The 43517-nt window shown below is 54.2% G+C and carries 42 protein-coding genes, 1 tRNA gene and 1 other annotated feature; of the genes, 9 read left to right on the top strand and 34 right to left on the bottom strand.

The genetic code is table 11. The annotated features are described in order from the left end of the window. Positions 1–109: 109 nt before the first annotated feature. The 3 genes from EKN00_RS07440 to EKN00_RS07450 all read right to left on the bottom strand — a co-directional run bounded on the left by EKN00_RS07440 (position 110) and on the right by EKN00_RS07450 (position 1982). A complete protein-coding gene (locus EKN00_RS07440) occupies positions 110–769 on the bottom strand; it encodes an HAD-IA family hydrolase (RefSeq protein WP_127849506.1) in 660 nt (219 codons plus the stop codon). Positions 770–999: 230 nt separating this feature from the next. Beyond that, entirely contained in the window at positions 1000–1515 is a 516-nt protein-coding gene (locus tag EKN00_RS07445; protein ID WP_127849507.1) for a YtxH domain-containing protein, read from the bottom strand. A 41-nt stretch (positions 1516–1556) separates the two neighbouring features. Continuing rightward, entirely contained in the window at positions 1557–1982 is a 426-nt protein-coding gene (locus tag EKN00_RS07450) for a DUF948 domain-containing protein (RefSeq protein ID WP_127849508.1), read from the bottom strand. Positions 1983–2274: 292 nt separating this feature from the next. Here EKN00_RS07450 and EKN00_RS07455 point away from each other — a divergent pair, with 292 nt between their 5' ends. Beyond that, positions 2275–3153: a mechanosensitive ion channel family protein gene (locus EKN00_RS07455; protein WP_127849509.1), complete on the top strand. Its 879-nt coding sequence runs from the start codon at positions 2275–2277 to the stop codon at positions 3151–3153. Between the two features lie 319 nt (positions 3154–3472). Here the strand turns inward: EKN00_RS07455 and cbpB are convergent, their stop codons facing one another. After that, positions 3473–3916 carry a cyclic-di-AMP-binding protein CbpB gene (gene cbpB / locus EKN00_RS07460; RefSeq protein WP_127849510.1) on the bottom strand — a complete coding sequence of 148 codons (444 nt, stop codon included), beginning with the start codon at positions 3914–3916 and terminating at the stop codon, positions 3473–3475. Positions 3917–4244: 328 nt separating this feature from the next. On the opposite strand from cbpB, the gene EKN00_RS07465 reads away from it, so the two are divergent. Continuing rightward, a complete protein-coding gene (locus EKN00_RS07465; protein ID WP_127849511.1) occupies positions 4245–4976 on the top strand; it encodes an MIP/aquaporin family protein in 732 nt (243 codons plus the stop codon). A gap of 353 nt (positions 4977–5329) precedes the next feature. Continuing rightward, entirely contained in the window at positions 5330–6277 is a 948-nt protein-coding gene (locus tag EKN00_RS07470; RefSeq protein ID WP_127849512.1) for a helix-turn-helix domain-containing protein, read from the top strand. Positions 6278–6444: 167 nt separating this feature from the next. On the opposite strand, the gene EKN00_RS07475 is transcribed toward EKN00_RS07470, so the two are convergent. Continuing rightward, positions 6445–8388 (bottom strand): hypothetical protein, encoded by a 1944-nt coding sequence (locus EKN00_RS07475; protein ID WP_127849513.1) that lies wholly within the window; start codon positions 8386–8388, stop codon positions 6445–6447. Between the two features lie 173 nt (positions 8389–8561). Between EKN00_RS07475 and EKN00_RS07480 the strand changes: the two genes are divergently transcribed. Further along, positions 8562–9176, top strand: coding sequence for a hypothetical protein (locus EKN00_RS07480; protein WP_127849514.1), 615 nt, complete (start codon positions 8562–8564; stop codon positions 9174–9176). A gap of 301 nt (positions 9177–9477) precedes the next feature. Here EKN00_RS07480 and EKN00_RS07485 read toward each other — a convergent pair whose 3' ends face one another. Next, positions 9478–9987 (bottom strand): YfcE family phosphodiesterase, encoded by a 510-nt coding sequence (locus tag EKN00_RS07485; protein WP_127849515.1) that lies wholly within the window; start codon positions 9985–9987, stop codon positions 9478–9480. 28 nt (positions 9988–10015) lie between these two features. Then, the gene (gene racE / locus EKN00_RS07490; protein ID WP_127849516.1) at positions 10016–11452 is read right to left on the bottom strand and encodes a glutamate racemase; all 1437 of its coding nucleotides are present in this window, start codon (positions 11450–11452) and stop codon (positions 10016–10018) included. Positions 11453–11722: 270 nt separating this feature from the next. Between racE and EKN00_RS07495 the strand changes: the two genes are divergently transcribed. Beyond that, positions 11723–12166: a DUF2507 domain-containing protein gene (locus tag EKN00_RS07495; RefSeq protein WP_164848070.1), complete on the top strand. Its 444-nt coding sequence runs from the start codon at positions 11723–11725 to the stop codon at positions 12164–12166. A gap of 110 nt (positions 12167–12276) precedes the next feature. Here the strand turns inward: EKN00_RS07495 and trxA are convergent, their stop codons facing one another. The 16 genes from trxA to EKN00_RS07575 form a co-directional block, all read right to left on the bottom strand. Beyond that, entirely contained in the window at positions 12277–12588 is a 312-nt protein-coding gene (gene trxA / locus EKN00_RS07500) for a thioredoxin (RefSeq protein ID WP_127849518.1), read from the bottom strand. A gap of 198 nt (positions 12589–12786) precedes the next feature. Next, positions 12787–15144 carry an endonuclease MutS2 gene (locus tag EKN00_RS07505; protein ID WP_127849519.1) on the bottom strand — a complete coding sequence of 786 codons (2358 nt, stop codon included), beginning with the start codon at positions 15142–15144 and terminating at the stop codon, positions 12787–12789. Positions 15145–15232: 88 nt separating this feature from the next. Further along, positions 15233–15778 carry a CvpA family protein gene (locus tag EKN00_RS07510; protein ID WP_127849520.1) on the bottom strand — a complete coding sequence of 182 codons (546 nt, stop codon included), beginning with the start codon at positions 15776–15778 and terminating at the stop codon, positions 15233–15235. Between the two features lie 17 nt (positions 15779–15795). Further along, on the bottom strand, positions 15796–16032 hold the full coding sequence (locus tag EKN00_RS07515) for a cell division protein ZapA (protein WP_127849521.1): 237 nt from the start codon (positions 16030–16032) through the stop codon (positions 15796–15798). Positions 16033–16360: 328 nt separating this feature from the next. Next, entirely contained in the window at positions 16361–16858 is a 498-nt protein-coding gene (gene tpx, locus EKN00_RS07520) for a thiol peroxidase (RefSeq protein ID WP_127849522.1), read from the bottom strand. A 95-nt stretch (positions 16859–16953) separates the two neighbouring features. Continuing rightward, positions 16954–18399, bottom strand: a complete 1446-nt coding sequence (locus EKN00_RS07525; RefSeq protein ID WP_127849523.1) for an APC family permease — start codon at positions 18397–18399, stop codon at positions 16954–16956. A gap of 266 nt (positions 18400–18665) precedes the next feature. Beyond that, positions 18666–18866, bottom strand: coding sequence for a cold-shock protein (locus tag EKN00_RS07530; protein WP_054675713.1), 201 nt, complete (start codon positions 18864–18866; stop codon positions 18666–18668). A gap of 231 nt (positions 18867–19097) precedes the next feature. Beyond that, positions 19098–19703 carry an ECF transporter S component gene (locus EKN00_RS07535; RefSeq protein WP_127849524.1) on the bottom strand — a complete coding sequence of 202 codons (606 nt, stop codon included), beginning with the start codon at positions 19701–19703 and terminating at the stop codon, positions 19098–19100. Positions 19704–20035: 332 nt separating this feature from the next. Then, positions 20036–20121: transfer RNA gene (locus EKN00_RS07540), tRNA-Leu, on the bottom strand. Between the two features lie 77 nt (positions 20122–20198). Beyond that, the gene (locus EKN00_RS07545; RefSeq protein ID WP_127849525.1) at positions 20199–20696 is read right to left on the bottom strand and encodes a SprT family protein; all 498 of its coding nucleotides are present in this window, start codon (positions 20694–20696) and stop codon (positions 20199–20201) included. A gap of 231 nt (positions 20697–20927) precedes the next feature. Continuing rightward, entirely contained in the window at positions 20928–21686 is a 759-nt protein-coding gene (locus EKN00_RS07550; RefSeq protein WP_127849526.1) for an ABC transporter ATP-binding protein, read from the bottom strand. Then, positions 21679–22578 (bottom strand): ABC transporter permease, encoded by a 900-nt coding sequence (locus EKN00_RS07555; RefSeq protein ID WP_127849527.1) that lies wholly within the window; start codon positions 22576–22578, stop codon positions 21679–21681. Before EKN00_RS07555 ends, EKN00_RS07550 begins: the two co-directional genes overlap by 8 nt. Beyond that, positions 22578–23588: a tryptophan ABC transporter substrate-binding protein gene (gene trpX / locus EKN00_RS07560; RefSeq protein WP_127849528.1), complete on the bottom strand. Its 1011-nt coding sequence runs from the start codon at positions 23586–23588 to the stop codon at positions 22578–22580. Before trpX ends, EKN00_RS07555 begins: the two co-directional genes overlap by 1 nt. 364 nt (positions 23589–23952) lie before the next feature. After that, complete coding sequence (locus tag EKN00_RS07565) at positions 23953–24507, bottom strand: TIGR01440 family protein (protein ID WP_127849546.1); 555 nt, start codon at positions 24505–24507, stop codon at positions 23953–23955. Positions 24508–24578: 71 nt separating this feature from the next. Further along, positions 24579–25346: a hypothetical protein gene (locus tag EKN00_RS07570; protein ID WP_127849529.1), complete on the bottom strand. Its 768-nt coding sequence runs from the start codon at positions 25344–25346 to the stop codon at positions 24579–24581. A 72-nt stretch (positions 25347–25418) separates the two neighbouring features. Continuing rightward, positions 25419–25979 carry a hypothetical protein gene (locus EKN00_RS07575; protein WP_127849530.1) on the bottom strand — a complete coding sequence of 187 codons (561 nt, stop codon included), beginning with the start codon at positions 25977–25979 and terminating at the stop codon, positions 25419–25421. Positions 25980–26150: 171 nt separating this feature from the next. Here EKN00_RS07575 and EKN00_RS07580 point away from each other — a divergent pair, with 171 nt between their 5' ends. Further along, entirely contained in the window at positions 26151–27137 is a 987-nt protein-coding gene (locus EKN00_RS07580) for an IS30 family transposase (protein WP_127849531.1), read from the top strand. A 63-nt stretch (positions 27138–27200) separates the two neighbouring features. Here EKN00_RS07580 and EKN00_RS07585 read toward each other — a convergent pair whose 3' ends face one another. The 6 genes from EKN00_RS07585 to EKN00_RS07610 form a co-directional block, all read right to left on the bottom strand. Continuing rightward, complete coding sequence (locus tag EKN00_RS07585) at positions 27201–28070, bottom strand: ATP-binding cassette domain-containing protein (RefSeq protein WP_127849532.1); 870 nt, start codon at positions 28068–28070, stop codon at positions 27201–27203. A gap of 30 nt (positions 28071–28100) precedes the next feature. After that, entirely contained in the window at positions 28101–28781 is a 681-nt protein-coding gene (locus EKN00_RS07590; protein ID WP_127849533.1) for a hypothetical protein, read from the bottom strand. Between the two features lie 25 nt (positions 28782–28806). Next, positions 28807–29175, bottom strand: coding sequence for a GntR family transcriptional regulator (locus tag EKN00_RS07595; protein ID WP_421825625.1), 369 nt, complete (start codon positions 29173–29175; stop codon positions 28807–28809). 230 nt (positions 29176–29405) lie between these two features. Next, a complete protein-coding gene (gene pepT / locus EKN00_RS07600) occupies positions 29406–30644 on the bottom strand; it encodes a peptidase T (protein WP_127849535.1) in 1239 nt (412 codons plus the stop codon). A gap of 121 nt (positions 30645–30765) precedes the next feature. Beyond that, positions 30766–32232, bottom strand: coding sequence for a glucose-6-phosphate dehydrogenase (gene zwf / locus EKN00_RS07605; RefSeq protein WP_127849536.1), 1467 nt, complete (start codon positions 32230–32232; stop codon positions 30766–30768). A gap of 83 nt (positions 32233–32315) precedes the next feature. Beyond that, complete coding sequence (locus EKN00_RS07610) at positions 32316–32981, bottom strand: metal-dependent transcriptional regulator (RefSeq protein WP_127849537.1); 666 nt, start codon at positions 32979–32981, stop codon at positions 32316–32318. Positions 32982–33239: 258 nt separating this feature from the next. Beyond that, positions 33240–33489: a binding site (T-box leader), on the top strand. A gap of 85 nt (positions 33490–33574) precedes the next feature. On the opposite strand from EKN00_RS07610, the gene EKN00_RS07615 reads away from it, so the two are divergent. Together EKN00_RS07615 and EKN00_RS07620 are read left to right on the top strand one after the other, a co-directional pair. After that, positions 33575–34690, top strand: coding sequence for a vitamin B12 independent methionine synthase (locus EKN00_RS07615; RefSeq protein ID WP_127849538.1), 1116 nt, complete (start codon positions 33575–33577; stop codon positions 34688–34690). Positions 34691–34948: 258 nt separating this feature from the next. Further along, the gene (locus EKN00_RS07620; RefSeq protein ID WP_127849539.1) at positions 34949–36232 is read left to right on the top strand and encodes an O-acetylhomoserine aminocarboxypropyltransferase/cysteine synthase family protein; all 1284 of its coding nucleotides are present in this window, start codon (positions 34949–34951) and stop codon (positions 36230–36232) included. A gap of 185 nt (positions 36233–36417) precedes the next feature. On the opposite strand, the gene EKN00_RS07625 is transcribed toward EKN00_RS07620, so the two are convergent. After that, complete coding sequence (locus tag EKN00_RS07625) at positions 36418–38139, bottom strand: hypothetical protein (RefSeq protein ID WP_127849540.1); 1722 nt, start codon at positions 38137–38139, stop codon at positions 36418–36420. Then, entirely contained in the window at positions 38102–38923 is an 822-nt protein-coding gene (locus EKN00_RS07630; RefSeq protein WP_127849541.1) for an ABC transporter ATP-binding protein, read from the bottom strand. Before EKN00_RS07630 ends, EKN00_RS07625 begins: the two co-directional genes overlap by 38 nt. A 284-nt stretch (positions 38924–39207) precedes the next feature. Here EKN00_RS07630 and folD point away from each other — a divergent pair, with 284 nt between their 5' ends. Next, positions 39208–40083, top strand: coding sequence for a bifunctional methylenetetrahydrofolate dehydrogenase/methenyltetrahydrofolate cyclohydrolase FolD (gene folD, locus EKN00_RS07635; protein WP_127849542.1), 876 nt, complete (start codon positions 39208–39210; stop codon positions 40081–40083). A 76-nt stretch (positions 40084–40159) separates the two neighbouring features. On the opposite strand, the gene EKN00_RS07640 is transcribed toward folD, so the two are convergent. The 3 genes from EKN00_RS07640 to yajC form a co-directional block, all read right to left on the bottom strand. Beyond that, positions 40160–41023: a polysaccharide deacetylase family protein gene (locus EKN00_RS07640; RefSeq protein ID WP_241559472.1), complete on the bottom strand. Its 864-nt coding sequence runs from the start codon at positions 41021–41023 to the stop codon at positions 40160–40162. A gap of 275 nt (positions 41024–41298) precedes the next feature. After that, the gene (gene glyA / locus EKN00_RS07645; RefSeq protein WP_127849544.1) at positions 41299–42546 is read right to left on the bottom strand and encodes a serine hydroxymethyltransferase; all 1248 of its coding nucleotides are present in this window, start codon (positions 42544–42546) and stop codon (positions 41299–41301) included. A gap of 298 nt (positions 42547–42844) precedes the next feature. Then, on the bottom strand, positions 42845–43276 hold the full coding sequence (yajC, locus tag EKN00_RS07650) for a preprotein translocase subunit YajC (RefSeq protein ID WP_127849545.1): 432 nt from the start codon (positions 43274–43276) through the stop codon (positions 42845–42847). Positions 43277–43517: the final 241 nt, after the last annotated feature.

Below are 43517 nucleotides of genomic sequence, written 5' to 3' on the forward strand. Positions count from 1 at the left end.
ACCGGCCGCACGGAAAATCCCAGCCGCACGGAACGCGCACCGGCCCCGCCCAGGCGCGGCCCCTATACCACTCAGTACCTACTACCACTAAAACAACTGTCGCTGGAAATTATGCCAGAATCTCCTGGGCGGCGGAGTCCAGTTCGGTGGGCTTGTTGATGATGCGGGCGGCACCGGCCTTGCGCAGTTCTGCCAAATCGCCGAACCCGTATGTGACACCGAGCGTTGCCACTTTGTTATTGCGCCCGCCTTCGATATCGGTGAACCGGTCGCCAATCATGAGGCTCTGGTTCTTGTCGGCATGCGTCTGCTTGATTGCATAGGCCAGAACGTCCGTCTTGGACACGCGCGTCTTCTCGTCTTCGGATGCGCCGTAAAGCCCTGTGAACAAATCATTCATGCCGAAATGCTCGACAATCCGCTTGATCATGTGCTCCGGCTTGGAGGACGCTACTGCCATCTGGTAACCCTCGTCTTGCAGCTTAGCCAAGGTTTCGGGAACATCCTTGTACAGTTGCAACTCGAAGATTCCCTGCGCGTTGTAGTAATCCTGGTACAGGTGAATCGCGTGCCGCACACCCTTTTCATCGAACTGAGGAAAGTATTTGTTGATGCTGTAGGCAAGACTTGGGCCAATCCAGTCACGGTATTCAGCCGCAGTTAGTTCCTTGACCCCAAGATTGTTGATCATGTACTTAATGCCGTTCACAATGCCCTGTTCTGAGTCAGCGATTGTGCCGTCGAAATCGAAAAAAAGCGTCTTGCTCATGTTATGCCATCCTCCATCAAAATAAGTGTCGCAACAGCCTTCATTATCCCCGAAACGCCGCAAGTTTTCCAGTCTCTTATTTTCAACAAAGTGGCGCGTCCAGCTAACGGTCATAGCCTGGCTGAATTCGCCCTCAATATGTCAAATAACGGATTGCAACTCACAAATACCTGCTTTGGGCACAAAAAAACAAGGTAAGCCGCTCGGGCTCACCTTGTTTTGTGAATTAATTAAGCTTCTGGCTTGTCGTCGTCAGCTGGTGCGGCTGGCTGGTCAGCGGCTGGTTCTGCTGGTTCGTCTGCTGCTGGTTCTTCGGCAGCAGCTGCGGCATCGGCTTCTTCGGCAACTGCTTCAGCTTCGCCAGCGTCCTTCGCCTGGGCAAAGGCACTCTTGCCGTCAACCACGATGTCGTCGAAGTTTTCGTCGTCGTCTTCATCGTCGTCGTCGGTGACTGCAGCCCGCACTTCTGCGGTTGCTGCATCGTAGTCATCCATGTCGAGGGGCTGTGGCTTTTCAATCTTGGTCTTGAGGCCGGTAACGAATTCTTCGGCACTGCTACGCAAATCACCCGTTGCATCCTTTGCGTATTCAAAGTAGTCAGCCGCGCGGTCTGAAATCTGGTCCTTACCGTCGCGCAACTTGCGCTTCAATTCGCTCGTGGTCTGAGGTGTCAGCAAGTACGTGGTGGCAATTGCTGCAGCACTACCAAGGATAAAGCCCAGTACAAAGTTTTTACTCTTAGACATAAATAAATCCTCCAATCAATTATTCAAAGTTGTGGTTAGTCTTATTTCTTCTTGCTCATTTGGGAACGTAATACAGAAAATGCGGTTTTGCCTGCCTTAACTGCCAGCGAAGTCTTGGCGCTGCCGGCAGTTGCATCGAGCCGTTCAGTCAGGTTACGCGCAGCTGAGTTCAAGTCGCTGACGCTTTCGCCCAAATCACCCATTGCGTTGAACACTGGGTCGATTGCGGCTACCTTGCCGTTGACGTCAGCCAGCAAATCGTTGGTCTTGACCATTAAATCCTCAACTTCTTTGGTCAATGTGCCAAGTTCACCATTGACTACATTCAGTGTTTGCCGCACCTCACCAATTGTTGGTTTAACTTCCTTAATTGCCCGGCTGATTTGCCAACCGACAACCAGAATTGCCAGTGCAATAATCAAAAATGCAATTGCTGCAATTAACCCCGCGACTTGTCCTAATGTCATGCCACACCATCCTTTCCGATACGCTATGTACTCCAAGGATACCATCTTGAGATTGCGCATTCAATTTTTCGACTGAGTTTCCGTCTTTTTCGTCGAGTTTTGTCCGGCAAAATAACACCGAATAACACTCTGTGATTTCTAGTTTACGCGGTTTACGCCAAAAAGTCACCAAAAACTGTATCCGCTTACCGCACGTCTTTTACGCCGATTTTGTGTCCGCGCGCATAATTCTCTGCTACACTATTTACATACACCAGAGCCACATGTAGTGAAGCAGAAAGGACGTCTTCGCGTGAATTATCTCACCGCAACAGCCATCACGACTAAACGTGCAAACGCCATTGTCCGTTACTTTGAACGGACTAATTGGGAAAAAATCACGGACACCCTAATTGATCGGGGCATCCAGCTTATTTTCCTCACCCTAATCTTCCTTCTCATCAGGCGGCTGGGCAAATTCCTAATTCACCGCGCCTTTGAGCACTACCGGCAACGCGTCGATGCCGGCGGACGGGTCGACACCATGGGCGCATTGACCCAGAACACGTTCGTCTACGTGGTGGGCTTCTTTTACGCGTACAGTTTTCTCACCATTATCGGTATTCCCGTTGGCACGCTGATTGCTGGTGCCGGAATCGTTGGGTTAGCCGTTGGGTTTGGTGCCCAGGGCTTCGTCAGCGACCTCGTCAATGGTTTCTTCATCATCATGGAAGGCCAACTTGACGTGGGTGATTCCGTCCAGATTGGCGACATCGCCGGCACCGTCACCGCTGTCGGTCTGCGCACGACCAAAATCACGAGCGCTGACGGCACCCTCAACTTCATTCCCAACCGCAGCATCACCATCGTGCGGAACCTGTCCCGCAACGCGATGAACATCACCGTCAGCATTCCCTTAGCTGGTGGCGGCCACACCGCAGAGATTGAACAAATCCTGACGCAGGTTAACAAGGAACTCGGCCCGAATTCAACCGAGCTCACGGCCGCACCCCAGCTGCTCGGCCTTAGTCAAAATAGCTGGGGCGGCTTCGTCTACCAGGTTCTCCTGACCACGACGCCGGGCAACCAGCTGGCAGCCCAGCGGCAGTTTCTCGCGGCGTACGTGGATGCCCTCACCAAAGCGGGCATTCAGCTACGCACCGCACCCACCCCGCAAGCACCGGGCAAGTAGCTCGGGGGTTGCAACTGGGCCGGAGTGTCCAGGAAAGATCTCAGGTGTGCATCAAAATAGGAGTGTGCCGCCCGCAGTTGTTTGCGGCTGGCACACCCCTATTTTGTTGGGAAAATCTAGATTTGTATTGAGGAACTGATGGCTGCAAGCTTAAGCGGAAACGAGATAACTCTCAAGTCGCATACTAACCAGACGCTAACGGCGACGACGCCAAGCCGAATTGTTAGTCTGGCGATGGCGTCTGTCCGGCCCCAACCGACCGCCACAGCAATCGCGAAAATACACACCGAGGCCAGGCCAAGCCCCTCACTGATTATGCCTACCCCCGCACAGTGTGGACTAGGTGGTTGAAAGTTTTCATCCATTCACGGCGGGTCACAATGCCCGTGAACTCTCCCGTGTCCGCAACCACTGGTAGGAACGGGTTGTCGACCAGCAAGTGCAACACGTCCTCCGTGTCGTAAGGATTCTCGATGGTCGCCACATCCGTTTGCATCACGTCACCGACGCACAGAGTGTCCAGTTTGTCGAAACTGAGCTTCTCCAGTCCGAGCATGGTCTCCGTGATCATCGGCATGGACAGCAGGCCCTCAAACTGATCATCGGCGCCCAGCACCGGAATCTTGGAATAGCGCACCTTGGTTAACACCAAAAATGCGTGCGTCAATGAGTTGTCCGCCTGCACCGTCGCCACGCGTGATGCGGGAATGACGAAGTGCTCCTTGTTTTGCATCAAAATTTCATTTATCTCGGGGTCAATCAATTGCTTTGTTCCCTTCTATTCGCCGAGCAGCCGCTCAGCTTAACTGTGCCGGCCGGTGTTAATTGCCACCGCGGTTTTACCCGTCAGGCCGGCTATTTTCTTTGCTAACTCCTATTATTTTACCCGGTCGGCATTAAAAATGCAGTAGGTAGCGCTAACATTGTCAGAAACTTCAAAAACTTAAATGACAGTACGCATTTTATCTGCTAAAATTCAGACTGTTTGGTTATTTTTTCAAAAAGGTACATACTATTTTCGACGTATTTGCACCGATTGCTCAAGTGCAACCACTAGATACGCTGGAGTATAAATATTAGGAGGAAATACTGTGACTTACGATTTAGGGGTTCGGCTCGTTGCTGAATTCATCGGTACAGCAATTATGATTATTCTGGGTAACGGGTCAGTTGCCAACGTTGACCTCAAGGGGACTAAGGGTAACGGGTCTGACTGGATGCTCATCGCGGTCGGTTACGGCTGTGGGGTGCTCATCCCCGCCCTGATGTTCGGTTCCATCTCTGGAAACCACATCAACCCCGCCTTCACCATCGGCCTGGCCGCTTCCGGCTTGTTCCCATGGAGTGAGGTTCTGCCATACATTCTGGCCCAGTTCGCCGGCGCCATCGTCGGCCAGCTCCTCGTGGTTGCAGCATACAAGCCCCACTACGACATGACCACCAACCCGCAGCATATCCTCGGGACATTCGCGACCATTAACGCCACGAAGAGCAAGCTCAATGGGTTCGTCAACGAATTCATTGGCTCCTACATCCTCTTCCTCGGTGCGCTTGGGATTACGAAGGCACCATTCTTCGCGCAAAACGTTGGTGTCGCCCACTTCGGTCTTGGCTTCCTCGTTGCGACCCTGGTTGCAAGTCTTGGTGGCCCAACCGGACCTGGCCTGAACCCCGCACGTGACCTCGGTCCCCGGATTGTTCACGCCCTTTTGCCACTGCACAACAAGGGCAACTCCGATTGGGGTTACTCCTGGGTGCCAGTTCTCGCCCCAATCCTTGCCGGGATTTGCGGTGTGGCAACTTACAAATTCTTCTTCATGTAAACTAGTAACGGGTGCTGATCTCATGGTCGGCACCCGTTTTGTTTACTTAAAATAATTAAAATTGGCCGTTAGCCGCTGCGCATCGCTGGTCCATCAAGCTCGACGCCCCTAATTTTGCGCATCCAGCAACGCCTAAACCCGCAAGCCAGAATTAATACACGCATAATTTATACCTACCATACATTACAATTTTTATGCAAAAGCCATACCACTAGGACTAGATTTCGCCCGTATCCGCGTCATTTGGGCATTTGTATAGTTATCCTAGCCATTTGCCACCACCCTAAATAAACGATACGATAAGCGCGGGGAATGTATTGGTAGCACATAGGTTGCTACGGGGGGAATAGCTATTGACTGATAATACATACGTAAAATACACTTCGGTGGGCCAAACCATCAACGAGCTACGTAAGCGGAAGAACATCACGGTGAACCGCCTGTGCGCCTATTGCGATATTTCCAAGGCGACGTACGTGCGCATCATCAATGATAAGTCCGAAATTCGGTTGCCGGTTCTAATCAAGGTGCTTGAGGTGCTTCGGCTTAGTTATGCGGAACTGAGCGCTGTGTTCGTCGACGAAATGTCCATGCCAACCCGGCTCATTGAGCAACTGGAAGACTTGCTGTACACGAGCAAGCCGAACGACGAGAAACTCGCCGCTGGGTTTAGTGACCTGCACGCGCGCATTCACGAGGTAGCGCTTGAAAGTCACAACGACGGGCTGCACGAAATCGATCAGTTCTGCCGGGTGCTGGCGGCGCGCAATGCTGGCAACACCGCTAAGAGCAAGCAGCTGGCCAGTCAGTTAGTGGGCAGGCTCAGCACTTACGGAGAGTGGACCTCCTTTGAGTGGTCGCTCGCAATCGACACACTGCCCTTCCTTGATTTTGGCCTCGTTAAAACCACCGTCGATCGCATTCAGCACGACCAGTCAGTGTCTCGTGCTGAGCAGTGGGCGGCCGCGCATTCCGAATCCAGCCACAACCACATGTGCTTGTTCCTGCTGAACGCCGCCGTTGATGGGCACGTAGCCAGCAACATCATGTGGGCGGTGCACACGATTCAATCTTATTCCGCGACCGAGGACAATTTGTGCTTCCGGCTCGTGCAACAGTTCACCCGCATCTGCGCGCTGCACCTGGATGGCGAGCATAATGCGGCGCTGAAACTTGCCGCCGCCGGGGACTTGGCCCTGGATTTCGTCGCCGACGGGGTTGAAAAGAACTCCGCCTTGGGGCAAGCCCTGCGCAACTGCCTTCACGCAATTGAAGCAACCGATTGGGAGAATCTAGCCTAAATAACCACACCAGTAAAAAGCCCGCCACGCCTGAATAAGGGGTGACGGGCTTTCGCTTCGCCTGAATCATTCAATATTAGCCCTGCGCGCAACTAATTGCGTATAAATAAGCGCCGGTTTCTCGGCCAAGTGCACACACCAAACGTCCAGAAGCTTCTCGTTGCAAGTCATTTAGTGTTCTGGTCCGTGCTTGCAGTAAGCGTCACGTTATTTTTTCGCCGGTTACGTAAATGCCACAGCAAGGTGAGAAGCCAGGCAGCCGCAAACAGCAGCCACATGAACGGTGCCCCGGCCAGCAAAAAGCGCGTTCTGCTGGTGGGCACGTATTTGAGCGTCAGGGTATTGTTGCCGCGCTTTTGCGGCACAATGACCGCCCCGATGTCCGTACGTTCGAAATCGGCGGCCCGCAGACGGTGGCCGTTGAGCCGCAGCTGCGTGTGCGCGTAACTCACCACGGGCACCTGAACCACCCCGTGCTTTTTGGCCTGCCACTGAACCTGCAGACGGCCGCCACTAATGGCTTTCTTGGTGAAGTTCGGGGTCTTAGCAACGATTTGGTCGTAGTAGATAACGTAAGGACTGGCATCGTTGATTTCCTGAGCCTGCTCAGCGTACGCGTTGGCGTCAATCTTGTTCCCAATCTGGCCCTTAATGGCGGTGTCCGGCGTTGTGACCAGTACCGTTTGGTTGTGGTACAGGGCGTACTGACTGTTGTTCTTCAGCCAATCAACGGATTCATCCGGTACGGGCAGATAATCGGGTGTGGCCTTCGTGACCATTTGCAGCGGCAGACCCAAATCACTGCCGGCAAACGCCTCCCGAATGGTGGTCAAATCCGGTGCCTGGAGGGTAACACTGGACGTGGACTGTAGCATTTTCGGCTTATTCCACTCATCCGCCACGCGCCCCACGTCGGACATCGTCTGGTAACCCACCAGAATCACGCCAAACGCGAGGATACCGGACAGAATCTGTTTGCCGGTGAGCCCGAGGGACATTTCCACCTGACTGAGCGTCCGCGCAAGACCGGTGAGCAGCAGCAACGTCGCCACCGGGGCAAAGCGCGATGGGAACTGCAGGTAGCTGCCCACGATGTTGTGCTGGGCCACGATTGTGTTCCAGGGAATTAGCGAGCTGGCCAAAATGAGGAACGCGGCGCCGGTTGCCGTAATGATGACGTCGACCACGTGCCGGTTGCGCCGAAAAATCAGCGCCAGAATCTGGGCAATGAACGCCGCGGTGCAGACAATCCCCAGACTGCCGCCAAGTGTGCCGCGGCCGTAATTGCCGAGCGACAACTTGCTGGTATACGTGCCGGAATTCAGCGGCATGTACGGGGCAAGCACGTGATTGGACCCGTACACTTCAAGCATCGCGCCCCACACGTTGACCGTGAGCAGCAACACAATCAGAATCCCACCGAGAATGCTGACCGTAAACGACACTTTGCGGTGACTGCGAACAAAGGCGGCAACAACAAAGGGAATCATCGCGACGGCAATAATCACGGAACTAAGCGCGTGTGTTTGTACCAGCACCGCCGCGCTCAGGGACAGGGCAAATATCGGCACCCGTCGATCGGGGTTGCGCAACATGTATACCCCGCACGCGAGCACAAACGGCATGAGCGCGGCCCCCCACCCCATGAATTCCTGGGTGGTAATCCACGATGGCACCCAGCCGGTGAGCATGTAGAGCAAACTAGCGGCAAGGGCGAACCGGCGCTTGCTGCCAGCGGTCCGGGCCAGTATGTACGCACCACTACCGGCAATGAGTTCAATCAAAAAGCCGACAATCAGTTCGAACTTAACCCAGCTGGCGGCGTGCAGGAGAATCCACCCCAAAGCATAGGCCAGGTACGGACCATAGAGGGCGTTCACAATTCGGCCCGTTTGCTGGAACCCATAATTCGACTGAAAATAGCTGTAATTGTGCTGACTAATCTGCTGCGCAACGTCATAAAAGCGGTTGAAGTGGAAGATGGCATCAACGCCAACAATTAAACTGTGATTCAGATACTGCGGCAGGATGGTCAGGAACGCCACCATAACGATGACTCCCGCAACCACCAACCGCTCACGCCACGCGCGTGGAACATTTCGCTTCATCATTTCACCCAATCTAAGAAATCCGGACAATTATATGTCTACTCTACGCAAAAAAGCACCGTTGCGCCAGCCACAGCCCTATTTCACATCTATTCTTAAGGTGATTTTTGTAAATCCGCTATTCCATCCCCGTTTGACGTGCTAAGATAATGCCATACATCTGAGGAGAATTTGTTATGAAAAAAATCAAATTACTAATTCCAATTATCCTTAGCCTCACGTTGCTGGCCGCTTGCGGAAGCCACACTAACGATGCCAAGAAGAGCAGTTCATCCTCCGTAGCGCTCAGTCCGGCCAACAAAATCGCCTACAGCCTGAGCGATTACGAGCGCATCAACCTCAATTTTTTGAGCAAAGCCAGCTCCGCCAAGCCGGATGCCTGGGTGAAAGCCGACGCTGATAACGCTTTTGGCAGCGAGACCGGTAATTCTTCATTCAAGGTTGCCGGCTTTGACGCCACCACGTACCAGTGGCGCAAAGGTAACAGCCGCATCACCATCACGTTTGCCGGTAAGGGCGGCAGCCGCGGCGCGTTCATGAAGAGCATCGTGAGCGCAACCAAGGCCAAGTCGAGCAAGGTGGCAACGCGCAAGGCGGCCGATACGATTAAGGTTGGCGACTCGGAAGCCAACGTCAAAAAGGCTCTGGGCACCGCCTATTCCCAAAGCGAGAACCGCACAAGTGATGGCCACATCCTGCACACATGGCAGTATAGTCTGGATGACGGCAGCAGCTTGACGGTCAAGTTCGACAACAGCAAGATCATCAACATCGCCTCGACGCCTAAGTAGGAACACGCGGGCCGCTTTGCGCTGCGGGGTTGGCCTCCGGGGCTGGGCTAGGCCTCGGGGGTACTTCGCCGCGTAAATCGTCTGGCGCCGGAAAACCGCCGTTTCCAGACTAAAGTCACAGTTAGCACCTGACTAGTACGCTATTTAAAGGTTAAGTTATCGTTTTAGCTTGTAACTCATACCATCAATCCTCAACGCAATTCTAAATTTTCCCCACCAAAAAAGAGCATGTGCCAACCAGAAAGCTACTGGTCGTCACATGCTCTTTTTATTGCCACGCAACTGCGCGTGCAGCCTATGCCTAACTAAAAACCTGCGTCAGTTCCGGGATGATACCCTTGCGTGATGCGTACTGAACCGTCACCTGGCTGCCTTGGACCTCAATCAGTGCGTACGTCCCGCCGAGGTTGCGCAGTTCGCCGCGTGGCTGGCTGATGCTGCCGGGGTTGATGCAGACAACGCCGGAGTGCTGCTCCGCCTTGGCGACGTGCGTGTGCCCGTAGATTGCAACCCGCGCGTTAACGGCACTGGCCGCAGCGACGAGTTTCTCCATGCCGAACCCGACGCCGTACAGGTGGCCGTGCGTCATGAAGATGGTCGTCCCCGCAATCGTCTTTGTCACCGTGTCCGGGAAATTATCATCAAAGTCCATGTTGCCCCGCACCGCGGCGTACGTCTTAAACAGTGGATTGTCATACCGCAGTTCGGAATCGCCCGCGTAGAAATAGCCGTCCATATCGGGGTACTGAACCAGCAGTTCCTGCAAAATCAAGTCATCCCCGTGTGTGTCACTCACCGCCAAAATCCGCATTAGATTACCTCCAGCATTGTCTTACTTCTTACTTCAGTGCATCAAGTTTGGCCCCGAGCGCGCGTAATGCGTTGCCCCGGTGGCTAATTCTGTTCTTCTCTTCCGTGGTTAGCTGCGCCATGGTCTTACCTAACTCTGGCAAGAAGAAGAATGGATCGTAGCCAAAGCCGTTGTCCCCTTCAGGCACGATGCCAATTACACCGTCAACACTGCCCTCAGCGACCACATCGTCTTGCGTGCGGCCAGGGTGTGACAGCACCAGCGTGGTCTTGAAGTGCGCGGTGCGCTTCTCCCGCGGAGTACCGCCCAGTTCTGCCAATAGCTTGGCGTTGTTGGCCGCATCGTTGTGCGCATCGCCGGCGTAACGCGCGGAGAAGACGCCCGGCGCCCCGTCCAGTGCGTCCACCATGAGCCCGGAGTCATCCGCCAGCACTGGCAACCCCAGCTGCTCACTATAACCATGCGCCTTCAGCTTCGCGTTCTCCTCGAAGGTTGTGCCCGTTTCGTCGACGGTCGCAACGTTCGGGAAGTCGGCCAGACTCTTGACGGCAATGCCGCGCTTGGCGAAGAACTTGGCGATTTCACTGACCTTACCCTTGTTCGTCGATGCGACCACGACGGTTTGACCATTTTCGGCAAAATCTTCGACGTAGTGGTCGGCCTCACCCGTAATTGTCACGTGCTGGGCCGTCAGGTTGTCCAACCCGAGCCAGTCCGCCGCGATGGTTTTGAACATTGCCGGGTGGCCCGTCGTGTAAAACTCGCGCGTGCCCGTCTTGGTCTGGGGGTTGGCCATATCAAAGTAATCGAGCAACACCGACACTTCGCTGACCGTTTCCGCGCCGGAGTCGATTAGCTTCACGTTCTTGCCCATCGTTTCCTGGATGAACGGCCGCAGAAGTGGGTAGTGCGTGCACCCCATTACCAGGGTGTCGACGTTCGCCGCCACCATCGGCTTCAGCGTTTCGCTAACGACCCGCTCAGCAATTGGGTCGGCGTACTCGTTGCTCTCGACGACTGGCACGAACTTAGGTGCAGCCAGGCTGGTGACGGACAGGTTTTCGTTGCGCCGGTGCAGCGCCTTCGCGTAGGCATCGCTGCGCACGGTCCCCTCCGTGGCGATGACGCCAATGCGGCCGGTGCCCGTGGCCTTGACCGCTGCCCGCGAACCAGGCACAATCACGCCAACGACCGGAATGTCCAGGTGCTCCTTCAGTGTATCAAGTGCGGCGGCCGTAGCCGTGTTGCACGCAATTACGAGCATCTTGATGCCCTTCTTGCGCATGAAGTTGGTCATCTGCCAGGTGAACTGCACCACCTGTTCCGCTGGCCGGGGACCGTACGGCAAACGTGCTTGGTCCCCAAGAAAAATGACGTTCTCGTGGGGAAGTTGCCGCAAAGCCTCCTTGACGACGGTCAATCCGCCGACACCGGAATCAATAAAACCAATTGGTGCTTCCTTCATCTTCAAATCCCTCTTCTAAGTGGCAACGCGAAATCGCGGCGTTGCGCGCCAAAATTTGTGCCTATCTTGCATCTCGGTTAAAACCCTGAAACTACATTGTCATCCGCTTCCAGTAAAATTTCAAGGGGCAAAGCCGCAAGTTAAACTAATCAACCTTTTTTAACGAACGTTTGCCCACAAATTACACTTGTTTGCCAACTTTTTACGTTCCCTAATGTTTTTTGGGCCGTGGATTCTGTATACTGAATGTATTATCTAGGAGGCGTCAAAATGGCGGAACCACAATACACCGACTTAATGCACGGGGACGATACGACCCCACTGTTCGGGCAGCTAATGCTGCGCGACGTCGTTTTACCAGATTTACTGGGTGAGCAGGCTAGTACAATCACGTACTTTGCTGGTCGCGACCTTGCCATGCGCCTACCAGTTCCGGACGACCAGATTCCGGCTGTGTTCAGTGCGCTCGGACTCGGCAGCTTGCAGCAAGACAAGATGAAGCTCAAGCTGCGGACGTACACGCTGACGGGGACTCCCGTTAACGTGCGGCTGCAAAACTTCAAGCAAGCCGACTTCCAGTTCGAGGCCGGACTTTTGGCCCAGCTCATTCAGCAAAAACTCGGCATGACCGCCGAGGCGACAAGTACGGTGCACGGCACGACCGTCACGTTCACCGTCGGCATCGACCCAAGTGAGGAGCAGCAAATCATCTGATCCAAGTTTGCGCGCCCGCTGCCCGCAATTACGGGGGCAATAGCCACCAGCATCATTATTACATTGCACCAAAAAAGCCAAGGCGAAAAATCGCCTTGGCTTTTTTTGAATTAGTCTGTGTACTTGTTCAGAATCTCTTCCAGCTGGTCCTTCGTGTGGTAACCCACAATCTGTTCCACCGGCTTGCCATCCTTCTTGATGAGCAGGGTTGGGATTGCCTGGATACCAAAGCTCTTAGGGGTTTCTGGGTTAGCATCAACGTCCATCTTGGTGAACTTAACGTTGTCCATGCTTTCGTCCAGCTTCTCAACTACTGGTGACTGCATGCGGCAAGGACCACACCAAGTTGCCCAGAAGTCCGTGAGAACGACACCAGTGTCGGTTTCAGCTGCAAAATCCTGATCAGTAACTACTTTAACCATGAGATTTCCCCCTCAAATTTACGCCGGCACGCCCGACGCTTACCTTTTGTAAGTTCATTCTATCATGTTGGCCCAGTCTTTGTAAACCCCAAGCAAAACCGTAACGTCTTGGGCGTGGCAGTGCCACAATTCCTTCGCTTAATCCGTTCGGCGCATTACCACCATCGGGTAAAGCCCGGCCCAACTTAATGAGTGCTGCTACTTGAATTCGACGATGGTTGCCCCGCTACCACCGGCGTTGGCCGGCGCGTAACCAAACTTCTTCACGTTGCGGTTGCGCTTCAGGTACTCGGTCACCCCGTTGCGGATTGCCCCGGTGCCGAGTCCGTGGACAATCGTCACGGTTGGGTAATTGGCGAGCAGTGCTGCATCGATGTACCGGTCCAAGTTGGCCATGGCCTCGTTGTACCGCTGTCCCCGCAAATCCAGGGTCGCACCCGGACCGCTGTTAACGCCCTTCAGGTGGGCCATCTGCCGCTTTGGCTTCTCCTGGTTCGGTTCCTTCAGCTTCTCCAGTCCGTCTTCAGCGACCGTCATCTTGATGATGCCGACCTGGACCTGCCACTGATGGTTGTCCAGCTTCTGCACCAGCGTCCCGTTTTGCCCATACTGCAGCACCTTGACCGTGTTGCCGACCTTGAGTGACTGCTTGGCTCGTGCCTTCTTCAGCACCTTGTTTTGGGCCAGTGGTTCATCTTCGTGCAACTTGGACAGACGCGTCTTGGCGTCAATCAGCTGGTTGTCCTTAATCATCCGGGGCGCCTGCTGCTGGAGCTTGCGCAGTTCCTTGATAATCTTGTCGGCTTCGGCCTGGGCGTGCATCACGAGCGCGTTCGCCTTGGTCTTGGCTTCCTTAAGCTGGGCATCCTTGCGCGCGTTCAGGTCGGTGTAGGCACTCTCGAGCTCGTTGTGCAGCCGGGTTGCCTCATCCAGTTCCCGCTGCAGGTTCGAATCGGTCATGGCCGCCGCCTGCCGCTCTTTTTCGAGGTCGGAAATCATGTCATTGAGCTCGTGTGAGTCACTGCTAATGAGTAGCTTGGCCCGGTCGACAATCTGCTGATTAAGGCCCAGCCGCGCGGCAATTTCAAAGGCGTTACTGCGCCCCGGCACCCCAATGAGCAGGTGATAGGTCGGCTGGAGTGTGTCCACGTCGAAGGCCATGGAGGCGTTAATCGTGCCCGGCGTGTTGTAACCGTACAGCTTCAGTTCCGGATAGTGGGTGGTGGCAACGACATCCGCGCCAATTTCGCCAACCGCATCCAGAATGGCGATTGCAAGCGCCGCCCCTTCTTGCGGATCCGTGCCGGCACCCAGCTCGTCAAACAGCGCGAGCGAGTGGTCATCAATGTGGTCCAGAATGTCCACGATGTTGGCCATGTGCCCGGAGAACGTACTGAGGTTCTGCTCGATTGACTGCTCATCCCCAATGTCCGCGAAGATGTTGCTGAAAATGGCAACGGTGCTGTCCTCGTCAGCCGGAATAAACAAACCGGCCTGGGCCATAATCTGCAGCAACCCCAGCGTCTTGAGCGTGATGGTTTTCCCACCCGTGTTCGGCCCGGTAATCACGATTGCCTGGTAATCCTCGCCCAGCTTGATGTCATTGGCGACAACCTTGGACTGGTCCAGCAGCGGGTGCCGCGCCTGGTGCAAATCAACCAGGCCCGCCGCGGAAATGTGCGGCTGACTAGCCTTAATTTCGGCGGCGTACTTGGCCTTGGCGTTGATGAAGTCAAAGTAGCCCAGGATCCGCGCGTTATCAAACAGCTGGTCAATGTACGGAACGACTTCTTCACTTAATTCCGCCAGAATGCGGGCAACTTCCTGGTCTTCGCGCAACTGGGCCTGCCGCAGCCGGTTGTTCATGTCAACAATGGCTTGCGGTTCGATGAACAGGGTCTGCCCCGACGCACTCTGGTCGTGGACAACACCGCCGAAGTGGTTCTTGTTCTCGGCGCGCACCGGAATCACGTACCGGTCATCACGAATGGTGATAATCGGGTCGCTCAGGTACTTGGCACTGTTGCCCCGCGTGAAGCTTTCCATCCGCTCGCGAATTTGGCCCTCGAGCGTCTTGATGGAACGCCGAATCTCGCCGAGCTGGGCACTCGCGGTGTCCATCACGTGGCCGTCATCCTCAATTGACGTCTTGAGCCGACGTTCCAGCGCTGGCAACACGGTCAGCTGGCCCTGCAGCGCGTAAACGTGCCGCAGTTCGACGTTCTCGGCCATGTCGGTCAGAAAATCATCGACCCCACTGACGGTCCGCAAAACGCGACTGATGCCGGCAAGTTCTTCACCGTTCAGCACCCCGCCGATGCGAACCCGCTTCAGGCTCTGCGCAATATCCGGCAGGCCAGGCACGGGAATCCCGCCCCGCAACCGCAAGATATCGACGCCATCCGCCGTATCCGTCAGCATTTCATTTACCTTATCTGCATGCGCCCGTGGTTCGAGGCGCGCTGCCATTTCCTGACCCTTGGCCGTGACCGTGTAGCGCCCAAGCGCTGCACGAATGCGACCGAACTCCAAGGTCTGGAGAATTTTTTTATGCATTTATTTTTCCTCGTATTGTGCTTCGTGAATCCTGCTTGCAAAGTATCTTTGCCCACGCAAAAAGGGTACGGCGACCGCCGCACCCCCTTTATGCATTCACAATCCACCAATTAGCAAGCAGTTGTGATAGAACCGGTGTATACCGAACCATTAATATCGCCATGTGCGAGTTCCCCAGCATTGTTTGAATGCCATCAACCGGGATGAGCGCGATTAGGTACAGTAACATGACCATGAACAGGTAGCCGCACAGGAAGTTGAGCACCCCACCGGCTAGCCAGTTAACCGTTTCGTCACTGATTGCATCAAACTGCAATTCATTGACGGTCAGGGCAATCAGGTGCACTACTACCCAGCAAATTGCCAGAACGAACATGAAGGCAATGCCGTAGTAGAACGCACCATCGAGTTTGACCCCCACGCTACTGGTGAAAAACACGAACTTACTGTCGGGCGTGGCCGAGGGGTATGGTACCCAAAGTTCGAGTAATGGTCGAAATACACCGGCTAGGAGCCGGGCAATAAAAAAGCTGATAATGTAGCCAACTGTGTAAACACCCTGCAGCTTAAACCCGCGCCGAGCGCCTATGTAAAAACAGTAGGCTAAAAAAATCAAGATAACCAGTGATAACATCCAAATCCTCCGCTAACCTACGCCTCGTTGTCCTGCTGCCTCGTCTGCGCCGTCACCTGATCGGACAACGCGTTAAACGCAAGCAATACTGCAGCGTCTTCACGGCTTAAGTTTGGCTGGAGACGGTGAATCTGAGCCAACTGGTCATTGAGGATTTGCGTCACAGCGCTAAAATGGTCCGTACTACCCGGACCAATTAAGGTATAGCTTCGGCCCGCAATGGTCGCCTTGTACCGTCGTTTCTCTTCCGCCATGTCCGCACCTCCCAATTGTGCACAAAATTATATAGTGATTTTACCATTTGTATGGTCGCAAAGCAAAAGCACACCGGGGGTAATCACGGTGTGCTTTTGGATTTGGTGTAATGTTTTAATCTGGGGTAATCTACGGGTGAGCTTTGGAAAATGCGGGATGGAGTCGAGGTGGCCGAAATGGGTGGCCTAGTCGAGCTCCGTGTCGTAGTCGAGCTCCGCGGGCCAGAAGTCTGCGGCTATCCACGAATCGAGTCTGATGGGAAAAACCGCCCATCAAACTCGATTCGCCGATAGTCCTCAACTTCTGATCAGCCCGCTCCGCTCTGTTTTACTTTTGGTGTCCTTCCAAATATGCCAACGCGCTTGAGTAATCTGGTTCTTCGGTTTGTTCGAGGACTAGTTCCCGGTAGACAATCTTGCCGTCTGCGTTGATAATCCAGACGCTGCGGGCATCGGTGTTGTTTTCGGCAACGTAAAGGCCCATCGCCTGCCCAAATGACTTGTCCACATCGGACAGCAATTGCATCTTCTGCACGCCCTCTGCGGCGCACCAAGACTGCTGTTCGCTGGCTGGGTTTGTGGAAATTGTGACGAAGTTGATGTCCGTGAAGTTATCCGCGTTCACGTTGAACTTCTTCGTGGACAAACTGCAAACGCGGGTGTTGATATCTGGTACCACGCTGATTAGGGTCAGCTTGCCGGCCAAATCTGCTGGCGTGACCGCTGAGCCATCCGCTGCCTTGACCCGAAAGTCCGGCAGCTGGTGCCCAATCATTGGAGCCTTACCGCTTGTTTCTTGCTTAACGCCGTGACGTGTGATTTCCATAATATATCCCTCCTAAGGCTAATAATATCAGGGTCACAGGTTAAAAACCAGCCAGTAATCCCGACAATCAGCGTGAACACCAGTAATATTCCGCACTACTTTCGTTGCTTCGCCTTATCGCTTAGTGCGGAGTGGCGCACCCCATACGTGAGGTAAACGATGATGCCAATCACGAACCAAATCCCAGAGTAGACCTTGGCCTGAATATCAAGGCCCATGAACACCGCAAGTGCACCGAGAAAGCCGAGCGCCGGCATGACCGGGTACAGAGGCATCTTAAAAGACGGATTCGCGATGTCCTTGCCCTCGCGCGGCCGCAGTCGGTAGATACCAAGGGCCACAAACATAAAGGCAATCAAAGTTCCCGCAGAGATCAGCTGGGCGAGGAAGGCGAACGGGAAGAACGCCCCAATCACAATCCCCACGATGGTGAGCGTGAGCAGTGCATTGTTCGGCAGTCCGTCCTTACTCAGCTTGCCGAGGTACTTCGGCAGCATACCGTCGCGGCCAAAACTGTAAAGCAGACGTGAACCGGCCATCATCATTCCGATGAGCGCGGTGAACATCCCAATCACCGCCACGGCCTCAATCACAATCGCCGCGACCGGGTGCCCGGCGTGCGTGAGGGCCCAGCCAACTGGCGCCGCGTTGTTCGCGTACAGCTTGTAGTTGAACATCCCCACCAGCACCAGTGACACGGAAACAAAGAGAATCACGGCGATGATGAGCGAGCCGATAATCCCGCGCGGCATCGTCTTTTCTGGATCCTTGGCTTCCGCTGAATTGGCAGCGATTGAGTCAAAGCCGATGTAGGCCAGGAAAATCATGGAGACACCGGCGTAAATGCCCTGCCAGCCCCCAAAGGCCGTGCCGTCGGGATTCAGGTGGAACTTCGGAATGAACGGGGTCAGGTTTTCAATGTGGACCGCCGTTAACCCAATAGCGATGAACGCCAGGATGGCCACAACCTTGAGCACAACCAGGATGTTTTCCACCCGGGCCGCGTTTGACAACCCGCGCGCCAGCAGCATGGCCACCAGAACCATCACCACGACGGCAATAATATCAACGATTCCACCATTAGTCCCGAACGGGTTGGCCAGGGCGTTTGGCATCGACAAGTGAAAGGTTTCAAGCAATCCGCGGAAGTTGGCAGACAGCCCCGATGCGACGAAGGCCACCGCGATGAAGTATTCCGCGAGCAGCGCCCAGCCGGCAATCCAGCCGAACACTTCGCCGAAAACCACGTTAATCCAGGAATAAGCGGAGCCCGCAAACGGCATTGCCGCCGCCATTTCGGCATACGCAAACGCGACAAGACCGGCAACAATTGCGGCAACTAAGCACGAGAGCGCCACGGCCGGGCCCGCGTGCGTGGCCGCCACCACACCTGGCAGCGTAAAAATCGTGGTCGAGACAATGGTCCCCACCCCGAGGGCCAGAAAGTCTTTCACCGTCAGTACCCGCGGTAAATGAGAATCCTTGTCCTCATAGACACTCGGGTCTTCTTTTCTAATTAATCGTTGCCAAAAAGCGCGCATGCTAGCCTCCTAGTGAATTGAATGGTCCGTCAAAGCCGTTACCGCAAAGGGTGATTGAGCGGTTAGATGTGAATTTGCATGTTTAACATTGTAGCATTATTTGTGAACCACGAAAACACAATTACGTCACACTGAGGCATTAATTTGTATTTCTAAGCACACCGTTGCGCCTTTAATGTGGCAAATTAAGCGGTTGCGGCAAAATACACAAAAAAACCGCACCACCTCGACGAGCGAGACGGTGCGGTTCACGCGGTTATTGCAGATTAGTCTTTGTTGACGTTAACTGCCTGAGGGCCGCGGTCGCTTTGTTCAACTTCGAAAGTTACAGCCTGACCTTCTTCAAGGGTCTTGTAGCCGTCACCCTGAATTGCGGAGAAGTGTACGAATACATCGCCGCCGTCCTGACGAGTGATGAAGCCGTAACCTTTTTCTGCGTTGAACCATTTAACTGTGCCGTGTTCCATTATAGAAATTCCTCCTTGCGCATCAAGCGCGAACTAATATGCATTTCTTGTTTGGTGCAGATGGAAGAAAGTCTTAGAACCTCGAACCCTGACCATTCAAAAAGTACACCATTATCTTAACACGCTCTTTTAACCCGTGCAAGTGAGCACAAAGCGCAAATCTGAATTGTTTTTGGCGATGGCAAATATTCTTATTCTTATATTTATTGCTGCACGCATTTCTGCAAACGCTTAGTCGCGCCGGAAGCGAATCAACGCCTGGCCAAGGAGCGGCGTAACGATGCCCCCAGCGATAGCCTCGGCGATTGCGTTCACCCCGAGCATGGCCATCATCACCCAGCCCAGGTTGGCACTACTTGCGCCGTTACCAACCAGGGTCGCCGCCTTGCTTGCGTAAAATAGCCACGTGAATGCAATCACAAGGGCAGTGTTCGTGAGCGCCCCGGCAATGCCGGAGAAGATCATTTTAATTGTGCCCACGGAGCCGGTTTTCTGGCTGGACTTAATCTGGTTGAAAATGAGCCCGGCCACAACCCCGGTCATCACCCGCGGCACAATGGCGATAATTGGGTTCCGGAACAGCAACAGGGACAGCGGGTCAGCCGGCGTGGTGTAGGCCACAATCATGCTGGTAATTCCCCAGATCAGACCCAGCTCCGCCCCGCCGGAAGTACCGAGCATCACGGCGCCAATAATGACGGTCAGGTGAATCGTTGTGATGGACACGGCGCCCAGGCTGATGTACCCAATCATGGGAACAAACGACTGGACGATGATTAAGGCGGTGAGCAGGCCAATAATACTGATGCGGTAAGCTTTACTACGAGAACGATTCACGATTAACTCTCCTTTGAGTGCCGGTAATGATGTAAAATTACCGGATTTTAGTTAAATGAATTTTGAAAATTTCAACATTTAGCAATGAGTAAATACTAACAATCACACCCACGCTTAGCCATGGTTTGCCTCAACACAAATATTAAGAAAATATTAAGGCCGACAACGAGTCTTCTCGGGCCGCCACGCTACTTCGGGGTTAACGTGGCGCATCGGCGCTGGCCCCCACTTTGCCAGTCAGTCATGGCGGTGCAGCTTGCTGACGTAAGGGCCAAGCACAAAAAAATACGTCCAGCCAGAAGCGATTAACTTCTGCCTGGACGTATTTACGCTGCGGGTGAAAGGACTTGAACCTTCACGGCCGTAATTGGCCACAAGATCCTTAATCTTGCGCGTCTACCAGTTCCGCCACACCCGCATTGCTGGTAGTGTTCCGCTTGGGAACAAAAACTAGTATACGGTGTGGCGGAATTAATGTCAATAAATTTACGTGAATCATCGCACATTTTCGACCAGCCCGCGCTGTTTTAACTCAGCCAGTGTGCCGGAGCCCACCTCCTGCAGCTTTCCGTGACACCGGCTGCAGACGTACCGCTTGGTGTTCAGGTGGCGTTTGCGCGGGTACAGCGTTGCACAGGAGCGGCACTGGTAGATGACATACCGGGTCGCCTCTGCGACTCTGGGCGTTGGTGCGTACCGCGTGCCCCCGACCTGCCGGAGCAGCGCCTTAAAGTCCGCATCCCGGTGCTGGTAGCCGCGATGCTGCCGGTAGAGGTGGTAATGCGTCAATTCGTGTTTGATAATTTGGTTTTGCGTCGCCTCATCATACTGTGCAAACAACTTCGAGCTGAAGTCCAGGTTTTGGGTCGCCGGCAAAAAGCGCCCCGCCGCTCGCCGCAAACGGCCATTGAAGCTGGCTACATTCACAAACGGGCGGCCGAAATACTTCATGCTAATCGTCTCCACCCGTGCCTGCAATTCCTGATTCGTCACAGTCGCATTCACCCCCTAATGAGAAAATCATGTTGATGAGTGTACAGCAATTAGGCCTGAAAATAAAGCGCGGTCGCAAAACCGAAGTGGCTGCAACCAGATCAGGGTTTTTACCGGCGCCACTAAAAAATCCCAGTGCACGGCACATTTGCCGCACTGGGATTTTCGCAGGTTCAAATTGGAATAACGCCTGGCAAATGTCGGCAAGCCGCGCCGTCACTGCCTAGCCTGCTAGCCGAAGTACTGCAGCAGTGCCGCCTTGTCCAGACCCGCCTTTTCTTCCTTACTGTAGTCGGCCACGATATGACCGGCGTCAACCACGAGGAGACGGTTCCCGTACTTCAGGGCATCGTCCATCTGGTGGGTAATCATCAGGCACGTCAGGTGGTCCTCAGCAACGATTTTGTCGGTCAGGGCCATGATTGCCTCACTGGTGTGGGGGTCAAGGGCGGCCGTGTGTTCATCGAGCAATAGCAAATCAGGCTCGTTGATGGTTGCCATGAGCAGGCTGAGCGCCTGTCGCTGACCACCAGAGAGTTCTTCGGTTGGCTTGTCGAGCGCCTTATCCAGGCCGTTCGGAGTGCGCTTGGTCAGCGCCAGGAACTGGTCCATCTTCTGGTGCAAAGCACGCGACCGCAGACCCAGGTGCTGGCCGCGGTGGCTGGCAAGGGCCAAGTTCTCAGCCACGGTCATCCGTGGTGCCGTCCCCATCTTGGGGTCCTGGAAGACACGGGCGATGTGCTTAGCCCGCTTCTCCGGGGTATCCTTGTCGACGCGCTTGCCGCCCATGGTGATTGTGCCCGCACTAATCTGCAGGTCCCCCCCAATGGCGTTAAACAGCGTCGACTTGCCGGCCCCGTTCGTCCCGATGACCGTGATGAAGTCGCCCTTGTGGATTTCAAGGTTGATGTCATCCAGCAGCGTTTTTACATCGGTGCCCGCGACCACGTTAACCGTGACGTTCTTAAGTTCTACTTGGGTTTCAGTCATTAGTTTTCACCCCGTTCCGCAAAATTTTGCGCAGCCGCAACCGCTCGTCAATCTGTGGCACGATGATTGCAATCGCCAGAACAATCGCCGAAATCAGCTTCAGGTCATCGGCGTTGAACCCAAGCTTGAGCACAATCAGGATGACGAAGCGGTAGACGATACTGCCCAGAACGACGGCAATTAGGCGCTGGCTTAGAGTCAGGTTACCAAACATCACTTCACCGATGATGATGGCGGCCAGACCAATGACGATGACCCCGGTCCCCATGGAGACGTCGGCGTAACCATCGTTTTGCGCAACCAGGCCACCAGCCAGACCAATCAGCCCGTTACCAACAACAAGCCCCAGAATCTGCATGTTGTCCGGGTTAATCCCGAGGCTGCGCGCCATGGTGCGGTTATCCCCAGCGGCGATGAACCCCTGGCCGAGTTCCGTATTCAGGAACAAGACGAGCAGGATAATCACCACGGTAATCACGATGAGGCCAACGACCACGCTTCCGACGTATGGGGGCAGGTCAGCCAGAATCTTCGCGGAAAACAAGTTGGGCTGATTCAGCAAGGACAGGTTCGCCTTCCCCATGACGCGCAGGTTGATTGAGTAGAGCGCGGTCATCGTCAAAATCCCGGCGATGAGCAGCGGCATGTGCCCCTTAGTTGCGAGCAGGCCGGTCACGAGCCCCGCGAGCATCCCCGCGACCATCGCAAACAGTGTTGCAACTAGTGGCGAGACGCCGTGGGTGATGGCGGAAACCGCGACAGCCGCCCCGAATGGGAACGTGCCTTCAACGGTCATATCTGGAAAATCAAGAATGCGGAATGTCAGGAAGAGCCCGATACCGAGTACCCCGAATAAGAGGCCCTGACCAATTGCTGAAACCCATAAATCCATTACTTAAATACCTCCCCGGACTTTTCTGCCTTTTTCGTCAGGCTTGCCGGAATTTTAATACCAAGTTCACCTGCAACCTTCTCGTTGATCACGAGGTCCCCTTCAGTCATGAACTTAACAGGTGTGGTTGCGGGCTTGCTCTTACCATCAAGAATCTTTGCTACCATCTTACCAGTTTCAACCCCAAGCTTGTACTGGTTCAGGCCAACGGTTGCCATCCCGCCATCCTTAACCATGGTGTCCACGGTTGGGAAGACTGGAATCTTCTTGCTGTTCGTTGCCTTAACCAGCGTCTGCATTGCCCCGGCAATCGTGTTGTCGGTTGGCACGAAGACGGCGTCAACGGCGGTTGCCATCTGGCCGGCAACCTGGTTCAGGTCGTTCGTGGAACTGATGGAGTACTTCTTCAGCGTGAAGTTGTACTTAGCAACCAGGCCGGACAGAATCTTAACCTGTGCCTGTGATGAAGCATCGGAGCTGGTGTAAATCACGCCCAGCGTCTTAGCCTTGGGCATAATCTGACGAATTAACTTGAGCTGTGCTTCGATTGGCGCCTGGTCGGAAACACCGGTGATGTTGCCACCAGGTTTTTCGTTGCTCTTAACCAGCTTTGCGGAAACCGGGTCGGTGATGGCACCCATGACGATTGGAATCTTGGTCGTTGCGTTGGCCAAAGCCTGCGCGGATGGTGTTGCAATCCCAACGGCCGCATCAACGTTCTCGTTCACGAACTTCTCGGACATGGACTTCAGGTTGCTCTGGTCGTTTTGGGCGTTCTGGAAGTCAATCTTGACGTTCTTACCCACGGTGTAGCCATTTTCCTTCAAGCCGGCGTTAATCCCCTTGTGGATGGCGTCCAGCGCGGGGTGGCTCATGAGCTGGAGAATCCCAACGGTGGGGATGTCCTTTTTCTTGGGGGTAGCGTCTTTCTTATTGTTGTTCATGGTGAACCCAATCCCAACGGCAACAACGGCGACCAGCGCCACGATGAATGCAATCATTTTCTTCATGATAATTTCTCCTTCAAATACTTGATGAACCAGCTAACATGCCGGCTTCAGTGCAGTTTTAGCTAAACAAAAAGGGACCCACGCAAGTTCACCTGCGGAGTCCCATTCTGGTTCACCGCATAAGCCAATCCTAGATGGAATGCCTATGCGGTAGTTCAAAGAAACCAACATAGACACAACCTGCGCGTCCGGCAGATTGCGTCCGCAACCTACCTAAAGTTGGCTTTGCCACCACCCGTTAACATTAAACATAAGTGTTTGCATGTTGATTTCCTCCCGTAATTGATGGTGTAAGTGTACAATGTGAAAATTAGGTTTGTCAACCGTAAATTTAATTACGCTTACAAACAACTCTCACCAGGCTCTACATTTGGGCGTAGATGGCCCGCTGGCCCCCGATGTACTTGGGCCGCGAGCGCAGCGCCGTCACGTGGGCACCGCCCAATTCTTTCTTGCTTGGGCGCACTGGGACCTGGACAAACTTGACGTGCATTCCGATGCTGGTGTCACCAATATCAAGGCCCGCCTGCGCCACAATGTGTTCGACCTCCACGGGATCCGCGAAGTACTTGAAGGCGGCCATTGAACACGATCCGCCCGCGTGCAGGCCTGGAATTACGTTCACAATCTCCCAGCCCTTGGCAATCGCCACGGACCGTTCAACCGCACACGCACGGTTGATGTGTTCACAGCCCTGAACCGCCAAGTTGATTCCGCGCGGCTCCAGCACGTCCAGAATCGCGTTGACAATCCACTCGCCCACCTCGGGACTTGAAGCCTTGCCAATCTGGCCGCCAACCACCTCGCTGGTCGTGCACCCGAGCACAAACGTGTCCCCCGGCTGCAAATGTGCCGCCGCGAGCACTTCCAAAACCGTGGCCTTAACCTGAGTTTGCACCTGCTCCTGACTAATTGTCATCATTACGCCTCCTGAATTATTTGCGTCCAGCATAACACCAATCACGCATCCCGTTAATGCTTACGCGCAAGCTAGATTGCTAATATATCAACGTTTGCGCGTGCCTCCGCCCGCTGAATGATCAACCAAGCGGCAAGGGCACAGAAAGCAACACCAAGGACCATCAGCCCCACAAGCAGCCACGGACTGGCCTGCGCCACCCCATTAATGTGGGTCAGACTGCCGTTAATAATGCGGAGTGTGAGCGTGCTTGCCGGATTATCGGTGTGGATGAATAACCCCGTCAGCCACTTAAGTACCGGACCAAAACCAACGATAATCAGCCAAACCACCGCGAGATTGTACATTTTCGAGCTCACCGCCACTCGCGTTAACGTCACCGCGTACGCAGCCACCATGATCAGCAGCATGCTCAGCACTTCAACCAGTGCGCTGGCCACAAGCGCACTGCCATTAATGGTGCCCCGATAACCCATTAACTGGATAAAAACGGTTGTTTTACCGCCCAGCAGTGCCACGAACTGTACCCACAGGAGTATCATCACCTCGCTGAGGACGGCAGCCGCCGCAAAGCTGAGGACGGAACTACGAAACAGCGTTCTCCTGCTCATACCCGTCTGCATACCCAGATAAAACCGCCGGTACGGCTGAATCGCCCCGATGAAGATGCCGACTATCAGGTAAAATATCGTTACCGAACCGCCAATAATCGGGAAACCATTGACCAATAAAGTAACGACCTTGCTCACGAGCCCGAACCAAAAGGCAAGCACACTCAGGCCGAGAATATACTTGCACGCATCAGCTAGTTGCAAGCGAAACATGACCCCAAATTTCATTTTTTATCTCCTCCTTTGCGTGCTGCCAGGGCGGCTCTGCAACGCAAGCACGCACCCATAGCTTATCTGGTTTTAGGCGTTTAAACCCATCATGTCAATCTTGCCAAAATAGTGCCGCAGAAGCAGCAAGAGCCCGGCAAGCACCAGGACAATCCCGGCCAGAAGCCAGCTGGAATTCAGCGGCACCGCAATTTGCCGCTTAAATGTTGCGAGCAATGTAATACCCATTCCGCTGAACATCAGCAAGAACATGAATACCATGAACATTCCCTTAAAGGCGATATGCCTCACCGCGGCAACCACCACAATGACCTGTCCCAGTATTCCGATGATGACAAGTAACCCAAATTGAATTCCGGCAAACAGGGCAAATTGCCCCAACGTTGCCGTTTTGATGGCAAAAATTGCGGGAATATTATCCGTAAAGAACAGGCTGGATGACCTCTGGACAATCTGAATCACCCCACACAGCAGCTGGGTCAACACGGCGCTCACGAAAATATTCGTTAAACTTGCCTCAAATATCTGTTTGCGAACCAAGCTATTTTGGGCCGCCAATCCGAGGCAATAGGTGAACGGCAACACACCAATCGAAAACATCGAAATGATCATGACACTAGTCAAATCAAACAAGGTTCCCTCACCAATCACAGAACGAAAAATTAGGCTAAACAACGCCGAAAACGCGGTTATTTCAATCTTGAATTTACAATTGAAGTGGAACATTAGAAAAGAAAACTGACTCACTAGGAGAACAGCGTAGAATGTTGTTTGTCGAGAACAAACATTTACGGAGGAATCCTAATGAGTCATTATCATCAGCTTACAGCTATTGAGCGCGGGCGTATAGAGTCTTTTATTCAAATTGGTATGTCTATGCGACAGATTGCCTTACACCTTAAACGCAGTGTTAGCACGATTTCAAGAGAAATCAGACGCTGTTCTAAAGACTATCAAGCAGAAAAAGCGCAAAAAGATTATGCCAAGAAGCGACGTGCCTGCCGGCGCAGAAGAATTTTTGAAGATAATTTAGTACGCATGACAGTCATTCGAGATATAGAAGAACGACATTGGTCTCCTGAACAGATTGTTGGAAATTTCAAAAACACCCTCGGTTCGAGCCCGTTTAGCTTTGTCACCATCTATCGCGAGATAAAGCGTAATAACTTACAAATGCCTAAGAGCCATGGTGCTAGAGGGATTGCTCGGAAACTGAGACATCGTGGTAAAACTCGTCACAAGAAAGGCTATGTTGAAAAAAGAGGTAAAATACCAATCTCACACCATTTATCCGAACGACCGCAGGCTGCGAATGATAGAGATCGTTTAGGTGATTGGGAAATAGACACGGTTGTGGGCAAAGATGGTGGAGAAGTTCTGGTTACGATGGTTGACCGGCGGAGTCGACTATTACTGGCGAAAAGAGCTGGTGGTCGGAAATCATTTGCCGTCCTTAGAACCCTTGAAGAAATGTTTGCGCAGATACCACACAAGCTTTTGAAAACAATCACTCCCGATCGAGGTAAGGAGTTTGGACAGCACGCTGTATTAACAAATGAGTACCAGGTTGAATTCTATTTTCCAAATCCCCATTCACCATGGGCTCGGGGAAGTAACGAGAACACAAATGGACTGATTAGAGAATATATACCCAAAGGTACGGACATCGCAACTATTACGGACAAGGAAATCAATCGAATGATTTGGCAAATTAACACTAGACCACGGAAGCTTTTTGGCTGGAGGTCAGCGCTAGATGTTTTCTGCTCGGAAGTGTTGCACTTAGATTGACAATTCAAGATCAAAAAAATCAGTGAAATCCGAATCTGCGTAGAAGCGAGCACCCACATGCGCCTATTCATGCTGATCACCCTCGCGCCCCGTAAGCGCAATGAACAGCGTCTGCAAATCCACGCCGCTCACCTCAACATCACTCGGAGCAGCAAAATCTGCGGGCACGTTTGCGGCGATGACCGTGCGCATGTTGCCCATGTCCTTGTGCTTGAGGACGGTTAGCCGCTGCGTTGCCGCGTCAACCGCCTGAATGCTCCCGGTCAGAATTCGCGCCGTGTTCAGCAGTGGCTCAGTATCCGCATCCACCTGCACAACCCCGTGGCCAATCACAAAGACGTGATCCACCATCTGGGCGATTTCCTCGATCAGGTGGGTGGCAATCACAAATGTCCGTGGCCGGTTGCCGTACTCTTGCAGAATTTCGTCGTAGAACATTTCCCGGTTAGCCGCATCAAGGCCCAGGACGGGTTCATCCAGAAGAACGTAATCCGCCGGTACCGCGAGCGCGCAGATTAACTTCATGATGGTTTTCTGCCCCGTCGACAAGCTGCGGACCTTGGCCCGCGTGTCCACGCCAAAGTGCTGCACCATGCGCGCCGCCGTGTGCTTATCAAAACCGCCGAACAGTTCCCCGGTAATCTTGAACACCCATTCAACCCGCCGATCACCCGGGAAATAATTGGCATCACTCATGAGGTAGATGCGGTTTTGGACCTGTTCGTTATCGAAGGCATTCTCACCGTCCAGGGAAATTACACCCGAGTTGGGAATTAGCCGGTTATTGATGAGCGCCAGCAGTGTGCTCTTCCCCACCCCGTTGCGTCCTAGCAGTGCGTAGATTCGCTCCGGTTCAATCTCGAGCGAGACGTCCCGCAACACTTGTTTTTTGCCGAAATGCTTGCTGACATGCTCCACTTTAATTCCTGACATAGCGTAATCCTCCTGGCAGTAACCCAATTTTTACTCCAACCGTAATAATTCGAAACGCAAATAGATGTGCCTGATAAAAGCTGTGACTACCACCAGCCCAATTGCGGTGATGGCCATCAGGGCTAGCATGCGATTCAGCTCCGTCATCATGCCGAACAGCCAAAAGGTGATGATTAATAGTGCAAGGCTGATAAAGGTGCCAAGCGAGATAATAATCGCGGATTTTGTTTTGGCCGGCTCGTCCTGCTTCAGAAAGCCAATGTTGAGTCCCCATGCAAGCAAGCGAACAAAGACGATGGCCATGGCCGTGAGCACAAAACCTAAAATGTTGAGCAGCAGGCCGCTTGGCGCCACGTTGAACATTGTTGTCAAAATTCCGCGGGGCTGCCGACCCAAGGCTTCTAAAGCGACAAACAATCCGTAGTAGAGGCAGGCATCAACTAACCCAAACCCAACTTGCATTTTCATTAACACCTGCAGTTGCCTGCGCCGCGAAACACCGGACGTAAAGCCCAGGTCCAGCCCGAACGACGAGATGATGTGCCCCAGCGAAAGCGCAAAGACCAAGCCAATCAGACTGAGATTGATGTGGCTCAGCCCGGAAACAACAACCGGAAGCACGATGCCAAAGACCAAGACAAACATACCCATCATTACCGCACCATATTCAATTTCGGTTCGCAGCAAAATTTTTTCGTACCCTTGCTTCATGATTCATCCCGCCTCCCGCACTATGCTATGACTGCTCTTGATTCATCAATGCATCGATCAATTCCTGACGACTAATCCCTAATTCCTGTGCTGCCCGGACAAGTTCTGGCAGCTGCTTGGCAAAAAATTCCTGTTTCAATTCTCGGTGCAGCTGCGCCGGCGCACCGGTAGTAACAAACATGCCGAGCCCCCGCCGCTTTTCGAGCAACCCGTTGCCCACCAGGATGTTCATTCCCTTCAGAACGGTGGCCGGATTCAACTGGTACTCGCGGGAAATCTCGGTGGTCGATGGTACCTGATCACCAGCACGATAGACGCCGGCACTAATCGCACGCGTCAATTCATCTGCCACCTGTTGATACAGCGGAACAATACTGTCCGCATCAAACTTCACCATCGCCACCACCTTTCAACTTGGTTACCTGGTTAGTTACATGACTAACTAACCTTCGATATAAAAATAACGCGGTTTGGTCACCGCGTCAACTAAAATATGCAAATTTGCACAACAAATTTAACCGTTTCCATTTCGTGCCAATTGCGGGCCGTACCAGGTCACGGTCGGCGGAATAATCACCGTCATCACCATTACCTCCGTTCACCCGAATGTTTCCCGGGTAATACCTAGTCGTTAGCCGCAAACCCCGGTGCCAGCGTAGCGATGGTCACCAGCGTCTCCGCCAGTGTCGCCATTGCCTCACTGGTCACGTACTCATATGGACCGTGGAAATTGCCGCCGCCGTTGAACAGGTTCGGCGTGGGCAGACCCAGCGCCGTGATTTTCGAGCCATCAGTACCGCCGCGAAAGGGCACCACGCGCAGCTGCAACCCAAGTTTGGCGTAGGCCGCCTTGGCTACGTCCACGGGCAACGGGAACTTGGCTAGGGCCGGACCCATGTTGTAATACTGGTCGTGCCACTGCGTCGTGATGGCCACCGCCGCGTGGGCCGCGTTGAGCCGGTCGACAATCCCCTGCAATTGCGCGCACCGCTTCCGGAAGTGGTCCATGTCGAAGTCCCGCACGATGTAGGTCATGTCGGCGGCCCCAACGTCGCCCTGCAGGCTGTCCAGCAGGAAAAAGCCCTCATAGTTCGCCGTCCGCTCAGGCACCTCCGTTTCCGGTAGCGCCTGGTCAATCATCTGCGCCACCTTGAGTGCGTTAATCAGTTGTCCCCTCGCCGCGCCGGGGTGCACCGACTTGCCCACGATGTGAATTTGGCACTCCGCGGCGTTGAAGGTCTCGTACTCCAGGTCACCAACCCGCCCGTTATCGAGTGTGTAGGCAAAGTCGGCGGCAAATTGCGCCACGTCGAAGCGGTCGGCGCCGGTGCCAATCTCCTCGTCGGGGCCAAACGCCAAGCGGACCTTGCCGTGGGGCAGCTCGGGGTGTCTCACCAGGTAGGCGGCCGCCTGCACCGCCGCGGTGATCCCGGCCTTATCGTCCGCGCCGAGCAGCGTAGTGCCGTCAGTAGTAATCAGTGTCTGGCCCCGCAGTTGCCGCAGTTCGGGGAACACATCCGGGTCGAGCACGAGGCCGCTGGTGCCCAGTTTAACGGTTGTCCCCGCGTACTGCGGGAGCACCTGGGGCCGAACGCAGTCACTATTGAAATCCGCGGTGTCGAGGTGGGCCACCCAACCAATCGTCGGCCCGGCCGTGGTCGCCGGCACCGTCGCGGTCACGAACCCGTTATCCAGCAGTGTCACGTCCGTCAGCCCCGCCGCGCGCAAATCGGCCTGGAGCACACGCGCCAGCATTGTTTGCCCCGGCGTTGACGGCACCGTGGTGCTGCTTGCATCCGACCGTGTATTGATTGCTGCATAGCGCACAAATTGTCTGGTAATTGCATCCAAATCAAAGTTCATGTTGCCACCACCCCTTCTCAACGCGCATTTTACCACGCGGTAACCTCCAGCTGGGGATTTTTTCGCGCCAGACACAAAAACAGCACCCGTCGCCGGGTGCTGCCGCAAAATACAAATTAACTTACTTAAATTCTTCCGCCCAACTAAAACCGTCACGTTCGAGCAGTGCATCCGCTTCTTCTGGACCGTGCGTCCCCGCGGTGTACATCGGCAGTTCATCGCTCTTATCCCAGACGGACCGGATCACATCGACATAGTTCCAGGTGTGTTCCTGCTCCGCCCAGCGCGTGAAGTTCGTCTGGTCACCGGCGAGCGCATCACCAATGAGGCGCTCGTAAGCTTCCGGCGCCCCATCGATTTCGGCCTGGTTGTGGCGGAAACCAAGGGCGTTTTGCTCCAGCTCGTAGCTTGCCCCAAGTGTCTTGCCGTTTAAGGTCAACGTGTAGCCTTGCTCGGGTTCCACGAATACCGTCAGGCGGTTAACCCGCGCGTTGTCGCAACCGACCGTATCAAAAATGTTGTGTTCAAGCGGCCGGAAGTTAATCGTGATTTGGGTACTCTTGGCTGGCAGGCGCTTACCCGTGCGGACGAAGAACGGCACACCGACCCAGCGCGGGTCATCCAGTTCAATCCGCCCCGCCACGTAAGTTTCGGTCATTGAATCCGGATCGACGTTATCCTCGTTCCGGTAGCCTAGCTGGTCCTTTGAGCCCGTGTACTGACCGCGAACCCAGTCCTTAGCCGCCTGCTCTGGGGTCAAAACGGGCAGGTGGGCAAATAGCTTGTTTTTGGCCGCGTGCACCGCCGCTGGAGTGAAGGTTTCCGGCTGCTCCATGGCCACGTACGCAATCAGCTGCATGATGTGGTTTTGGACCATGTCGCGCAGTGCCCCCGCAGTTTCGTAGTAGCCGGCGCGCTCCTCAACCCCAACCTTTTCGGCCAACGTGATTTGGACGTCACTAATGTAGTCCTTGTTCCAAATCGGCGTCAGCAATGGGTTCGTGAACCGCAATGCCAGCAGTCCCTGCACCATTTCCTTACCCAGGTAGTGGTCAATCCGGTAGATTTGGTCCTCGGTGAATGCCGCACTAATCGAATCGTTCAGTTCCTTCGCGCTGGCGAAATCACGACCGAATGGCTTTTCGATAATTAGGCGGTTGTAACCCTTGTCCGACAGCAATTGTTCACTGCGAATGTGGCTGGCAATTGTCCCGAAGAATCTTGGCGCCATCGCCATGTAGAACAGCCGGTTACCACCTGCTTCGTACTCTTCATCGAGCCTTGCCGCGAGCTGCTTGAGCGTGACGTAGTGGTCTGCATCCGTAACGTCGTGGCTCTGGTAGTAGAAGTGGTTGGCAAAATGCTTGATGGACCGGTCGTCGGTGTTCGGTTCACCCTGCAGACTTGTCCGCACGATGTCGCGGTAAAAATCATCGCTCCACGGACGCCGTGCCGTCCCGATAACGGCAAAGTGTTCACCAAGAAAACCGCGGTGGTACAGCTGGTACAAAGCTGGGTACAGTTTCCGCCGTGCCAAGTCCCCGGAACCACCGAAAATTGTAATAATGCTTGCTTGTTCTTTAGCCATCCCTGACACCTTTCTGAATCGCCCAGACAGTTCATCTGGACACATAAATTCACCGTAGCCACTCAATTGGCCATCAATTACAACTATATTGTACCAACATGTTTGATGCCACTCACAAACACATTCGCGGCATTGTCCGTTTGCATGGTAATTACCTGCTTCGTGCGCGAGTTCCGGAGCGTCAACTGCTTGGGCGTGCTTGCGATCACAAACAGCGAATCCCCGATTTTGACGTCGAGCATGTTCAGGTAATCGAGCAGTGATGTTTCATCAATAACCCGCTCCACCGTTGCCTTGTCACCAATGCCAAGTGATGCCAGCGTGATGCGGCTTTGCTGGACGTAATGGCCCTTCGCGTCCGGAATCACCCCACCGTGCGGGCAAAACTTCGGCTGCTTCAGTAAGTACTCGAGCCGGTTAGCCATGTCATCCGTGGTCGCGTGTTCCAGTGCCTCGGCTTCCTTGTGCAACGCATCGTATGGGTAAAGCAGCTGCTTCATGAGGAAGACTTCCCACAGGCGGTGGTTGCGCACGAGTTTGGCGGCACTGGTGATGCCCTTCTTCGTGAGCTGAATTCCCTGGTACGGGGTGTGTGTGACAAAGTTCTGTTTGACCAGTTTCGTAATCATCTCGCTGACCGACGCCGCGGACACATTTAGGCTCGCCACAATTTGCTTGTTGCTGACCTTCTGGGTGTCGCCGCCAAGTTCCAAGATGATTTTTAGGTAGTCCTCTTTATTAGGAGTCATATATCTCCTCCGCTTTCGATTTACACCTTTCTATTATGCACGAAAACTAGCCAAATATCACCAACAAGTAGTGAGTATCAGGCAAGAAAAGCGCCGCACCGGCAGCGGGCACTGTTGACCGTGTGCGAAACGGAATCAATCCCACTGCTGTTTCCCCAGATGTTAAACACGGCTCAATCCGCCATGATGAGAAAATTTTGCTTTTTTTGAAAATTCAGGTTGACAAGCATTAGAAAGCGAATGTAAACTAACCACAATCAAGTGACAAAGAAGGAATAAGTACTTCGGGTACGTGTCCAGAGAGCCGACGTTGGTGTGAGTCGGTCACTACTCCCGGGGGAAAATGGTTCTGGAGTCACAGTTGTTGCGAGCCATTGGTAAGCGACAACCGGGAGCGCCCGTTACTGCGCTAAGGTATCGCCGCGAATCGTCCGTGGCCGTACCTCACGAGTGGTCAGCAGTGATGCTAACCAGAAAACGGGTGGTAACACGACTAATCGTCCCGGCAGACATGCAATATGTCTGCCGGGATTTTTTCGTTTACCCGCTACCCTTGATGCCACCACACACATACTTCAAAGGAGTTTTACACTATGTCCAAACAAAAGCTTACTTACAAATTCGATCAGGTTGGTTCATACCTGCGTCCCGCTGAACTCAAGCAGGCCCACAAAGACTTTGCGGCCGGCAAAATCAGCGAGCAACAATTAACCGACATCAAGCACACCGCCATTGAGCGACTCGTTGTCAAAGAAGTCGCCGCTGGTCTGCACGGTATTACCGACGGCGAGTTCAACCGTTCCTGGTGGCACCTCGATTTTCTCTGGAATCTAAACGGCGCGGCCAAGTTCGACTACCACGCTTCCTACAAGTTCCACGGCAGCAAGACCCGCACGGATAACGTTGAGCTGGTGGGCAAAATTGCGGCGAACCCAAACCACCCGTTTTACGCCGACTTCGACTTCTTGAAGTCCATCCTACCTGCTGGGGTTGAACCCAAGGTCACGATTCCATCCCCAAGCATGTTCTTCCGCGACAACCGTTCCGACAACTGGCACAAGTTCTACGCAACCTGGGGCGAATTCCTCGATGACTTGGCCCAGGCCTACCACGACACCTTGCTTCAGTTCTACGCTCGCGGGGCCCGCTACATCCAGCTTGACGACACCACCTGGGCCTTCCTCATTGCCCGGTTAACCACCAACCAGGACGACCCCGCAGAATTCACCCGGTACGCGCAGATTGCTGAAGACATCGTGTACGTTGTCAACAAGGTACTCGACGATTTGCCATCTGATTTGAAGGTCTCCACCCACATCTGCCGTGGTAACTTCAAGTCCACGTACCTGTTTGAAGGTTCCTACGCACCAGTTGCTGACTACCTGGGTCAGCTCAACTACGACGCATTCTTCCTCGAATACGACAACGAGCGCTCCGGCGACTTTGAACCCCTGACGAACATCTGGAATGGCCGCAAGAACGTCGAAATCGTGCTCGGGCTGGTCACCAGCAAGTTCCCAAAGCTTGAAGACAAGGATGCGGTGAAGGCACGGATTAACGCGGCAACCAAGTACGTTCCCCTCAGCAACCTCGCCCTCTCCACGCAGTGCGGTTTCTCATCCACGGAGGAAGGCAACGAACTGACCGAGGCCGACGAATTTGCCAAGCTCAACCTGATTCGGACAATCACCGAAGAAGTTTGGGGCTAAAAATTTTTTCATTGTTCTGCAGAGTAGCAAGGTGGCTACTCTGCCCATGGGCGCAGCTGTGTGTGGGTGCGTCCATGGGCAGGTTAGCCACGCGCCAACTTGACCTAACCCCGATCAAAGTTAGGCTTTTCTGGGCGATTGCGCATTGCCCACTTACCGTCAAACCCGGCAATTATCATTCAAACCGTGCCCGCTACTGGGCCCGTAACCAGCGCGGTTTTCAAACCACATTTTGCACCCTAGAAAGGAAAAATTATTATGACTGAAAACCACTACCGTTTTGAAACCCTGCAACTTCACGCTGGCCAGGAAGACCCTGACCCCGCCACCGGCGCCCGCGTCACGCCAATCTACCAGACCGCTGCCTTCGTGTTCAAGGACGCCAAACAGGCAGCCGACCGGTTCGCGCTGCGCGACCCCGGTAACATTTATGGTCGGCTCACTAACCCAACCAACGCCGCTTTGGAGGCGCGGATTGCCGCGCTTGAAGGTGGGACCGCGGCAATTTCACTAGCCTCTGGTGCCGCTGCCGTCACCGCTGCCCTCCTGAACGTGGCGGGCGCCGGCGACCACATCGTTAGTGCCAGCACGATTTATGGTGGGACGTACGAACTGTTCTCCGAAACCTTCAAGAAGCTCGGCATCGACGTCACCTTCGTGGATCCAGATGACCCAGCGAACTTCGAGGCCGCAATCCAGGACAACACCAAAGCAGTGTTCTTCGAATCCCTCGGTAACCCGGCCATCAACATCGTCGACTTCGAGGCGGTGGCGGCAATTGCCCACAAGCACGGCATCTTGACGATTGTCGACTCCACCTTCGCGACCCCATACCTGGTCCGCCCACTGGAACATGGCGTTGACGTCGTGGTGCACTCCGCAACCAAGTTCATCGGCGGCCACGGGGCAACCCTCGGCGGCCTCGTCATTGAAAAGGGCGATTTCGACTACGCGGCTAGTGGCCGTTACCCTGGCTTCACCACCCCCGTTCCCTCATATAATGGGATTGTCTGGCAGGACCTCGGCGCGGCAGCCTTCACCACCAAGATTCGCGCAGAACACCTCCGCGACACCGGGGCAACCCTCGCACCGCAGTCCGCTTGGTACCTAGAACAGGGACTTGAAACGCTGTCCTTGCGGGTTGAACGCCACGTGGCCAACGCACGCAAGGTGGTCGAATACCTCGAAAACAGCCCCAAGGTGGCTTGGGTATCCTACCCGGAAACGGCCGACTCCAAGTACAAGGACCTCGCCAAGAAGTACTTCCCCAAGGGGACAGGTTCCATCTTCACCTTTGGCCTGAAGTCCGGTGAGGCCGGCGCGGTCAAGTTCATCAACAACCTGAAGCTGTTCAGCCTCCTCGCTAATGTTGGTGACGCGAAGAGCCTGATTATCCACCCGAAGTCCACAACGCACGCCCAGCTATCAGATGAACAGCTGGCAACGGCCGGTATCACGCCAGATTTGATTCGGATTTCAGTCGGCATCGAAAACATCGATGACATCCTCGAAGACCTGGATCAGGCACTGGCCAAGGACTAACAGCCACTGCCTGGCTGCGATTCGCGGCTGCACGGCCCGAATCTACCCGCAGAAAGGCCGAGCGCAAAATCCTGCGTTCAGCAAAAGTACAATAAATATGGCCGATGTCAGCAGCCCTGCTGACATCGGCCATATTTTAGTATTAGCGCTAAATTGACGCGGGCGGTCGCACCGCATACATCCATTTAGATGCGCCGCACGTCAAACCGCACGCCATTCTTATACCCGTTTTCGATGATGACGGTCGCAACTAGCGCGACCACCAGCACGATTGCCGGCATGATGAAGCCGTTCGTAAAGCCACCCACAGCCACGATGAACGCGATGAGGGGCATGGACAACATTTGAATCCAGATAATTCCTGCCGTGCCGCCACGCTTGGCCGGATCAAACTCGCGGCTAAACGGCAGGTCAACGCCCGCAATCAGTCGACCAAACAACATGGTCAAGGCGTATATCAGCACCACCATCGCCGCTGAAGCAACTAGCCCCTTCATTCCCGAAAGGCCAGTGAACACGGCTGCAAGCAGTAGCGTGACTGGCAGGCACACCCGTACGAACATCGCCTTCACGATCCCCCGCAGTAACAGTCCCTGCTGGATTAATGGCACCCGCTGGAATAAGCGCATGGCCCCCGGTTGCTCCGAGAAGCCGAGACTCCAAAGGGCAATTGGCATCCCAAAGAAAACACCGAGTATCATGTACGGCAGAAAGTGGCGCATCATCGGCAGCGACTGCGCCACCGTACCGCCGATACCGACGAACGAAAACAGGAAGATGACCGGAATAATCACGCCGTAAGCCAGTTGCGGGTACACGCGCAGTTTGTACTCGCGGTCTTCCCGGATAATCGCCCAGCCAAAGCCGAAGTACGTCCGCTCTAACGGTCCCCGGCAGAAGATTTTTTGCGTGAGCCGGAAATACCAGCTCGGCTTGTGCCGCTTCCCGGTTGAATTGTTGAGTTTGGTCAGCGATTCCTCGAACTCACTGGCATGATGCGCGTACACCACCGTCAGCGTCGCCGTCACCACCACGGCCAGGACGGTCATGACGATGGATAACAGCGAAATTTCGCCCAGCAGCAACAGCGGAATTCCGGCAAACCACATCGGAATGACGAAAATAAAGTACCAAACAAAGGCCTGCACCGCACCACTTTGACCCGCCAGGTTAACGTCCAGGTGCGGCAATATTTGACTTGCCAGGTAGATACCAATCATCATCGCAATCTGGACGAGGTTCAAAATATTCTTGAGCCGTTCACCATCAAAGTAGCGCAAAACCACCAAGTAAATGAACAGGGCCAGCATGAACGAAAAGACACCCAGTAGCAGCACGGCAATAACCTGACCGATTGCCGCCAGCAGACCGAACCGCATGAACACCGGAACCACGCCGGGGCCACCAATTGCCACCACGTTGAGGATTAGGTACATGCCGACCACGGTTAACCGCGCCGCATTCAGCGTCTTGGTGCTGACGCCGCGCACGGTGTAGAGTGCGTGGTCCCGCGGATCGAGCATGAGTCCCGAATAGCTGGTCAACATGTTCAGGAAGGTCATGACGAACAGGATACCAAAGTAGGCACTAAACATGTAAAACTTGGGCATCGGCATCACCAAGTAGAGGCAAAACAGCACACCAATCACCAGATAGAGCAAAAACGATGACCGCAGCGGGTGGGCGCCCTGCTCCTTCTTGGTATTCGCATTCATGCCGACCCCAACGTGGTCCCGCACCGCCAGCTTTAACTTGGTCTGCACGATGAGCCGGTACTGGGCGTAATCAATGCCCAGCTTGCTAATGAATCCTTGGCACCGGTCAAGCAGCGCCATGAACTGGGGCAACACTGGCCCCGAGCCCTCATCTTCAGTCGGCATGGTCCGCATCGGTTTGAGTAGTTTCATTAACGCCACCTCCCATCACAATGTCGACGAACGCCTTAGCCTTCTCCCCGTGCTCCGCAAAGCCCGTCATTTCATTGAACAACTGCTGCAAGCTAGTGTCCTGGTCGGCCTGCAGTTGCTTAAACGTTCCGTCCGCCACAACCGTCCCCTCATTCAGCAGAATAATCCGGTCAGAGAGCTTCTGCACCACGTCCATGATGTGACTGGAGTAGAAAATGGTCTTACCCCGATTACGCAGTTCCTGCAAAATCTCTTCAATCACCAGCACGGCGTTGGCGTCCAGCCCGTTAAGCGGCTCATCCCAGAACAAAATGTCGGGATCGTGCAGCAGGCTGGCAATAATCAAAACCAGTTGCCGCATCCCCTTGGAATACGAGGCAATACGCCGGTCAAACGCGGGCCCCAGCCCCACAATCTCAGCGAGCTGCTCAGCCTTACTGCCGGCATCTTCCGCCGTTAAGCCGTACAGCTGCCCCACCAGCTGCAGGTATTCGCGCGCGGTTAACGCATCGAACAGGTCGGCTCCTTCTGGCACGTACCCAATGCGCCGCTTGTACTGCGGATCATCGCGGTCGACTGCCTTGCCGAACACCGTCACCACCCCGTCATCCTGGTCAATCAGACCCAGAATGATTTTGACGGTGGTACTTTTCCCCGCACCATTTTGCCCAATGTAGCCAACAATCGTTCCGGGTTTGATCTGAAAACTGACGCCTTTCAGAACGTTCTTCCCGGCAAACGACTTGTGAATGTCCTCGAGTTCAATCGCATACTCAGATTCCATAATTACGCCTCCAAATGCTAATGTGACGGTCATCACCCGTCATGGTTTAATTGAGTATGCGCTTCAATAAATCAATTGTCGAGATTATTTAGGTAAATAACACCAGTCTTTAAATAACAGAGGGCTTCTAGCCGGAACCTATAACCGGGCACAGTTAACTGATATATCTATTATGTGTCCAGCCACTCGTTTATAATTAAAAATGATGAATTCACAAGGGACACGTTCTACCAGATAAACCATTAATTTACCGGTCGCGCAGGCGGCCAAGTTCGGAGGGCACAATGACAGTTATTCTCAAATCAAAACCCGTGGTCGAATCACTCACCAAAACGCTCAAGGATAGTGCAGCGCAGGCCACCGCTGCTCTCGGCCGCAAGCCCGGCCTCACCGTAATTCTCGTTGGCGAAGATCCGGCCAGCGCAATTTACGTCCGCAACAAGCAAAAGCGCGCCGATGAGCTCGGCATTAATTCCCAAACGTTGCGCTTGCCAGATGCCGCAAGCCAGGAAGATGTTCTGCAGGCCGTCGCCAAGCTGAACGCCGACGACACCGTGGACGGTATCATCGTTCAGCTGCCGCTGCCCAAGCAGATTGACGCAGACGCCATCATCAACACAATCGCCGATGCCAAGGACGTCGATGGCTTCACCCTCCGCACCACCGGCAGGCTGTGGACGCTGCCCAAGAACAGTCCCGAACAGGTTGGCCCCTGCACGCCACTTGGCATCATGGCCCTCCTCGACTTTTACAACATCGACGTTGCCGGCAAGCACGCCGTCATCGTCGGACGCTCCAACATCGTGGGCAAACCAATGGCGGCCATGCTGCTGAATAAGGGGGCAACGGTGACAATCGCGCATTCCCAAACGGAGAACCTGCCAGCGCTGTTGCGTTCAGCCGACATCATCGTGGCCGCAACTGGGCGCCGGAACCTGATTACCAAAGACGCCGTTAAACCCGGCGCCATCGTCATCGACGTCGGCATGAACCGGTACGTGGATGATGCTGGGAAAAAGCACCTGGTTGGCGACGTCGACTACGCAAACGTTGCCCCAATTGCGGGGGCCATCACCCCGGTTCCCGGCGGCGTGGGCCCGATGACCGTGAACATGCTCATCAAGCAAACCATCAAGGCCGCACTGCGCAAGGCCAAATAATACGGGAAGAGCCCAACACCAGCTTCTGCGGTGTTAGGCTCTTCTTTCATAATTGACTAACCGGCGCCATGCGCGGCTAGATTCCCGTTTGCACTAATTCCAAGTAGCGGTTCTTCGACAGTCCCGGGTTTACGCGGACCCGGTGCAGCTGGAGCAGACCCTGCTTTGCCGTTGCTAACCCTGGCTTAGTGGTCAAGGCCATCTTGTACCCCGCCTTTTGTGCTGCAATCACAGAATCACGGTTGTAATGGCCCGCGGGGTAGGCGACCGTGTTGATATCGGTGTGCAACCACTGCTGCAGCCGGCCCCGCGAGTACGACATTTCCGTCATTTGTTTGGCCATGGGCAGCTTGTTCATATCCAGGTGCGAGACGGTGTGGCTCTCAATATTCACGGTGGTCCCCGTCGCATCGCTCAGTGCGCGCAGCTGCTGCAGGTCCACGTGATTGGGGTTGGTCAGCGAATCCGTGATTTCGTTAATCGTTACGTACGCGCCAACCTGTTTGAACATTGGTAGCCCGTGCGTGTACATCGTCTTGTACCCGTCATCAAACGTCACCCACACGACCTTTCTCTGTGGCAGCTTGTTCTGGGTCAAAGCGACGTACGCCTCATCAGGGGAGAGGAAATAATACCCGGCATCCTTCAGCCAGTGCAGCTGATTTTGCATCTGCTTGGGCGGCATCTGCAGGGAGTTCCCAACATTGATGTCGTGGTACATCAGAATTGGAATCCGCGCCGCCCCCGCGGTCTTGTGCCAGCGGCTGACCGGAATGCGCTTCTGCCCGTGGTTCACGTGCCTAACTGCTTTGCGCCGCTCAGTTCGTTTTTGCTTGGCCGTCACCCGCACCGCCGCGCTGTGTTTGCTGCTGGCTTTTGACGTGCACCCGCCCAGCACCAGCATTGCCATTAACCCAATCCCTAACGCCTTTACCCGCATAATCAAAATATACCCTCCAATTGTTAAAGCACTGCCCCAATTACATCATAGAAATACACTAGCCGCAATTTTGAATTATAAAGTTTTCGCTTAACATTTTGCACAAAATTAGCACAGAAACGCGGTAATTGAAGCGACACGCAAAGGTGCTCCGCCCAATCGGGAACTGATTCCTAATCGGCGGCACCCCACTACCGACCACTAACCGCAAAAAAACGGGCAGAAACCATTATTGGTTTCTGCCCGCACTCTTACTTAATGTTCAATGGTGCCGGTTAGTACTTGATGTCTGTAATCGGGTGCTTCTGCGTTAGTGCGTGCACCACGGCGGCGACTTTACTTAGCTCGGTCTCATCATCCCGTCCGGCAATGGCCCGAACGATTAGCTGGCCGACCGCATAACAATCGTCCTCGTCAAATCCGCGCGTCGTGATTGCCGCGGTACCCACACGAATCCCGCTGGTTTTAAATGGCCCGTTCTGCTCGCCCGGAAGCTGGTTCTTGTTCGTCGTAATCATGACGGAATCAAGCAGTTCCTGCACGTCGCGGCCGCTGACGCCATAACCGGTTACGTTCACGAGCGCCAGGTGGTTGTCCGACCCGCCCGAAACCACGCTCAGCAGTGAGTCACCCGCGGTCAGCCCAGACACCATGGCCTGCATGTTCTTAATGATTTGCTCGGCGTAAGTCTTAAACTGCGGCCGCATTGCCTCACCGAGGGCGATGGCCTTCCCCGCAATGACGTGCTCAAGCGGCCCGCCCTGAATACCGGGAAACAGCGCGGAATTGACTTTTTTAATGTATTTTGCCTTGCACAAAATCAATCCGCCCCGCGGTCCCCGCAGTGTCTTGTGCGTGGTTGTGGTCACAATATCCGCGTACGGCACGGGACTGGGATGCACGCCCGCCGCAACGAGCCCGGCAATGTGCGCCATATCCACCATGAGCAGCGCGCCCACAGAATCGGCAATGTCCCTAAATCGGGCGAAATCAATAATCCGACTGTACGCACTGGCGCCGGCCACAATCAACTTGGGCTGCACCTGGGCCGCCTGCTCCGCAATGGCATCGTAGTCCAGCAGGCCATTGTCATCCAAGCCGTAGTGGTAGAACTTGTACGTCTGGCCGGAAAAGTTCACGTCCGCGCCGTGGGTCAGGTGGCCGCCATCGGTGAGGTCCATCGCGAGCACAACGTCACCATCCTGCAGCACCGCCCGGTAGCTCGCCATGTTGGCCTGCGACCCGGAATGCGGCTGCACGTTCGCTGCCTCCGCGCCGAACAGCGCCTTCGCCCGATCGATTGCAAGCTGTTCCACCACGTCGATGTACTCATTCCCGCCGTAGTAGCGTTTGCCCGGGTAGCCCTCTGAGTACTTGTTCGTGAGCACCGAGCCCTGCGCGGCCCGCACCGCTGGGGACACAATGTTTTCAGAGGCAATCAATTCAATGTTGTCTTGCTGCCGCTGCTCTTCATAAGCAATGGCGGTCCATACTTCTGGGTCTTGGTCTTTAAAATTCGTCATATTATCCGCTCCTTGCGTCGTATCGTCTGTGTTGTTGCCACTGATGTACGGGTTGGTGTGCACCAGCGGTTTTCGATAACTGAGGTCACGGTGAATTAGGGCCATCTCTTGGGGGAATCAATCCTTTCTCCTGGTGGCGCTGCACTTATCGTAGCGCCTGCCTACTTAAATAAGTATACAGGATTGGCCATTTAAATGCAGGTTACGTACTGAACCGTTTCGAATTCCAGTAGCGTTCTGGCAGCAGCAAATTGGACGCAAAAAGGGCCGGAACACACGGTCCCGGCCCTTAATTACATTACTTGTCTTCAGACTTAGTTTCTTCAGGTTTAACGTCTTCAGCCTTGGCATCGTCAACCTTAACGTCGGCAACCGTTGTTACTTCTTTGGTGTCGTCTGTCTTAGCGTCTCCTGCTGCAGCATCTTCAGCCGTTGCGTGCTTAACTTCAATCTTAGGTTCAGCCTTGTGGGCAACCTGACCAACAGCCTGCAGCGCAAAGGTCAAGAACACACCGTTTGCATCGAGGACAACCGTCCCCTTCTTCAGGTTGACGGAATCGATAACCCCGTGCAAACCACCAACAGTGACGATTGAGTCGCCCTTCTTCAGGCCACTGTACATCTGCTGACGCTTTTCCTGCTGCTTCTTAGGCGCCCGAACGGACGTGAAATACATCATTACCACCATGATAATGATAAATACGATGACTAACATGTTGTTACCTTGCATTATATTTTGCACCCCTATGTTTTCTTTATGTCATAGAACACTGTATCAAACTTTAGCCAATAACGAAAGCGCATTTCCATTAATGTCGGCAGTTTCAGCCTAAAGGACTAGTCATTGCTGATGCTGACCGGCAGCGTGAGCGGTTTTGGAGTTGGTGGGTACTGAGTGGTCTAGGGGCCGCGACTGGGCGGGGCCGGTGCGCGTTCCGTGCGGCTGGGATTTTCCGTGCGGCCGGTTGAAG

The organism is Lacticaseibacillus hulanensis (assembly GCF_004010095.1).
GTDB classification, from domain to species: Bacteria; Bacillota; Bacilli; order Lactobacillales; family Lactobacillaceae; genus Lacticaseibacillus; species Lacticaseibacillus hulanensis.

Coding starts and splice junctions, on each gene's coding strand:
- EKN00_RS07625 (WP_127849540.1), bottom strand. CDS start 38,139: ATGAAACTACTCAAACCGATGCGGACCATGCCGACTGAAGATGAGGGC.
- EKN00_RS07480 (WP_127849514.1), top strand. CDS start 8,562: ATGAAAAAAATCAAATTACTAATTCCAATTATCCTTAGCCTCACGTTG.
- EKN00_RS07580 (WP_127849531.1), top strand. CDS start 26,151: ATGAGTCATTATCATCAGCTTACAGCTATTGAGCGCGGGCGTATAGAG.
- EKN00_RS07550 (WP_127849526.1), bottom strand. CDS start 21,686: ATGACTGAAACCCAAGTAGAACTTAAGAACGTCACGGTTAACGTGGTC.
- EKN00_RS07440 (WP_127849506.1), bottom strand. CDS start 769: ATGAGCAAGACGCTTTTTTTCGATTTCGACGGCACAATCGCTGACTCA.
- EKN00_RS07495 (WP_164848070.1), top strand. CDS start 11,723: ATGGCGGAACCACAATACACCGACTTAATGCACGGGGACGATACGACC.
- EKN00_RS07510 (WP_127849520.1), bottom strand. CDS start 15,778: ATGTTATCACTGGTTATCTTGATTTTTTTAGCCTACTGTTTTTACATA.
- EKN00_RS07590 (WP_127849533.1), bottom strand. CDS start 28,781: ATGAAGCAAGGGTACGAAAAAATTTTGCTGCGAACCGAAATTGAATAT.
- EKN00_RS07570 (WP_127849529.1), bottom strand. CDS start 25,346: ATGAAATTTGGGGTCATGTTTCGCTTGCAACTAGCTGATGCGTGCAAG.
- EKN00_RS07585 (WP_127849532.1), bottom strand. CDS start 28,070: ATGTCAGGAATTAAAGTGGAGCATGTCAGCAAGCATTTCGGCAAAAAA.
- EKN00_RS07450 (WP_127849508.1), bottom strand. CDS start 1,982: ATGACATTAGGACAAGTCGCGGGGTTAATTGCAGCAATTGCATTTTTG.
- racE (WP_127849516.1), bottom strand. CDS start 11,452: ATGAAGGAAGCACCAATTGGTTTTATTGATTCCGGTGTCGGCGGATTG.
- trxA (WP_127849518.1), bottom strand. CDS start 12,588: ATGGTTAAAGTAGTTACTGATCAGGATTTTGCAGCTGAAACCGACACT.
- EKN00_RS07445 (WP_127849507.1), bottom strand. CDS start 1,515: ATGTCTAAGAGTAAAAACTTTGTACTGGGCTTTATCCTTGGTAGTGCT.
- yajC (WP_127849545.1), bottom strand. CDS start 43,276: ATGCAAGGTAACAACATGTTAGTCATCGTATTTATCATTATCATGGTG.
- EKN00_RS07475 (WP_127849513.1), bottom strand. CDS start 8,388: ATGATGAAGCGAAATGTTCCACGCGCGTGGCGTGAGCGGTTGGTGGTT.
- pepT (WP_127849535.1), bottom strand. CDS start 30,644: ATGAACTTTGATTTGGATGCAATTACCAGACAATTTGTGCGCTATGCA.
- EKN00_RS07615 (WP_127849538.1), top strand. CDS start 33,575: ATGTCCAAACAAAAGCTTACTTACAAATTCGATCAGGTTGGTTCATAC.
- EKN00_RS07630 (WP_127849541.1), bottom strand. CDS start 38,923: ATGGAATCTGAGTATGCGATTGAACTCGAGGACATTCACAAGTCGTTT.
- EKN00_RS07485 (WP_127849515.1), bottom strand. CDS start 9,987: ATGCGGATTTTGGCGGTGAGTGACACACACGGGGATGACTTGATTTTG.
- EKN00_RS07610 (WP_127849537.1), bottom strand. CDS start 32,981: ATGACTCCTAATAAAGAGGACTACCTAAAAATCATCTTGGAACTTGGC.
- EKN00_RS07505 (WP_127849519.1), bottom strand. CDS start 15,144: ATGCATAAAAAAATTCTCCAGACCTTGGAGTTCGGTCGCATTCGTGCA.
- tpx (WP_127849522.1), bottom strand. CDS start 16,858: ATGGAAATCACACGTCACGGCGTTAAGCAAGAAACAAGCGGTAAGGCT.
- EKN00_RS07515 (WP_127849521.1), bottom strand. CDS start 16,032: ATGGCGGAAGAGAAACGACGGTACAAGGCGACCATTGCGGGCCGAAGC.
- EKN00_RS07525 (WP_127849523.1), bottom strand. CDS start 18,399: ATGCGCGCTTTTTGGCAACGATTAATTAGAAAAGAAGACCCGAGTGTC.
- glyA (WP_127849544.1), bottom strand. CDS start 42,546: ATGACGAATTTTAAAGACCAAGACCCAGAAGTATGGACCGCCATTGCT.
- EKN00_RS07565 (WP_127849546.1), bottom strand. CDS start 24,507: ATGACAATTAGTCAGGAGCAGGTGCAAACTCAGGTTAAGGCCACGGTT.
- EKN00_RS07620 (WP_127849539.1), top strand. CDS start 34,949: ATGACTGAAAACCACTACCGTTTTGAAACCCTGCAACTTCACGCTGGC.
- folD (WP_127849542.1), top strand. CDS start 39,208: ATGACAGTTATTCTCAAATCAAAACCCGTGGTCGAATCACTCACCAAA.
- trpX (WP_127849528.1), bottom strand. CDS start 23,588: ATGAAGAAAATGATTGCATTCATCGTGGCGCTGGTCGCCGTTGTTGCC.
- EKN00_RS07640 (WP_241559472.1), bottom strand. CDS start 41,023: ATGCGGGTAAAGGCGTTAGGGATTGGGTTAATGGCAATGCTGGTGCTG.
- EKN00_RS07530 (WP_054675713.1), bottom strand. CDS start 18,866: ATGGAACACGGCACAGTTAAATGGTTCAACGCAGAAAAAGGTTACGGC.
- zwf (WP_127849536.1), bottom strand. CDS start 32,232: ATGGCTAAAGAACAAGCAAGCATTATTACAATTTTCGGTGGTTCCGGG.
- EKN00_RS07555 (WP_127849527.1), bottom strand. CDS start 22,578: ATGGATTTATGGGTTTCAGCAATTGGTCAGGGCCTCTTATTCGGGGTA.